Source organism: Rhizobiales bacterium NRL2, assembly GCA_001664005.1.
GTDB lineage: Bacteria > Pseudomonadota > Alphaproteobacteria > Minwuiales > Minwuiaceae > Minwuia.
In genome coordinates, this window is the sequence record CP016093.1 from 2,970,087 (window position 1) to 3,027,000 (window position 56,914).

At 67.5% G+C, this 56,914-nt stretch carries 53 protein-coding genes, 1 tRNA gene and 1 other RNA gene (2 of these 55 only partly in view); 25 read left to right on the top strand and 30 right to left on the bottom strand.

From position 1 onward, the window contains the following. The 3 genes from TEF_13810 to TEF_13820 form a co-directional block, all read left to right on the top strand. Positions 1–150: the final stretch of a hypothetical protein gene (locus TEF_13810; protein ANK81753.1), read on the top strand. The gene continues 768 nt to the left of window position 1, outside the view; the window shows 150 of its 918 coding nt (coding positions 769–918); the start codon falls outside the window, past its left edge; its stop codon occupies positions 148–150. 110 nt (positions 151–260) lie between these two features. After that, complete coding sequence (locus tag TEF_13815; GenBank protein ANK81754.1) at positions 261–1,016, top strand: molecular chaperone DjlA; 756 nt, start codon at positions 261–263, stop codon at positions 1,014–1,016. Positions 1,017–1,033: 17 nt separating this feature from the next. After that, positions 1,034–1,720, top strand: a complete 687-nt coding sequence (locus TEF_13820; protein ANK81755.1) for a hypothetical protein — start codon at positions 1,034–1,036, stop codon at positions 1,718–1,720. 7 nt (positions 1,721–1,727) lie between these two features. On the opposite strand, the gene TEF_13825 is transcribed toward TEF_13820, so the two are convergent. After that, positions 1,728–1,919 carry a hypothetical protein gene (locus TEF_13825; GenBank protein ID ANK81756.1) on the bottom strand — a complete coding sequence of 64 codons (192 nt, stop codon included), beginning with the start codon at positions 1,917–1,919 and terminating at the stop codon, positions 1,728–1,730. 168 nt (positions 1,920–2,087) lie between these two features. Here TEF_13825 and TEF_13830 point away from each other — a divergent pair, with 168 nt between their 5' ends. Continuing rightward, positions 2,088–3,002, top strand: a complete 915-nt coding sequence (locus TEF_13830) for a hypothetical protein (protein ID ANK81757.1) — start codon at positions 2,088–2,090, stop codon at positions 3,000–3,002. 35 nt (positions 3,003–3,037) lie between these two features. Further along, positions 3,038–3,421: RNase P RNA component class A (rnpB, locus tag TEF_13835), an RNA gene on the top strand. Positions 3,422–3,470: 49 nt separating this feature from the next. Here the strand turns inward: rnpB and TEF_13840 are convergent. Beyond that, the gene (locus TEF_13840) at positions 3,471–3,767 is read right to left on the bottom strand and encodes a hypothetical protein (GenBank protein ANK81758.1); all 297 of its coding nucleotides are present in this window, start codon (positions 3,765–3,767) and stop codon (positions 3,471–3,473) included. A gap of 79 nt (positions 3,768–3,846) precedes the next feature. Beyond that, positions 3,847–8,481 carry a hypothetical protein gene (locus TEF_13845; GenBank protein ID ANK81759.1) on the bottom strand — a complete coding sequence of 1,545 codons (4,635 nt, stop codon included), beginning with the start codon at positions 8,479–8,481 and terminating at the stop codon, positions 3,847–3,849. Positions 8,482–8,905: 424 nt separating this feature from the next. Between TEF_13845 and TEF_13850 the strand changes: the two genes are divergently transcribed. Both TEF_13850 and TEF_13855 read left to right on the top strand, forming a co-directional pair. After that, entirely contained in the window at positions 8,906–9,886 is a 981-nt protein-coding gene (locus TEF_13850) for a hypothetical protein (GenBank protein ID ANK81760.1), read from the top strand. Then, positions 9,879–10,319 (top strand): hypothetical protein, encoded by a 441-nt coding sequence (locus TEF_13855; protein ID ANK81761.1) that lies wholly within the window; start codon positions 9,879–9,881, stop codon positions 10,317–10,319. The genes TEF_13850 and TEF_13855 overlap by 8 nt, the downstream gene beginning before the upstream one ends. On the opposite strand, the gene TEF_13860 is transcribed toward TEF_13855, so the two are convergent. Genes TEF_13860 through TEF_13870 form a run of 3 tightly spaced genes read right to left on the bottom strand, consistent with a single transcriptional unit; the run spans position 10,316 to position 15,627 of the window. Beyond that, positions 10,316–13,804: a methionine synthase gene (locus TEF_13860; GenBank protein ID ANK81762.1), complete on the bottom strand. Its 3,489-nt coding sequence runs from the start codon at positions 13,802–13,804 to the stop codon at positions 10,316–10,318. The two genes, TEF_13855 and TEF_13860, sit on opposite strands and share 4 nt — an antisense overlap. Before the next feature lie 30 nt (positions 13,805–13,834). Continuing rightward, positions 13,835–14,725 (bottom strand): methylenetetrahydrofolate reductase [NAD(P)H], encoded by an 891-nt coding sequence (locus TEF_13865; protein ANK83484.1) that lies wholly within the window; start codon positions 14,723–14,725, stop codon positions 13,835–13,837. A gap of 11 nt (positions 14,726–14,736) precedes the next feature. Then, entirely contained in the window at positions 14,737–15,627 is an 891-nt protein-coding gene (locus TEF_13870; GenBank protein ID ANK83485.1) for a hypothetical protein, read from the bottom strand. 303 nt (positions 15,628–15,930) lie between these two features. Between TEF_13870 and TEF_13875 the strand changes: the two genes are divergently transcribed. From TEF_13875 to TEF_13890, 4 genes are read left to right on the top strand one after another with little or no spacing between them, the layout of a single operon-like run. Further along, positions 15,931–16,773: a hypothetical protein gene (locus TEF_13875; protein ANK81763.1), complete on the top strand. Its 843-nt coding sequence runs from the start codon at positions 15,931–15,933 to the stop codon at positions 16,771–16,773. Continuing rightward, on the top strand, positions 16,770–17,366 hold the full coding sequence (locus TEF_13880) for a hypothetical protein (GenBank protein ANK81764.1): 597 nt from the start codon (positions 16,770–16,772) through the stop codon (positions 17,364–17,366). The genes TEF_13875 and TEF_13880 overlap by 4 nt, the downstream gene beginning before the upstream one ends. Beyond that, on the top strand, positions 17,366–18,133 hold the full coding sequence (locus TEF_13885; GenBank protein ID ANK81765.1) for an NAD-dependent deacetylase: 768 nt from the start codon (positions 17,366–17,368) through the stop codon (positions 18,131–18,133). Before TEF_13880 ends, TEF_13885 begins: the two co-directional genes overlap by 1 nt. Further along, entirely contained in the window at positions 18,130–18,573 is a 444-nt protein-coding gene (locus tag TEF_13890; GenBank protein ID ANK83486.1) for a GNAT family acetyltransferase, read from the top strand. The genes TEF_13885 and TEF_13890 overlap by 4 nt, the downstream gene beginning before the upstream one ends. A gap of 16 nt (positions 18,574–18,589) precedes the next feature. Here TEF_13890 and TEF_13895 read toward each other — a convergent pair whose 3' ends face one another. From TEF_13895 to TEF_13925, 7 genes are all read right to left on the bottom strand, one after another. Continuing rightward, positions 18,590–19,288 carry a phosphate regulon transcriptional regulatory protein PhoB gene (locus TEF_13895; GenBank protein ANK81766.1) on the bottom strand — a complete coding sequence of 233 codons (699 nt, stop codon included), beginning with the start codon at positions 19,286–19,288 and terminating at the stop codon, positions 18,590–18,592. Then, positions 19,285–20,034: a phosphate transport system regulatory protein PhoU gene (locus tag TEF_13900; GenBank protein ANK81767.1), complete on the bottom strand. Its 750-nt coding sequence runs from the start codon at positions 20,032–20,034 to the stop codon at positions 19,285–19,287. Before TEF_13900 ends, TEF_13895 begins: the two co-directional genes overlap by 4 nt. Positions 20,035–20,066: 32 nt before the next feature. Beyond that, on the bottom strand, positions 20,067–20,837 hold the full coding sequence (locus TEF_13905; protein ANK83487.1) for a phosphate ABC transporter ATP-binding protein: 771 nt from the start codon (positions 20,835–20,837) through the stop codon (positions 20,067–20,069). A 63-nt stretch (positions 20,838–20,900) separates the two neighbouring features. After that, on the bottom strand, positions 20,901–22,196 hold the full coding sequence (locus TEF_13910) for a phosphate ABC transporter, permease protein PstA (GenBank protein ANK81768.1): 1,296 nt from the start codon (positions 22,194–22,196) through the stop codon (positions 20,901–20,903). Further along, positions 22,189–23,571, bottom strand: coding sequence for a phosphate ABC transporter permease subunit PstC (locus TEF_13915; protein ID ANK81769.1), 1,383 nt, complete (start codon positions 23,569–23,571; stop codon positions 22,189–22,191). Before TEF_13915 ends, TEF_13910 begins: the two co-directional genes overlap by 8 nt. An 87-nt stretch (positions 23,572–23,658) precedes the next feature. Further along, positions 23,659–24,687: a phosphate ABC transporter substrate-binding protein gene (locus TEF_13920; protein ANK81770.1), complete on the bottom strand. Its 1,029-nt coding sequence runs from the start codon at positions 24,685–24,687 to the stop codon at positions 23,659–23,661. Positions 24,688–24,791: 104 nt separating this feature from the next. Next, positions 24,792–26,138, bottom strand: a complete 1,347-nt coding sequence (locus TEF_13925) for a hypothetical protein (protein ANK83488.1) — start codon at positions 26,136–26,138, stop codon at positions 24,792–24,794. 182 nt (positions 26,139–26,320) lie between these two features. Here TEF_13925 and TEF_13930 point away from each other — a divergent pair, with 182 nt between their 5' ends. The 4 genes from TEF_13930 to TEF_13945 all read left to right on the top strand — a co-directional run bounded on the left by TEF_13930 (position 26,321) and on the right by TEF_13945 (position 32,736). After that, positions 26,321–27,127: a hypothetical protein gene (locus tag TEF_13930; GenBank protein ANK81771.1), complete on the top strand. Its 807-nt coding sequence runs from the start codon at positions 26,321–26,323 to the stop codon at positions 27,125–27,127. Positions 27,128–27,136: 9 nt separating this feature from the next. Further along, positions 27,137–28,303, top strand: a complete 1,167-nt coding sequence (locus TEF_13935; GenBank protein ID ANK81772.1) for an alcohol dehydrogenase — start codon at positions 27,137–27,139, stop codon at positions 28,301–28,303. Next, complete coding sequence (locus TEF_13940) at positions 28,297–29,139, top strand: hypothetical protein (protein ID ANK81773.1); 843 nt, start codon at positions 28,297–28,299, stop codon at positions 29,137–29,139. The genes TEF_13935 and TEF_13940 overlap by 7 nt, the downstream gene beginning before the upstream one ends. 87 nt (positions 29,140–29,226) lie before the next feature. Next, positions 29,227–32,736 carry an indolepyruvate ferredoxin oxidoreductase gene (locus TEF_13945; GenBank protein ID ANK81774.1) on the top strand — a complete coding sequence of 1,170 codons (3,510 nt, stop codon included), beginning with the start codon at positions 29,227–29,229 and terminating at the stop codon, positions 32,734–32,736. A gap of 82 nt (positions 32,737–32,818) precedes the next feature. On the opposite strand, the gene TEF_13950 is transcribed toward TEF_13945, so the two are convergent. Genes TEF_13950 through TEF_13965 form a run of 4 tightly spaced genes read right to left on the bottom strand, consistent with a single transcriptional unit; the run spans position 32,819 to position 35,798 of the window. Then, positions 32,819–33,541 carry a hypothetical protein gene (locus TEF_13950; protein ID ANK81775.1) on the bottom strand — a complete coding sequence of 241 codons (723 nt, stop codon included), beginning with the start codon at positions 33,539–33,541 and terminating at the stop codon, positions 32,819–32,821. A gap of 57 nt (positions 33,542–33,598) precedes the next feature. Continuing rightward, positions 33,599–34,141 (bottom strand): hypothetical protein, encoded by a 543-nt coding sequence (locus TEF_13955; protein ID ANK81776.1) that lies wholly within the window; start codon positions 34,139–34,141, stop codon positions 33,599–33,601. Further along, the gene (locus TEF_13960) at positions 34,138–34,638 is read right to left on the bottom strand and encodes a hypothetical protein (GenBank protein ANK81777.1); all 501 of its coding nucleotides are present in this window, start codon (positions 34,636–34,638) and stop codon (positions 34,138–34,140) included. The genes TEF_13955 and TEF_13960 overlap by 4 nt, the downstream gene beginning before the upstream one ends. Beyond that, positions 34,635–35,798 (bottom strand): hypothetical protein, encoded by a 1,164-nt coding sequence (locus tag TEF_13965; protein ANK81778.1) that lies wholly within the window; start codon positions 35,796–35,798, stop codon positions 34,635–34,637. The genes TEF_13960 and TEF_13965 overlap by 4 nt, the downstream gene beginning before the upstream one ends. A 145-nt stretch (positions 35,799–35,943) precedes the next feature. Here TEF_13965 and TEF_13970 point away from each other — a divergent pair, with 145 nt between their 5' ends. After that, positions 35,944–37,515 (top strand): phosphonate monoester hydrolase, encoded by a 1,572-nt coding sequence (locus tag TEF_13970; protein ID ANK81779.1) that lies wholly within the window; start codon positions 35,944–35,946, stop codon positions 37,513–37,515. 540 nt (positions 37,516–38,055) lie between these two features. On the opposite strand, the gene TEF_13975 is transcribed toward TEF_13970, so the two are convergent. After that, complete coding sequence (locus TEF_13975; protein ANK81780.1) at positions 38,056–39,384, bottom strand: dihydroorotase; 1,329 nt, start codon at positions 39,382–39,384, stop codon at positions 38,056–38,058. Positions 39,385–39,461: 77 nt separating this feature from the next. On the opposite strand from TEF_13975, the gene TEF_13980 reads away from it, so the two are divergent. After that, complete coding sequence (locus TEF_13980; protein ID ANK83489.1) at positions 39,462–40,643, top strand: FAD-dependent oxidoreductase; 1,182 nt, start codon at positions 39,462–39,464, stop codon at positions 40,641–40,643. On the opposite strand, the gene TEF_13985 is transcribed toward TEF_13980, so the two are convergent. From TEF_13985 to TEF_14015, 7 genes are all read right to left on the bottom strand, one after another. After that, complete coding sequence (locus tag TEF_13985) at positions 40,636–41,547, bottom strand: hypothetical protein (GenBank protein ANK81781.1); 912 nt, start codon at positions 41,545–41,547, stop codon at positions 40,636–40,638. The two genes, TEF_13980 and TEF_13985, sit on opposite strands and share 8 nt — an antisense overlap. 325 nt (positions 41,548–41,872) lie before the next feature. Further along, positions 41,873–43,177, bottom strand: coding sequence for an adenylosuccinate lyase (locus TEF_13990; protein ANK81782.1), 1,305 nt, complete (start codon positions 43,175–43,177; stop codon positions 41,873–41,875). Positions 43,178–43,266: 89 nt separating this feature from the next. Then, positions 43,267–44,373: a hypothetical protein gene (locus TEF_13995; protein ANK83490.1), complete on the bottom strand. Its 1,107-nt coding sequence runs from the start codon at positions 44,371–44,373 to the stop codon at positions 43,267–43,269. 211 nt (positions 44,374–44,584) lie between these two features. Beyond that, positions 44,585–45,466, bottom strand: coding sequence for a hypothetical protein (locus tag TEF_14000; protein ID ANK83491.1), 882 nt, complete (start codon positions 45,464–45,466; stop codon positions 44,585–44,587). Beyond that, on the bottom strand, positions 45,466–45,888 hold the full coding sequence (locus tag TEF_14005; GenBank protein ANK81783.1) for a hypothetical protein: 423 nt from the start codon (positions 45,886–45,888) through the stop codon (positions 45,466–45,468). Before TEF_14005 ends, TEF_14000 begins: the two co-directional genes overlap by 1 nt. 133 nt (positions 45,889–46,021) lie before the next feature. After that, positions 46,022–46,333: a hypothetical protein gene (locus tag TEF_14010; GenBank protein ANK81784.1), complete on the bottom strand. Its 312-nt coding sequence runs from the start codon at positions 46,331–46,333 to the stop codon at positions 46,022–46,024. Further along, positions 46,330–47,031, bottom strand: a complete 702-nt coding sequence (locus TEF_14015; protein ID ANK81785.1) for a hypothetical protein — start codon at positions 47,029–47,031, stop codon at positions 46,330–46,332. Before TEF_14015 ends, TEF_14010 begins: the two co-directional genes overlap by 4 nt. A gap of 149 nt (positions 47,032–47,180) precedes the next feature. Here TEF_14015 and TEF_14020 point away from each other — a divergent pair, with 149 nt between their 5' ends. Further along, positions 47,181–49,211 (top strand): drug:proton antiporter, encoded by a 2,031-nt coding sequence (locus TEF_14020; protein ANK81786.1) that lies wholly within the window; start codon positions 47,181–47,183, stop codon positions 49,209–49,211. Here the strand turns inward: TEF_14020 and TEF_14025 are convergent, their stop codons facing one another. Continuing rightward, positions 49,212–49,760, bottom strand: coding sequence for a hypothetical protein (locus TEF_14025; protein ID ANK81787.1), 549 nt, complete (start codon positions 49,758–49,760; stop codon positions 49,212–49,214). Between the two features lie 77 nt (positions 49,761–49,837). On the opposite strand from TEF_14025, the gene TEF_14030 reads away from it, so the two are divergent. After that, positions 49,838–50,179: a transcriptional regulator gene (locus TEF_14030; protein ID ANK81788.1), complete on the top strand. Its 342-nt coding sequence runs from the start codon at positions 49,838–49,840 to the stop codon at positions 50,177–50,179. Further along, the gene (locus tag TEF_14035; GenBank protein ANK81789.1) at positions 50,176–50,547 is read left to right on the top strand and encodes a hypothetical protein; all 372 of its coding nucleotides are present in this window, start codon (positions 50,176–50,178) and stop codon (positions 50,545–50,547) included. The genes TEF_14030 and TEF_14035 overlap by 4 nt, the downstream gene beginning before the upstream one ends. A 106-nt stretch (positions 50,548–50,653) precedes the next feature. On the opposite strand, the gene TEF_14040 is transcribed toward TEF_14035, so the two are convergent. Further along, entirely contained in the window at positions 50,654–51,481 is an 828-nt protein-coding gene (locus TEF_14040; GenBank protein ID ANK81790.1) for a pyridoxal kinase, read from the bottom strand. A 72-nt stretch (positions 51,482–51,553) separates the two neighbouring features. Here TEF_14040 and TEF_14045 point away from each other — a divergent pair, with 72 nt between their 5' ends. Then, the gene (locus TEF_14045; protein ANK81791.1) at positions 51,554–52,432 is read left to right on the top strand and encodes a malyl-CoA thiolesterase; all 879 of its coding nucleotides are present in this window, start codon (positions 51,554–51,556) and stop codon (positions 52,430–52,432) included. A gap of 9 nt (positions 52,433–52,441) precedes the next feature. Here the strand turns inward: TEF_14045 and TEF_14050 are convergent, their stop codons facing one another. The 3 genes from TEF_14050 to TEF_14060 all read right to left on the bottom strand — a co-directional run bounded on the left by TEF_14050 (position 52,442) and on the right by TEF_14060 (position 55,728). Continuing rightward, entirely contained in the window at positions 52,442–54,514 is a 2,073-nt protein-coding gene (locus TEF_14050; protein ANK81792.1) for a hypothetical protein, read from the bottom strand. 83 nt (positions 54,515–54,597) lie between these two features. Then, positions 54,598–55,149: a hypothetical protein gene (locus TEF_14055; GenBank protein ANK81793.1), complete on the bottom strand. Its 552-nt coding sequence runs from the start codon at positions 55,147–55,149 to the stop codon at positions 54,598–54,600. A 21-nt stretch (positions 55,150–55,170) separates the two neighbouring features. Continuing rightward, on the bottom strand, positions 55,171–55,728 hold the full coding sequence (locus TEF_14060; GenBank protein ID ANK81794.1) for a hypothetical protein: 558 nt from the start codon (positions 55,726–55,728) through the stop codon (positions 55,171–55,173). A gap of 168 nt (positions 55,729–55,896) precedes the next feature. Here TEF_14060 and TEF_14065 point away from each other — a divergent pair, with 168 nt between their 5' ends. The 4 genes from TEF_14065 to TEF_14080 all read left to right on the top strand — a co-directional run. After that, entirely contained in the window at positions 55,897–56,136 is a 240-nt protein-coding gene (locus TEF_14065; GenBank protein ID ANK81795.1) for a hypothetical protein, read from the top strand. A gap of 17 nt (positions 56,137–56,153) precedes the next feature. Next, positions 56,154–56,564: a hypothetical protein gene (locus tag TEF_14070; protein ANK81796.1), complete on the top strand. Its 411-nt coding sequence runs from the start codon at positions 56,154–56,156 to the stop codon at positions 56,562–56,564. Between the two features lie 44 nt (positions 56,565–56,608). Continuing rightward, positions 56,609–56,685 (top strand) — tRNA-Arg (locus tag TEF_14075). Between the two features lie 49 nt (positions 56,686–56,734). Next, positions 56,735–56,914, top strand: partial view of a hypothetical protein gene (locus tag TEF_14080; GenBank protein ID ANK81797.1) — the 5' end (the start) only. 693 nt of this gene lie beyond the right edge of the window; the window shows 180 of its 873 coding nt (coding positions 1–180); it begins with the start codon at positions 56,735–56,737; the stop codon falls past the right edge of the window.

Consider the following 56,914-nt stretch of genomic DNA (forward strand, 5'->3'; position numbering starts at 1 on the left):
GTGATGTGGCTGGCCCTGCCGGCGGCGCCGTCGTCCTATGTGATGGCCCGGACACTGGGCGGAGACGCGCCGCTGATGGCGACGCTGCTGACCGTCCAGCTGGTCCTGTCGGCGGCGAGCCTGCCCATCCTGATCGGCCTGCTGGGCTAGCGCTGCCGGGAAGATTGATATCCGTCACCGGGCGGACAATCCGACGCTTCCGGAACCGAAGGCAAGCCGCTAGTGTGCGTATGCGAAGGGGGTAACGGGCTGCGGACGTCATGAGTATCTGGGGGAAGTTGATCGGCGGCGGACTGGGGTTCGCCTTCGGGGGTCCGATCGGGGCGCTGCTGGGCGGCGTCGCCGGCCACGCGGTCGACCGCTACCGGGAGACCGAGGAAGAGCAGGACCAGGAGGCGCTTGAAGACGGGCGCCCCGCCGCGACCAAGCAGATTGCGTTCACCATCGGCGTCATCGTGCTGGGCGCCAAGATGGCGAAGGCCGACGGGGTCGTGACCTCCGACGAGGTCGCGGCCTTCCGGGAAGTCTTCCAGGTGCCGCCGGACGAGTTGAAGAACGTCGCGCGCGTTTTCAACCAGGCCAAGCAGGACGCCACCGGCTACGAACCCTACGCCCGCCAGATCGCCGGCATGTTCAAGGAAGATCCGGAGGTTCTGGAGGATCTGCTGGCCGGCCTGATGCATATCGCGCGGGCGGACAACGTGATCCACCCGAACGAAGTGGCCTTCCTGAAATCCGTCGCCGAGATCTTCGGCATCAGCGCCGGCGACTACCGCCGCCTGCACGCCACCTATCTCGGGCCCGATGGCGAGGATCCCTACGCCGTGCTCGGCATCTCGGGCGACGCCACGGACAGCGAGGTCAAGGCCGCCTATCGCAGCCTGATCAAGAAGAACCATCCTGACCGAGCCATCGCCCAGGGCATGCCGGAGGAGTTCGTCGCCGTGGCCAACGAGAAGCTGGCCCGGATCAACGAGGCCTATGACCGGATTTCGAAGGAACGGGGCCTGGGCTGACGTCCCCGGACCGCGCCATGGACGAACGTCCCTCCCCCAATCACGATGACCGACGCGGCCGCGCGGTCGACATGATCGTCATTCACTATACGGGGATGAGATCGGCCGCGGACTCTCTGGCCAGGCTCTGCGACCCGGCGGCGAAGGTCTCCGCGCACTATCTGATCGATGAACAGGGCGGCGCCAGCCGCCTCGTCGCGGAGGACCGGCGCGCCTGGCACGCCGGGGTGGCCTGGTGGGACGGGGAAAGCGACATCAACGCCTGCTCGGTCGGCATCGAACTGCAGAATCCCGGCCATGAATTCGGCTACCGGGCCTTTCCCGAACCGCAGATCGCCGCGCTGATCGCCCTGACGGCCGATATCGCCGCGCGCCAGGAGGTGCCGGCCGCGCGGATCCTGGGGCATTCGGACGTCGCGCCGACACGCAAGACCGATCCCGGAGAGCTGTTTCCCTGGGAGCGGCTGGCGGAAGCAGGGCTGGGACTGTGGCCCGAGGCCTGGGACCCCACGCATGCGGTCGATCCGGACGGGGTGCGGTCCGCGCTGGCCCGGATCGGCTATGGCTGGCTGTCGGGCCCGGACGCCGACACCGCGGCGGTCATCCGCACCTTTCAGCGTCACTGGCTGCCGGAGCGGGTCAGCGGCGAGGCGGATGCCGATACGCTTCTTCGCATCGGCAACATCGCCCGCCACATGAAGTGAACTGACGTCAGGAAAAGATACGGCCGACGGACTGCCGGAAACGCCGCAGGCCTGCCAGGGTGATTCGCGCACGTTCGGCACGGCCGCGCTGCAGATAGACGTCGATATTCCGCATGGCGTCGTCGACGATCGCCGCATTCTCCTGCGGGCTGCGGTTCAGGTCATTGATCTGATTGACATCGATGGAACGATATTCCACGGCACTTCTCCTTCTCGGTAGGGCGGGAGCGCCTTTGCCGTTCCCGCCTTGCATCTGTTGAAGCGGAATATGGTTCGCTGCCGGGCCATTGACAAAGGACCTTTTCTCACCAGATTGATGAACTGAATTCATCTTTAATCTGATGCTGCAAATGCGAAGGAGACAGAAGTGCCCCGGCGGCTGCCACCCCTGAACGCGTTGCGGGCCTTCGAAGCGGCGGCCCGGCACCTCAGCTTCGCCCGCGCCGCCGACGAGCTCCATCTCACGCCATCGGCGATCAGTCACCAGATCAAGTCCCTGGAGGACCAGGTGAGGGTGAAGCTGTTTCAGCGATCCGGGCGAAAGGTGACGTTGACCGACGCGGGCGCCCGCTACTACCCGGCGTTGCGCCAGGCCTTCGACCGGATGAACGAGGCGACGGAGGAACTGAAGCAGTCCGACGTGCTGGGATCGCTCACCATCAACGTGCTGCCGACCTTCGCCATCCGCTGGCTGGTGCCGCAGTTGAGCGACTTTCAGCGCCGGCACCCGGAAATCGAGGTCCGGATCACCACCAATGTCGAGACCATCGACTTCAACCGCTCCGAAGCGGATGCAGCGGTGCGCTTCGGATCCGGCAACTGGCCCGGTCTGACGGCGCGGCTGCTGATGACGGAGGAGATCGTGCCCGTCTGCAGTCCGAAGCTGCTGGAAAACGGTCCGCCGCTGAAGACCCCCGCCGATTTGAAACACTACCAGTTGCTGCACGACGTCAACCGTCCCGACACTTGGCGGCGCTGGCTGCTGGCCGTCGGCGAGACCTCGATCGACCCCGACCGGGGACTCAAGCTGGAGACGACGAACCTCGCCGTTCAGGGCGCCATTCAGGGCCTGGGCATCGTGCCCGCCAACCCGTCTCTGGTGAAACCGGAGCTGGAGGCGGGCACGCTGATCGAGCCCTTCGCCTACCATCTGCCGGTCGAGAACGGCTACTACCTCGTCTATCCCACGGGCCGCGAACAACGGCCGCGGCTGAAGGCCTTCGAGGACTGGCTGATCGAGATGGCGCAGCGTTTCAACACCGAGGTCATCTCACGGATTTGACGACGGCGCGCGGAAGGCATAGATACCGCGCGGCGTCAGGCGGCCGGATGGCCGCGGCGGGCTGCGGCCCGCCGAGGAAAGTCCGGGCTCCACGGAAACACGGTGCCGGGTAACGCCCGGCGGGGGCGACCCCAGGGAAAGTGCCACAGAGAGCAGACCGCCGGCCTTCGGACCGGCAAGGGTGAAAGGGTGCGGTAAGAGCGCACCGCGGCGCTGGCGACAGCGCCGGCATGGTAAACCCCACCGGGAGCAAGATCGAATAGGGACGGCCGGCCCGGCAAGCGGGCAGAAGCGTTTCCGCTTCGCCGTCCGGGTAGATTGCAGGAGGCGCCGGGCGACCGGCGTCCCAGATGAATGGCCATCCAGCCCCGGACTCGGTCCGGGGCGGACAGAACCCGGCTTACAGGCCGCCTGACGCCGCCTTCACCGCAATCGCTACTGAAATTTCAGGGATTCCCCCCGAACGGCCTACTTGTTGCCCTTCTTGAAGGCGTTGTCGTTCGGATCGTTGTTGGGATTGTTGGACGTGCCGCCGCCGCAGCCGAAGCCGCCACCCTGGCCGTTGCCGCCGCCACGGCCGAAGCCGACGCCCGGCCCGCTGCCGCAGCCGCCGCTGGGGAACGCCGCGCGGGCGGTATCCAGGCGGGTGACCGTCGGCGCTGCATAGAGAGCCGCCGCGCCAAGTCCGAGACGGGTCAGCGCCGCGCGGCGGGAAAGGCCACGCTTCTGTTCGCTGTCACGGTTCATGTCAGTCATGCTGTCCATACTGTATAGATGTGTATGCAGGAAACAATGAACAAGCGGTTATTGTCAAACGATTGACCCATGTAGCCGCGCCCGCGCATCAGATCGTGAACAGCAGGTTGTTGTCGTCGTCGAAGACATCGACGTCGCCGCCGTTCTGCGAGAGCGCCAACGCTTCGTTGATGGTCAAGCCACCGGCGTCCATCAGGTTCAGTTCCGTCACCGCGCCGGCGTCGAAGGTGATCGACCCATTGCCGTCGACGAAGGAAACCTTCGTCAGTCCACCACCGAGATCGTCGAAACTGAGCTCGCCCAGGCCGGATACGCCGAGGATATTCAGCACGTTGCCGGCCCCGAAGTCCTGGATCACGTCGTCATTGGCTTCCAGATCGGTGCGCCTGGCGAACAGGTAGGTGTCCTTCTGGTTCGCGCCGCCGAGCAGGGTGTCGGAACCGTTGCCGCCGTCGAGCGTATCGAAGCCGACATTGCCGCGCAGATCGTCATTGCCGTCGCCGCCCCGCAGGATGTCGTCGCCCTCGTCGCCGATGACGAAGTCGTCGCCGGCGCCGCCGTCCAGCTCGTCGCGGCCGGCATTGCCACGCAGCTTGTCGTTGCCTCCGCCGCCAAGGATCGTGTCGTCGGCGCCCATGCCGAAGAGTTCGTCGTCGCCCTCGCCGCCGTCGATGAAGTCGGCGCCGCCATCGGCGTTGATGAAGTCGGCGCCATCGCCGCCGAACAGCCGGTCGCCGTCGAGACCGCCGCGGAGCTGGTCGTCGCCCTCGCCGCCTTCGATGGTGTCGGCGCCGTCATTGCCGCGCAGCACGTCGTCGCCCAGGCCGCCGAAGATCAGGTCGTCGCCGTCCTCGCCGTCGGCGAAATCGTTGCCGGCCCCGCCATGCAATTCGTCGTCGCCCGCATTGCCGCGCAGGTTGTCCGCGCCGGCTTCGCCATGAAGGGTGTCGTTGCCGGCGAAGCCGCGCAGGAAGTCGTCGCCCTCGCCGCCCTCGACCACGTCGTCACCGCCGTCGGAGACGAGGAAGTCGTTGCCGTCGCCGCCGAACAGGAAGTCGCCGTCATTGCCGCCGCGCAGCACGTCATCGCCGTCGCCGCCGAGCACGGTGTCGATGCCGGCGTCACCGCGGATGGTGTCGTTGCCGCCGTCGCCGGAGGCCTCGTCATCACCGGAGCCGGCCTCGATGAAGTCGTTGCCCAGGCCACCGAGAACGCGGTCGGCGCCGCCATTGCCACGCACGGTATCGTCGCCGTCGCCGCCGTCGACGGTATCGTCGCCGGCATTGCCGAACACCCGGTCATTGCCGGAACCGCCGAAGACGCTGTCATTGCCGTCGCCGCCCTCGACGAAGTCGTCGCCGTCGCCGCCGTCTACCGTGTCATGGCCCTCGTCGCCCTTTACGGTGTCGTGGCCGGCATCACCCGACAGCACGTCGTCGCCGAAGCGGCCGCGCAGGGTGTCGTTGCCCTCGCCGCCCGAGACCACGTCGTCATCGGCGTCGCCGTCCAGGAAGTCGGCGCCAAGGCCGCCGATCAGCGTATCGCGGCCGTCGCCGCCCTTCAGCGTATCGTCGCCATCACCGCCGTAGAGTTCGTCGTCGCCGGCCTCGCCCAGGATCGAGTCGCTGCCGCTCCCGCCGTAGATGGTGTCGTCGCCGAAATTGCCGCGCAGGAAGTCGTCGCCCTCGTCGCCATGGACGATGTCCTGACCATCGCCGCCTTCCATGGTGTCGTTGCCGGCGCCGCCATAGGCCGTGTCATTGCCGTCAGCGGCGTTGACCGAGTCGTCGCCGAGTTCGGCGAACAGCAGGTCGTCGCCCTCGTTGCCAGCCACGAGGTCATTTCCGGACCCGCCATAGACAGTGTCGTTGCCGGCATTGCCCTCGACAAAATCGTCGCCCCAGCCGCCATAGACCGTATCGTCGTCGTCGAAGGCGCAGACCGTGTCGTTGCCTTCGCCGCCGAACAGCAGGTCAAAGCCGTCGCCGCCAAAGACCCAGTCATTGCCGGCGCCGCCGAACTGGGTGTCATTGCCGTTGCCGCCGCCGACGAAATCGTTGTTCGGGCCGTCGCCGGCTACGAAGAGCGGCAGACCCGAGAAGATCACCGCGCCGGTGTAGACATTGCCGCCGTTCGGGCGCGCGCCGCCTTCCTCGTTGTCCTCACCGTAGATATCGGCGACGCCGAAATTCGCGCCACCGGTCTGGTAGCCCTGGAAGTGCGCCGGGTCGAAGGTCAGTTCGCCTTCCGAGGCGTCGGTGACCGCGCCATTGAACTCGATCGCCTCGACGAAGAGGTTGCGGTCCTCGTCGCACTTCTCGGGGCCGAACGAGTTCTCCTCGGTGACGCCGTCCCAGGCGTCGTTGAGCATGTCGATGCGGACCTCGCCGGCGCGCTGCTCCAGCGTGAGGCCGGAAATGTCGAAGCTGTAGGCGTCCAGCGACTCGGTCACGGTCACCGTGCCGACCACGACGCCGCCGACCGAGACCTGCATCTCGGGAAACACGCCGTCGAGCGGAGAGCCGTGGGCGTGAACGATCAGGGTGTTCGAGTCCTCGTAGGACGCGCCTCCGCCGTCGCCGAACAGCAGGTCGTTGCCGTCGATGCCGCGGATGTCGTCATTGCCGCCGCCGCCGATCAGGGTGTTGTCGCCGGCGCTGCCGGTCATGGTGTCGTCGAAGTCCGTTCCGACGACGCCCTGGATGCCGGTCAGTTGCAGTTCGTTACCGTCGGCGTCGACGGCGCGGTCATTCTGCAGCGCTGCGACAATGCCGCCTCCGGCGCTCTCGAACGTGATGAAGTTCGCGCCCCCGCCGCCGTCGATCGTGTCGGCGCCGCCAAAGCCGTCGATGGTGTCGTCGCCGGCGCCGCCTTCGATGACGTTCGCGCCGGCGTCGCCGATCAGGATGTCGGCGTGATCCGAGCCACGAAGGTTCTCGACGCCGCTCAGGCTGTCGATCCAGCCGTCGCCGTCCTTCTCCGCAATACCTTCGGCGAGGCTGACGATGACGGTGCCCTGGGCGCCGGAATAGTCCGCCGTATCGACACCGTCGCCGCCTTCGAGCACATCGGAGCCCCGTCCGCCCGCCAGAACGTCGTCGCCGGCGCCACCGTCGATGGCGTCATGGCCGTCGCCGCCGACAAGAACGTCGTCGCCCTGCTCGCCGGCAATGGCGTCATCGCCGCAGTCACCGAAGATGGTGTCGTCGAAGTCGCCGCCGGCCGGCGTGGCCGTCAGGCGATAGAGATAGTAGTCGCTGGAATCGCTGGCCCCGTCCGGCGTCCCGTCGGAATAGGGCAGCGCAGTCAGTTCCAGTGCGGCGAAGGCGCCGAATCCGCCGATGCTGACCACTGCGACGCCCGGAATGCCGCCCAGGTCGTGGTCGTTGGTCACATCGTCCGGACCGAAGGTGCCGCGCGCGATTTCGTTGCCTTCCGCATCGAGGGCGCGCCATTGGCCAACCTCGCCGCCGCTCTCCCCGGGGATGAGATGGGTCAGGGTGATCTCGGCGCTCTCGACCGGCTGCTCGAACTCGGCCAGCAGCGCTTCGGACGCGCCAGTCGCGGCATGGTTGATCTGTCCCGAAACCGGCGAGCCGCCCGCAACGCCGATGCCGTTGGGATCCTGGGAAACCGTCGCCGCACCGCCGGAAAGATCGGTTGCGGAGAGCGTGACGCCGTTGGCCGTGAAGTCGGCGATCGTCGCCTCGGCGGTAAACGGCTCGGCCGGGGCGCCGGACGCGCCGGCGTCACCGAAAATGCTGTCGGCGCCCTTGCCGCCGTAGAGCAGGTCATCGCCCTCGCCGCCCTCGATGGTGTCGTCGCCGCCCTGGCCGAACAGCTCGTCGTCGCCGACGCCGCCGGTCAGGTACTCGTCGAAATCGATGGAACCGCTGTCGTTCGACAGGCCGTCGAAGGCTTCGTCGAAGTCATGCTCTTCCGCGGCATGGTCGGAGAGCGGCAGGTCGCCGCGCTCGACCCCGTCCTTGATGATGAAGAGTTCGCCCTCGCCGGGACCGGCCTCGGGGTCGGCGTTGTTGCCGGCCTTGACCGCCAGCGCGATCAGCTCGCTGCCGGGATAATTCAGTTCGACGAAGGCCTGCAGGGGCAGGTCGTCGGGATCATGGATGGCGTCCCCGCCGTCGGGGAAGCCCTCGACCTTGACCTTGGCGATCCCGCCCTCGCCGTCTTCCAGATAGAGGACGACATTGGAGAGCGCCTTGTCGAAGGTCGGGAAGTGGTCGCTGGCGGGGCCGTCGTCGCAGCCGCACGGGTCGTCTTCATGACCGCCGCCAACGCCGCCGCCATACCCGCCGGAGCCTTCGCCCGAGCCCGGGGAGCCGCTGCCCGCTGCGCCCGAGCCTTCGCCGGATCCGCCGTACCCACCGGAGCCATTCGAACCGCCGGAGCCACCGCCACCGCCGCCGGAAGCGTCAGAGCCCTTTGATCCCTTCGAGCCGTCGGAACCTTTCGAACCGCCGGAGCCATTCGAACCGCCGGAGCCACCGCCACCGCCACCGGAAGCGTCAGAGCCCTTTGACCCCTTCGAGCCGTCGGAACCCTTCGAACCGCCGGAGCCACCGCCCCCGCCGCCGGAAGCGTCAGAGCCCTTCGACCCCTTCGAGCCCCCGGAACCCTTCGAACCGCCTGAGCCCCCGGAACCCTTCGAATCCTTGTCCCAGGCGGAACGGTATTCGTCTTCGTCGCGGTAATTGTTGGACATGGTTCGGTTCCGGCTCAGATCGTTACATTATTCAACAGCTTGCGCTCAACCAAGCAATGCACGTGCCACGCCGGGGCATCCCGTATCGCGGGAATTCCGGCGCTGTGAATACGCGCCCTGCAACCAAGGCACGACGCGAAAACCCGGTCGGAACTGCGCGATCAAATCGAGACCGCTCACGAAACGCCTTTCAACACATTGAAAAACTTGAATTCTTTGTCCTTGTCAAAGATGTTCGATCAACTCGACCTGCCCTCCGGAGTTGCCGGTCAACATTGGCCGACGGGTCTGGGCGATCCGAAGCCTGTCCACAATTGGAACAGATTTCGGCCTCTTTTTGGGTGCGAAAAGGCGCTTTCCAGCGGGCGGCCGATCGTTGGCCTGCGCGATTGCAATCCATCCCGAGTGGAACGAAACTGCAACAATGACCAGCCGGGCCGACGAGGCGATCAGCATTGCAGGCGAGATTTTCGGCCGCCCCGTCGACCGTGTCGACCGCATGGTCGCATCTTCGGTCCGGGCGATCCGCCTCTGCAGCGGCAGCGAGACCCTGATCGCCGCGCGGCGCCCCAGCGAGGACCGCGCCGCGCTGGAGGCGGCCGTTCTGACGGGCCTTTCCGAACACGGCGCGCCCGTGCCCGGCCTCATCGCGCAGCGCGGCCGCTGGGTCTTCCAGGAAGATCTTCCCGGCGAACGTCTGAGCGTCGCCCTCTGGAATCCGGCGCATGACACCCAGGCATCACTGCAGCGGGCGCTCGATACGCTGGCCGGCATTCACGAGGCGGGCCGCCTGGCCGGACTGGACCGGCGCGTTGCGCGCCTCGGCACGGCGACGGACTGGCGGCGACGGCTGGCCGGCATGCCCGAACGGCTGGCCCAGGCCAGCGGGATTGCCCTGCCGGGCTACGACCGCACCGCCCTGGCCGACCGGCTCGCGCCGCGGGCGTTTGCGCTGGTGAAGTGGGACGCCCGGCCGGCCAACGCCATGCTTTCGTCCGATGGCGCAATCCGCTGGTTCGACTGGGAGCACTGCGGCTGCCGCGATCCCCTGGACGATGCGGCCTGGCTGCTGGGCGACGAGTACCTGCCGGAACTCGCCGGCGCCGCGCTGCTGGAACATGCGGTCGAGCGGATCGCCGGCAACGCCGGCGGTGCGCGGGACTACCTGCTGGCCATGACCGTGCTCCACATGTCCGTGCGCCTGGCCCTGATCCTGGAGAAGCGGGATGGTCATGGCGGCTGGCGGGACTGGGAGACCTGTCTGACGCTCGACAAGGTCGGCAGCACCGCACCCGCCTTCCGGCGCACCGCCGCGCGCGCCGGCCGCTGGGCCGTGCAGAGCCCCATTCTCGCCCCATTGGCGCCATTCTTCGAAGCCCTCGCCGACTGGACGCCCGATGCGTGACGGCGACGAGCGGCTGGACGGCATCGCCCTCGCCCGCGGCGTGGTGCGCCTGCTCGCCGAACGCGACCTGCCGTCGATCACCGAGGTGCGGCTGAAGAACGGCCGCCGCGCCGATGTCATGGCGCTCGCCCGGGACGGCGAGATCTGGATCGTCGAAGTGAAATCCTCGATCGCGGACTACCGATCGGATTCCAAGTGGGGCGACTATCTGGAGTTCTGCGACCGCTATTTCTTCGCGGTCCCGACCGACTTCCCCGCCGAACTGATCCCGGTTGAATGCGGTCTGATCGTCGCCGACGCCTTCGGCGGCGAGATCGTGCGTCACGCCCCCTTGGAACGGCTTTCCGGGGCGCGGCGAAAGGCGGTCACGCTGCGATTCGCCCGCATGGCCGCCGCGCGCCTGCTCGCCCCGCCGCCGGGCACGTCAGCCTAGACCGAGAAGTACTTCGCCTGCGGATGCAGGACAACGATGGCCGAAGTCGACTGCTCGGGGTGCAGCTGGCCCTCCTCGGCCATCTCCACGCCGATGTCCTCGGCGTGGAGCAAGTCGAGAATCTGCGACTGGTCCTCCAGGTTCGGACAGGCCGGATAGCCGAAGGAATAGCGCGAGCCGCGATAGCCCTGTTTCAGCAGCTTGACCGGGTCCGGATCGTCCTCGTCCGCATAGCCGAGCTCACCCCGGATGCGGGTGTGGACGTATTCGGCCATGGCCTCGGCCATCTCCACCGAGAGACCGTGCAGGTAGAGATAGTCCTGGTAGCGGTCGTCCGCGAACCACTGGCGCGCCACGTCGGAGGCCCTGGAGCCCATGGTCACGAGCTGCAGGCCGATGACGTCGCGCTTGCCGGTGTCGACGTCGGGGAAGAAGTCGGCGATGCAGAGCCCGCCCTCGCGGCGCTGCCGGGGCAGGCTGAAGCGCGCCACCTCCCGGTTGCCGCCCGGTTCGAACATCAGCAGGTCGTCCTTCTCGCTCGCCGCCGGCCAGTAGCCGTAGACCGCCCGGGGCTGAAGGATGTCCTCCTCGATGGTCTGCTCCAGCACGCGGTGCAGGATCGGCCGCACTTCCTTCGCCGCCCATTGACGGTATTCCTCGCGGTCGCGGCCCGCCTTGCGGAAGCCCCACTGGAACTGGAACAGCATGGTCTCGTTGAGGAAGGGCAGAAGCGTCTTCGGCGAGACCTTCTCGATGGTGCGCGCGCCCCAGAAGGGCGGCTCCGGCGGGGTCTGGTCGGCATGCAGCTCGCTCCGCCGCACGCGGATCTCGTCATAGTCGATCGGCCGCTCGGCGCCTTCCGACGGCCGGCCCACGGACTTGCGCGACGACGGTCGCTTGGCGCGCGTTTCCTTCGCCTGCTCGACATGCTCGCTGAAGCGGCCATGGCGGACATCGTCCATCAGCTTCAGCCCGTCGAAGGCGTCGCGGGCATAGGCGACGCCGGCCCCGCCATAGGCCTCGTTGCAGTCTTCCTCGACATATTTCCGGGTCAGCGCGGCCCCGCCCAGGATGACCGGCAGGGACAGCTCCCGGCGGGCCATTTCCTCCAGGTTCTCGCGCATGATCACGGTCGATTTCACCAGCAGGCCGGACATGCCGATGGCGTCGGCCTTCTCCCGTTCGGCGGCTTCCAGGATGCTCTCGAGCGGCTGCTTGATGCCGAGATTGACCACCTTGTAGCCGTTGTTGGTGAGAATGATGTCGACCAGGTTCTTGCCGATATCGTGGACGTCACCCTTGACGGTGGCGAGGACGATGATGCCCTTCTCCTGGCCCTCGATCTTCTCCATGTACGGCTCGAGATGGGCCACGGAAGCCTTCATCACCTCGGCGGAGCGGAGCACGAACGGCAACTGCATCTTGCCGGCGCCGAACAGTTCGCCGACCACCTTCATGCCGTCCAGCAGGAAGTTGTTGATGATTTCCAGCGGCGGGTGCTTCGCCATGGCCTCGTCGAGATCCTCGGCCAGCCCCTCGGCGTCGCCGTCGACGATGCGCAGCTTCAGCCGCTCCTCGACCTCGGCAGGGCGCTCGCGCACCTCCTTGGCGGCCTTGCGGTCCTGGAACAGGGCCATGAAGGCTTCCAGCGGGTCGGTCTTGCCCTTTTCGCGCCGATCGAAGATCAGGTCCTCGGCGGCCTGCACCTCCTCCTCCGGGATCTTGTGCAGCGGCGTGATCTTCGAGGCGTGGACGATGGCTGCGCTCATGCCGCGCTTCTGCGCATGCTCCAGGAAGACGGAATTGAGCACGTGCCGGGCGACCGCGTTCAGGCCGAACGAGATGTTGGAAAGTCCCAGCACGATCTGGACTTCCGGCAGTTCCTTCGCGATCCGCTCGATGCCGTCCAGGGTCCAGACGCCCAGCTTCCGGTCGTCCTCGTTGCCCGTGCAGATGGTGAAGGTCAGCGGATCGATGATCAGGTCCGAGGGCGGCAGGCCGTGCTTGTTGACCGCGAAGTCGTAGAGCCGCTTCGCGATGCGCAGCTTTTCATCGACGGTCTTGGCCATGCCCTCTTCGTCGATGGTGAGCGCGATGATCGCGGCGCCGAACTTCCGCGCCAGCTTCAGGCGCTCGGCCGCCGGCTCCTCGCCATCCTCGAAGTTGAACGAGTTGATGACGGCCTTGCCGCCATAGAGCTTCAGGGCGTCGCCGAGGACGTTGATCTCGGTGGAATCGACCACGATCGGTACGGTCACCCCGCCGCGCATCCGGGTCATGATCTCGGTCATGTCCCTGGATTCGTCGCGGCCGACGAAGGCGGTGCAGAGGTCGATGGCGTGACTGCCCTCGCGCTCCTGATCCCGGCCCATGGCGACGCAGGCGTCGTAGTTCTCTTCCGCCTGCAGTTCGCGGAACTTCCTGGAGCCATTGGCGTTGCAGCGCTCGCCGATGGCGAGCACGGCGTTTTCCTGACGCAGCGTGGTCTGGCTGAACAGGGAAGCGATAGACGGCGTCCACTCCGGCTGGCGCGGCTTCGGCGCCGGACGGCGGCGGTTGCGGCCCAGTTCGCGCAGCATCTGGTCCAGGGCGGCGATGTGCTCCGGCGTCGTGCCGCAGCAGCCGCCGACCATGTTGACCCCCTCCTCGTCGACAAAGCGCCTGAGCCAGCGCGCCAGCTCCTCGGGGCTCAGCGGATAGCTGGTCTGGCCGTTCACCAGCTCGGGCAGCCCGGCGTTGGGCTGCACGGTGACGGGTATGTCCATGCTCGAGGTCAGATAGCGGACATGCTCGGCCATTTCCTTCGGGCCGGTCGCGCAGTTCAGACCGATGGCATCGACCGACATGGCCTTCAATATCGTGGCGGCGGCGGCGATGTCGGCGCCGACGAGCATGGTGCCGGTCGTCTCCACCGTAACCTGAACCATGATCGGCACGTCCTTGCCGGCGCGCTCTCGCGCGGTCTTGGCCCCGTTGACGGCTGCCTTGACCTGCAGCGGATCCTGGCAGGTCTCGATCAGCAGGCCGTCGACGCCGCCGGCCAGCAGACCCGCCGCCTGCACGGTCAGCGCGTCCTCCAGATCGTCATAGCCGACGTGGCCGAGGCTCGGCAGCTTCGTGCCCGGTCCGATGGAGCCCAGCACATAGCGCTTCTGTTCCTTCGTCGTCATCTCGCGCGCCACCTCGCGCGCCAGCTCGGCCGCGCGGCGGTTGATCTCCTCGGCCCGGTCCTGCAGGCCGAATTCGGCCAGGGTGATGGCGGAGCCGCCGAAGGAGTTGGTCTGGACGATGTCGGAGCCGGCCTCGTAGTAGCCGCGATGGATTTCGCGGACCATGTCGGGCCGGGTCAGGTTCAGGATCTCGGTGCAGTTCTCCTGACCGTCGTAGTCCTTGTCGATGTCCAGGTCCATCGCCTGAACCCGGCTGCCCATGGCGCCGTCGCACAGCAGGACCTCGCCCCGAAGGGCTTCCAGGAATTCATTCATATGGATTGTGTTCCTTGCGGGGTCGGATGTTCAGCGCGCCGCCGAGGCGGCGGCGACGGCGGCCTCGGACTCGGCAGTGCCGGCCAGCCGCTTGCAGATCTCCACCGTCAGATCCGACTTGTTCAGCGTGTAGAAGTGGAAGGAGCGGACGCCGTGGCGAACCAGGCGCGCGCAGAGTTCGTGGGCGAGATCGACCGAACGCTTGCGACGGTCCTCGATCTGCTCCAGCCCGTCATAGGCGGCGACCACCATCGGCGGCACCACCGCCTCACACTGGGCCGCGAAACGCTGCACCTGCTCAATGTCCCGGATCGGCAGGACACCGGGGATGACCGGCTTGTAGACGCCGGCGGCGGCCAGCCTGTCGCGGTAGCGCAGGAAGGAATCCGCGTCGAAGAAGAACTGGGTGATGGCGCGGTCGGCGCCGGCGTCCAGCTTCGCCTTCAGGTTCTCCAGATCGGCCTCGGGCGTCGGCGAATCCGGATGCTTCTCGGGATAGGCCGCCACCGAGATGTCGAAGTCGTGGATCTTCTTCAGGCCCGCCACGAGTTCGGCGGCGTTGGCATAGCCCTCGGCGTGCGGCCTGTAGGGACCTTCATCGCGGGAATCGCCGCGCAGCGCGACGATGCGGCCGATACCGTTGTCCAGAAAGGTCCGCGCCGCCGCGTCGACGGCCTCGCGGCTCTGTCCCGCCGCGGTCAGGTGGGCCGCGCCCGGCGAGCCGCTCGCCTCCTGTACCGCCAGCACGGCGTCCAGCGTGCCGGTCTGGTTGGAGCCCCCGGCGCCGTAGGTGACCGAGCAGAACTCCGGATCCAGCGGCTGGAAGGCCGCGGCCGCGCGGGATATTCCCCGCCAGCCCGCTTCGGTCTTCGGCGGGAAGAACTCGAACGAGAAATCGAGCCGGTCGAGGCCGGTCGGCATGACGTTCATCTTCATTGCCCCTGCTTTCCCTGATTGCCTGGTTTCACGGCCGACCAGATGCCGACCGGCAGCGGGCGGCCGGAGAGCTTGACGCTCTCGCCGGTTTCCAGCCCCGCCGTTTCGAACCAGCTTTCTATTTCCTCATCGCTGAAGCCGAGCCGGCGATGCGCCTGCTCCGTCTTCAACTGCTCCATGTCGTGCGGCAGCAGGTCCGCGATGACCAGCCGCCCGCCGGGCCGCAGCACACGCGCGGCCTCCCGCACCACGACGTCGGGATCGTCCAGGTAGTGCAGCACCTGATGCGCCGTGATCAGGTCGAAACTGCCCTTGCCATATGGCAGCCGGCGGATGTCCGCCTGCCGCACCTGGACGTGCTCGAAATCCGGCCGGTCGATCGCCTGACGGGCGACACCAAGCATCTCGCTGTTGATGTCGACGCCGATGGCGGTTTCCGCGCGGCCGGCCAGGATCGCCAGTAGACGCCCCGTACCGGTGCCGAGATCCAGCATGTCGCCAAGCCGGCCCCAGCCCAGTATCGCGTGCAGCGCCGTCTCCACCTCCCGCTCCGAGACCTGGAGCCGGGTCATCTCCGACCAGTGCTCGGCGTTGCGGGAGAAATAGCTCTGGGCAACGGCGCGGCGGCGATTCCTGACCTCCTCCAGCCGTTCCAGAATCTCGGAGGTCTCGCCCTCCTCGATGTCGAGAAGTTCGTCGATCAGACGGCCGAGCGGCGCCACGCCGCCCTGCAGCGCCAGCCGGTACATGACCCATGTCCCCTCCGCATAGCGGTTGAGGAGGCCGGCGTCGCACAGCACCTTCAGATGGCGGGAGACCCGGGGCTGGCTCTGTCCGATGATCCAGGTCAGTTCCGAAACGGACAGTTCGCAGCGCCGGCAAAGCATCAGCAGGCGGAGCCGCGTGGGGTCTCCAGCCGCCTTCAGGGCCTCGATCAACTCGGCCGAGGACAGCTTTCCCGCCGTCGTCTCTGCCTCGTCCGGGGCCTCATATTGCCAGCTCAATGCCATGGTCAGGCTTATATAAAAATATCTTTATATCATCAAGCATGATCTTAGTTGCAGGAACACAACAGCGCCCGACCGGTGTCGGCGCCCGTCGGTCCCCCGTAGCGACGGCAGTTTGTGTCGTGCTAAACAACCGCCTGGTACTGGCGTGACCGCCTTCCTGCCAAGCGGTCGCAACAGCGTATGGAGTTGGGATCGATGGTCGGGAAGATGTCCGGGCGCCTGACGCGGATCGGGTTCGCTGCGTTGCTGCTCGCGGCGGCCGGCGCATGCGCCGGCATGCCCGATGAGGGCAATGACCGGGAGGCCCGGATCGAGGCGAACGATCCGCTCGAGCCGTTCAACCGCGCCATGTTCAGCTTCAACCGGTCTCTCGATGCCTATCTGCTGAAACCGGTTGCCGAAGGCTACGTCGCTGTGATCCCGCGTCCGGCGCGGACAGGCATCCGCAACGCCCTGGACAACCTCAATGCGCCGATCGTCTTCATGAACGATCTGCTGCAGGGCGAACTTGAACGCGCGGTCGTGACCCTCACCCGCTTCGCCTTCAACAGCACGCTCGGCATGGGCGGCCTGGTCGACTTCATGGCCGAAGGCGGCATGGAGGGGCATTCCGAGGACTTCGGCCAGACCCTGGCGGTGTGGGGCGTGCCCGAAGGTCCCTACCTTGTGCTGCCGCTGCTGGGTCCCCGCCCGCCCCGCGACCTGGCCGGGTTCGCCGTCGACAGCGTGGCCGACCCGTTCAATCGCTACATGCGCGGCCAGGACCATGGCGAGGCCGTGTACGCGCGCACCGGCATCGACATGATCGACCAGCGATCGCGCGTGCTGGGCAAGTTCGAGGAGCTGGAACGCACCTCGCTGGATTTCTATTCCGCCGTGCGCAGCAGCTATCGCCAGCGCCGCGAGATCGCCATAAACAACGGTCAGGCTGACCCGCAGACTGACCTCTACAATCTGCCTCCGCTCGACGATCCGGCGGCGGACGGCGACGCATCCAGCAAAAAAGGGAGCAATGCCGAATGATCGGGCGTCTTGTTTCACCTGTTGCGGCGGTTCTCGTCGTTGTAGCCGCATTCCTGTCCCCTGCCGTGGCCCAGGAGCCGCGGGAACTGATCGAGGAACTGGGTGGCGAGGCCATCCGCGTTCTTGCCAACGAGGACGCCTCGGAAGAGCAGAGGCAGGCGCGTTTCGAGGCGCTGTTCCAGGAAGGCTTCGATGTGCCCCTGGTGGCGCGCATCGTGCTCGGCCGCTACTGGCGCTCGGCCACGCCCGAGCAGCAGGAGGAGTATGTCGACCTGTTCTACCGCTACATCGTCGACACCTACACCGCCCGGCTGAACGCCTATTCCGGCCAGACTTTCGAGGTCGTCGGCCAGCAGCCGTTCAGCGACGACGAAGTGCTGGTCAAATCGCTGATCAAGGAGCCGGGCGGCCCGGCGCTGAAGGTCGACTGGCGGGTGCTGACCCGCGAGGGCGAGGCGCGCATCGTGGACGTCATCGTCGAGGGCGTCAGCATGGCGATCACCCACCGTTCCGAGTTCGGCTCCGTCATCAGCAAGACAGGCAATGTCGAGGCCCTGCTGGAACGGCTGAGGGCCCAGACCGGGCAAGGCTGATGGTCGAGGCCTTCCCCGATCGCCGCCGGGTGGAGGCGCTGCAGCGCCTGATCGACGACGCCCGGCGCATCGTCTTCTTCACCGGCGCCGGAATCTCCACTGAATCCGGCATTCCCGACTTCCGCTCGCCCGGCGGGCTCTGGACGAAGTATCAGCCGATCGACTTCCAGGATTTCGTCCGCTCCGAGGAGATGCGCCGCGAATCCTGGCGGCGCAAGTTCGCCATGGAAGGCTCATTCTCGGCCGCCGAGCCCAATCGCGGCCACCGCGCCGTCGAGAAGCTGGTCCGCGCCGGCAAGGCCAGCGCCGTTATCACCCAGAACGTCGACGGCCTGCACCAGGCATCGGGCGTGCCCGACGACAAGGTGATCGAACTGCATGGCAATTCGACCTACGCCAAATGCCTGGACTGCGGCGCGCGCCACGAACTGGATCCGATCCGGGAAGCCTTCCAGAAGGACGAGACCCTGCCGGCCTGCACCTTCTGCGCAGGCGTGGTCAAGACGGCGACGATCTCCTTCGGGCAGAGCATGCCGGTCGACGAGATGCGGCGCGCCGAGCAGGAAACGCTGGCTGCGGACCTGTTCATCGTCCTGGGCTCCTCGCTTGTGGTCTACCCGGCCGCCGGCTTTCCCCGCATCGCGCAGCAGAACGGCGCCGGCCTGGTGATCCTGAACCGGGAGCCGACGGATCAGGATCCCATCGCCGACCTGGTCATGCACGCGGAAATCGGCCCCACCCTGGGCGATGCCGTGGGCGTCAACTGAGCGTGGAGGTCGCGCTGCGCCCCTTCGCCGAAACGGACCGCGCCGCCGTCGTCGCGCTGTGGCATGCGGTCGGGCTCACCCGCCCATGGAACGATCCTTCCGCTGACATCGACCGCGCCCTCGGCCAGGAGGCCGCGACCCTTCTGATCGCCGAGCACGCCGGCGCGCTGACCGGCACGGTCATGTGCGGTTTCGACGGCCACAGGGGCTGGATCTACTATCTCGCCGTGGCGCCCGACCAGCGCCGCCGCGGCCTCGGCGCCCGGCTGATGGCCGCGGCGGAAGACTGGCTGCGCGAGCGCGGCTGCCCGAAGGCGGAACTGATGGTCCGCAACGGCAATGACGACGCCGCAGCGTTCTACCGGGCGCTGGGCTATGACCGCCAGCCCGTCACGGTCCATGCCCGCTGGCTGATCGAGCCGCCCGCCGCACCGGAGTGACCGGCACGGCCGGCCCCTACCCTTCGGCCCGCGGCGGCTCGAAGGCATAACCTGCCGAGCGCACGGTGCGGATGACGTCCGGCGCGTCGCCGGCGTTCACCGCCTTGCGCAGGCGACGGATATGGACGTCGACCGTCCGCTCCTCGACCTCCGCGTCCCGTCCCCATACGGCGTCCAGAAGCTGGGCGCGGGAGAGCACGCGGCCCGGATGCTCCATGAAATGCCGCAGCAGACGGAACTCGGTGGGGCCGAGATGGACCGCCTCGCCCTCGCGCATCACCTTGTGGGCGGTCAGGTCCAGCTCGATGGAGCCATGCACGATGCGCTGATCCGCCAGGATCGGACGCACCCGGCGCAGCACGGCGCGCAGCCGGGCAATCAGCTCGTTGATGGAGAACGGCTTGGGCACGTAGTCGTCGGCGCCGGCGTCGAGGCCGCGGATACGGTCTTCCTCGGCGCCGCGGGCGGTCAGCATCACCACGGGCAGATTGCGGAATTCGACCTTGCGCCGGATCTGGCGGCAGACTTCCAGACCGGAGACATTGGGCAGCATCCAATCCAGCAGCAGGATGTCAGGCAGTTCCTCGTCGAGGCGATTCATGACTTCGCCGCCATCGAGCACCGTATCGACCCGGAAGCCGGCGGCGCGGAGGTTGTATTCCAGAAGCTCAACGAGGCTTTCCTCGTCCTCCGCGATGAGAACATAGGGGTTCATGGCGTCTCCGTGGTCACCGCCCCGTCGTCGGAAACATCCGTCAGGCTGGTGACATCGCGCTTCGGCCGTTCGGCCTCGATCTGGTGGCCGGTGGCGGTGAAGTAGATGCGCTCGGCGATGTTGGTCACCAGATCGCCCATGCGCTCGATGTTCTTGGCGACGAACAGCAGGTGCGCCGCGGCCGAGATGTTGCGCGGATCCTCCATCATGTAGGTCAGCAGTTCGCGGAAGAAGCTGTTGTAGAGTTCGTCCACTTCCTCGTCCGCGGCCCAGACCTTCTCCGCCAGTTCGTCATCGCCCTGGACGAAGGCCGTCAGCGCCTGGTCCAGCATCCGCTGCACCCGTTCGGACATGCGCGGCACGGTGGTCAGCGGCGCGATCGGCGGCGACTGGTTGATGACCAGGGTGCGCTTGGCGATGTTCTTGGCGTAATCGCCCAGGCGCTCCAGATCGCCGGCGATCTTGATCACGGAGACCACGAGGCGCAGGTCGCCCGCCACCGGCTGGCGGCGGGCCAGGATGTTGACGGCCAGATCGTTGACCGTCTCCTCCAGTTCGTCGATGCGGACATCCTGGACGATCAGGCGCTCGGCGGCGTCGCTGTCGCGTTTCGTCATCGCGCGGATGGCGCCGGAGAGCTGCGCTTCGACCAGCCCCCCCAGTTCGAGGATCAGGTTGTTGAGTCTTGTCAGTTCCTCCTCGTAGGAGGAAACCGTATGCGGCGTGCTGGGTTCGTGGCTGGCCATGTGACGCGCCTCCAATGAATCCGTTGCCCGGGTCAGCCGAAGCGACCGGTGATGTAGTCCTCGGTGCGCTTGTCCGACGGCGCGGTGAAGATCGCATCCGTCGGCCCGACCTCGACCAGATTGCCCAGATGGAAGAAGGCTGTGCGCTGCGAAACGCGGGCGGCCTGCTGCATCGAGTGCGTGACGATGACGATGGTGTAGTTCTCGCGCAGATCGTCGATCAGTTCCTCGATGCGGGCCGTCGCGATCGGGTCGAGCGCCGAGCAGGGCTCGTCCATCAGGATCACTTCCGGCCGGACGGCGATGGCGCGGGCGATGCAGAGGCGCTGCTGCTGGCCGCCGGAAAGACCGGTGCCAGGCTCGTCGAGGCGTTCGGCGACCTCGTTCCAGAGACCGGCGCGGCGAAGCGAATCCTCGACCAGATCCCGCATCTCGCTCTTGCTGGAAGTCAGGCCGTGGATGCGCGGGCCGTAGGCGACATTCTCGAAGATCGACTTCGGGAACGGGTTCGGCTTCTGGAACACCATGCCGACGCGCGCGCGAAGCTGCACCACGTCCATGCGGGGGTCATGGATATCCTCACCGTGCAGCTCGATCGAGCCTTCGACGCGGCACCCTTCGATGACATCGTTCATCCGGTTGATGCAGCGCAGAAAGGTCGACTTGCCGCAACCGGACGGCCCGATCAGCGAAGTGACCTGGTGTTCACGGATGTCGACGCTGACGTCGAACAGCGCCTGCTTCTCGCCGTAGAAGACATTGACGCCGCGGGCGCGGACGGCGGTCCTTGCCTCGTCCGTCATGTCGGCCTCGGCTGCGCCGATGTCAGCCCTGGGAGCCGCTTCATTCATGTCCGTTGCCTTCTTCTACCATTTCCGTTGGAAGCGCTGGCGCAGCAGCACGGCGATCAGGTTCATGGAGATCAGGAAGCCGATCAGCACCAGAATCGCGGCCGAGGTCCGGGCGACGAAACCGCGTTCGGGACTGTCCGCCCAGATGAAGATCTGCGTCGGCAGCGCCGTCGCGGGGTCCATCAGACCGCCCGGGTCCGAGGTAATGAACGCGTTCATGCCGATCAACAGCAGCGGCGCGGTCTCGCCCAGCGCCTGGGCAAGGCCGATGATCGTGCCGGTCATCGCGCCCGGCATGGCCAGCGGAATGACGTGGTGGATCACCACCTGGTGGCGCGAGGCTCCGACGCCGAAGGCGGCCTCGCGGATCGACGGCGGCACCGCCTTCAGCGCCGAACGCGTGGCGATGATGATCGTCGGCAGGGTCATCAGTGACAGCACCATGCCGCCGACCAGCGGCGCCGACCGCGGCAGGCCGAAGAACTGCAGGAACACCGCGAGGCCAAGCAGACCGAAGACCACCGACGGCACGGCGGCGAGATTGTTGATGTTGACCTCGATCAGATCGGTGAACCGGTTCTTCGGCGCGAACTCCTCCAGGTAGACGGCGGACGCGATGCCGACGGGGAAGGAAATCAGAAAGCACACGAGGAGGGCGTAGAACGAGCCCGTGATCGCCCCGGACAGGCCCGCCATCTCGGGGAAGCGGCTGTCGGCCTCCGTGATCAGCGACCAGTTGACCGGGGTCGAGAAACGGCCCTCGGCCTCCAGGCGGTCGTACCATGCGATGACCTGGTCGGTGACGATGCGCTGGTCCTCGGGCACGTCGCGGGTGATGACGCCCTTGTTGAACTGATCGATCGGGTCCGATGCCGGCAGGGAGACCCGGATGGTCTGTCCGATCAGGTCCGGATCGGAAATCACCCGGTCCCGCAGGACATAGGGCGCACCGGAACTCAGGATGCCGGCCGCCGCGCGGCGCTCCCGCGGATTGTCGACGTCCGGGAACAGCTCCAGGAAGCTGTCCTGAACGATGGCCCGCCAGTTGCTGCGATAGAGGTCGTCGCGATTGATCTTTGCCGGGTCGACATGGACCTGGAAGTCGATCCGTGTCTGAAAGAAGGCCTGCCCGCCCGACCAGACAAGCGATCCGATCAGGATACCGAGCAGCAGCACCGCGAAACCGATGGCGCCCAGACCATAGGCCTGCATCCGGCGGTTAGCGGCATGACGGCGGCGGATCCGCCGGCTGGCGGCGTCGGTCTTGTCCAGCAGGCTGCCGGCCCGTGCGTCCATGGTCCGATTACTCATATTTTTCCCGGTATTTGCGGACAATCCGAAGGGCGACGACGTTCAGCATCAGGGTTGCGGTGAACAGCACCAGACCGAGCGCGAACGCCGCGAGCGTCTTGGGGCTGTCGAACTCGGTGTCCCCGATCAGCAGGGTGACGATCTGCACGGTCACCGTGGTGACCGCCTCGAACGGATTGACTGTCAGCTTAGCGATCAGGCCGGCGGCCATGACCACGATCATGGTCTCCCCGATGGCGCGGCTCACGGCGAGCAGGAAGCCGCCGACAATGCCCGGCAGCGCCGCCGGGATCAGCACCGACAGGATGGTTTCCGCCTGGGTGGCGCCGAGTCCGTAGGATGCGTCACGCATCGATTGCGGGACAGCGGCGAAGGCGTCGTCGGACAGCGAGGAGATGAAGGGAATGATCATGATGCCCATGACCGCGCCGGCGACCAGGGCGCTGTTCGGCGCCATGTCGAGCCCGATGGCATCGCCCAGGCTCCTCAGCGCCGGGGCCACGGTCAGCACGGCGAAGAAGCCGTAGACGACGGTGGGGATGCCGGCGAGAATTTCCAGTATCGGCTTGACCACGCCGCGGAACCGGGGACTCGCATACTCCGCCAGATAGATGGCGCTGAGCAGGCCGACCGGCCCGGCCACCAGCATGGCGATGAAGGCGATCAGGATCGTGCCCAGGAAGACCGGAATGGCGCCGAACGCGCCCGCGGCCGCGACCTGATCCTCGCGGATCGGGATCTGCGGCTCCCAGTTCAGCCCGAAAAGGAACTCGTAGAAGGGCACCCGTGAGAAGAAGCGGAAGCTCTCGAACAGCAGCGAAAAGATGATGCCCAGCGTGGTCAGGATGGCGACCACCGAGCAGAAGATCATCAGCCAGGTCAGGATGCGCTCGACGCCATGGCGTGCGCGGAAGCCCGCTGCGATCCGCGACCGCGTGAGGACAAGCGCGCCGAGCGCGCCCGCCAGCACGACCACCAGCATCGCCATGTCGGCGATGTCGTGCCAGCGGTTGTAGCTTTCGGCGGCGTCGAGCACCGCCCGGCCCGGCTCGCCGAAGATGCGGCCGCCGGCGATGGACTTGATCTCGCTGACGATCAGGTCGATCTGGCCCTCGCCCTTGCCGGCGAGCAGTTCTTCCGGCAGCGAGGCCAGAAGCAGCTGATCCACGACCGGGCCCTGCAGCGACAGCCAGATCAGGACCAGCACGAGGACCGGGAGGCCGACCCAGAGCGCGACATAGGCGCCGTAATAGGCCGGCAGGGAGTGCAGTCCGATGCCCCGGCCCTGGGGGCTGACGGCGACCGCCCGGGAGCGGCCCAGAAAATAGCCGGCCGCGGCAATGACGACGATCGCGAGGAAGGCATATTCATACATCGTCGGTATGTTCCAAAGAATAGTCGGTGTCGCGCAGGACGGCGGCGAAGGGAAGGGAGCCGCAACTCCCTCCCCCCTTGCCGGATATCACGAACCCTGGAAGCGCGTGAACTGCTTGCCGTTCAGAACGGCGTCCTGAAGCTCCTCACGGCGAGCATCGTTGAGCGGGACAAGGCCACGCTCGTTGAGGTAGCCGCCCGAGGTCAGGGCCGCATCGCTCATGTACTCCTCGATGAACTCGCTGAGACCCGGGATGACCCCGCGGTGCGCGTTCTTGACGTAGAAGAACAGCGGCCGCGAGACGCCGTAGTCGCCGGACTCGATGGTCTCGAAGCTCGGGGCCACGCCGCCGATCTGCGCGCCCTTCAGCTTGTCCTGGTTCTCGTAGAGGAACGAGAAACCGAAGATGCCGAAGGCGTTCGGATCAGCCTCGAGACGCTGCACGATCAGGTTGTCGTTCTCACCCGCCTCGATGAACGGGCCGTCCTGGCGCATGCGCGAGCAGACCGACTTGTGGTCGTCCTTGGACAGAGCCTTGACGGCGTCGAAGGACTCACAGCCCTCTTCCATGACCAGCTCGACCCAGGCGTCGCGGGTGCCCGAAGTCGGGGGCGGACCGTAGATCGTGATCTCCTGGTCGGGCAGCGAAGAGTCGATCTGGCTCCATTTCGTGTAGGGGTTGTCGACGATCTTGCCGTCGACCGGAACCTGCGCCGCCAGGGCCAGGTAGAGCTGGTCCTTGGTCACGTCCAGGTCGGGGCCCTTGCGCGAGCTGGCGAAGGACAGGCCGTCGAAGCCGATCATCGCCTCGGAGACGTCGGTGACGCCGTTTTTCTGGCAGTTCTCCCACTCGGACTTCTTCATGGCGCGGGAAGCGCCGGTAATGTCCGGATGGCCCTCACCGATGCCGCCGCAGAAGATCTTCATGCCGCCGCCGGTGCCCGTCGATTCGACGACCGGGGCCGGATTTCCGGTCTTGTTGGCGAACTCCTCGGCCACGGCCTGGGTATAGGGGAACACCGTCGACGAGCCGACGATGCTGATGCGGTCGCGGGCTTCGGCCACGCCGGCGAATGTCACGGCCAGACCGGCCGTCAGTACGAGTTTCCTGAGCACCTTGTTCCTCCATGTCGGAAACAGCAGGGCCGGACGTAGCGGGGCTTTGTGACAGTCATATTACAGATTTGTGCCACAATTATTTTCGCAGTTGCAGCATGGATTTAGCCGGGGGCCAGGGGCAGTTCCACGGTGAAGGTGGAGCCCTCGTTTTCCACCGAACTGATCTTCAGTTCGCCGCGGTGGCGGTTGACGACATGCTTGACGATGGCGAGGCCGAGCCCGGTGCCGCCGGCCACCCTGCTGCGGCCCTTGTCGACACGGTAGAATCGTTCGGTCAGGCGCGGGATGTGTTCGCGCGGAATGCCGGGACCGCGGTCGCTCACGGCGACACGGGCCATGTTGCGCGTCACCGAAGCGTGAATCCGGACGGCAGTGCCGCGGTCCCCGTATTTCAGGGCGTTGTCGACCAGATTCTGGAACAGGCGGGTCAGCTCGTGCGAATCGCCCACCACGTCCAGCCGCTCCGGCAGGTCGATCTCCAGGCGCATGTCACGTTCGCCGGCGGCGAACTGGCAGACCTCGGCGACATGGCGCAGAACATCGTTGAGCTGGGTGACCCCCGTCGGCGCCTGGTGTTCGTGCATTTCGATGCGGCTGAGCGAGAGCAGATCCTCCACGATCCGCGCCATGCGCCGCGCCTGCTCCTCCAGCATCTTCAGGAATCGCTGCTGCGCCTTCGGATCGTCGCGCGCCGCGCCGTTCAGCGTCTCGACGATGCTGAGCACCGAAGCGAGCGGGGTGCGCAGTTCGTGGCTGACGTCGGCGACGAAGTCGGAGCGCATTTCGCGCATGCGCTCCGAATCAGTGAGATCGTCGATCATGGCGATGAAGGACCGGCTGGCGCCCGACAGCCCGGGCAGAGCCTCGATGCGGACCCTGAGACGGCGGGGCACCGGCTGATAGATCCGGAACTCCGCGTCCTCCGACGCCCCGCCCCGGATGACGCGGTCGACGGCGGCCAGGACGTCCGGGTTGCGCAGGGCCGCGGCGAAGTCCCGTCCCTCCGGCACCTGGCCCAGCAGATCACGCGCGGAGAGATTGAGAAACCGTAGCTGGCGGCCGGCGTCGAAGATCAGAACCGGAAGCTGCAGGCTGTCGAGCACCGCGCGCAGAGCGGCCTCCCCGGCCACGGCGCGGGCGCGCTCGCCGACCAGGTCGGCGCTCAGCCGGTCGATCTCGGCAGCCAGATTCGAGCTTCCCGAGCCGCCCTCGGTCTCCGCCTCGCCCCGGGCCTGGTCGCGGCTGAGGCGGCGGACTGCCTGGCGCATCCGCCAGAGCTGCCGCATCTGGCGCTGGATCAACGCCAGCGCCAGTGCGTTCACGCCGAGCCAGCAGAACAGCGCCGTCTCCGGCGAGACATCGGTGTTGGCCGCGAACCCGCCGAACAGCGCGGCCGTCGGCGCGGCGATCAGCAGACCCTGCCGCACCGCCCGCGCGGGAAAGGGCAGAAACGGCGGCCGCGCCGCATCCTGCTGATCTTCGGCCTTGACTGTCATGTGGCGTTCCCGGCCCCTTTCCTCTGACGATCCCTGTCGTCCTGCCGCGGACGGGACACCCCGTCCCGCCGCAAGGGGATGATTCTGATCCGCGCGTATTTCAGAATGATGCCAGATTCTCCGGGAGGAATCCGATGAAGCAACTGAAGGTGGAGCGCCGCGGCGCCGTGGCGCTGGTCCGGTTCGACAATCCGCCGCACGGCTATATGGACAATGACACGCTGGCCGACCTCGAGGTGCTGACGCCGGAACTCGACGCCGATGCAGCGGTGCGCGCCGTGGTCTACACCGGCGCCGCCGACGGCGTCTTCATCCGCCATTTCGACACCGATGTGCTGGCGGGGATGTCCCAGTCGCTCCGGGAGAAGGGGCTGGGTTTCAGTGCCGAGCGCCGCCTGCCGCCGCGCAATATCGATCGGGTCTTCGATGCCATCGCGGCGAGCCCGAAACCACACATCGCCGCGATCAACGGCACCTGCATGGGCGGCGGGCTGGAACTGGCGCTGGCCTGCGACATGCGTTTCGCAGCCGAGGGCGACTACCGCATGGGCCAGATCGAGATCGCGCTCGGCATTCTCCCCGGCGCGGGCGGCGTGGTACGGACCGCGCGCATGATCGGCGCGGCGAAAGCCATGGAGCTCTGCCTGCTGGGCGAGGCGTTCGGCCCGGCTCAGGCCCTCGGGCTCGGTCTGTTGAACGGGGTCGTGAAGGGCGACGTCGTCGCCCATGCGGTCGACGTGGCCGAACGGATCGCCGCGCACCCGCCGCTGGCCGTCGGCCATATCAAGCGCATTGCACGCGCCGCCAACGAGCCCGGCGACGCCGACGCACTCGGTCTGGAACGCACGCTTTTCCTCGATCTGCTTGTCCAGGACGAGGCTTTGAACAATCTTGAGGCCTACAATGCCGGCAAGCTGGCGCTGAAGGATCGCGGGGACTGAACGGGTAGCATGAAGCCAGGACAGCACGAATTCCTGCCCCAGGACCGCGTGGTCTGGGGCCGGCCGGCGGCCGAGGCCGTTTCCGACGAGGCCGAGAAGCGCAACGCCCGGCGGGTCTTTGTGGTCGCCAGCAAGACGCTGAACCGCCAGACCGATGTGATCGAAGGGATCAGGAAAGCGCTCGGCGACCGCTTCGCCGGCGTCTTCGACGAGATTCGCGAGCACACGCCACGCGATTGCGTCATCGAGGCCGTCAGGGCGGCCAGGGCCGCGGAACCGGACCTGCTGCTTTCTGTCGGCGGCGGCACGCCGATCGACGCGGTGAAGGTGATGCTCGTCTGCATGGCCGAAGGCGTCGACACGGTCGACGGCATGGGCGATCTGCACATGAAGGTGCTGGCGGACGGCAGCCGCCACATCCCGAAGATCGGGGCGCCCCCCTGCCCTCACGTGGCGGTGCCGACGACGCTCTCGGCGGCGGAGTTTTCCAATCTGGGCGGGTGTACAGATCCGGTGCGCCGGATCAAGGACGGCTACACCGCGCCGGGGATCAACCCGATGACCGTGATCCTGGATCCGGCGGTGACCATCCACACGCCGGACTGGCTCTGGCTCTCCACCGGTGTCCGCGGCGTCGATCATGCCGTGGAGGGCATCTGCGCGATCGAACCCTCGCCGATGGTCGACGGCTGCAGCCTGCAGGCGCTGCGCCTGTTCAACGACGCCCTGCCCGCCACCAAGCGCAATCCGTCCGACATGGGCGCCCGGCTGGCCTGCCAGCAGGCAGCATGGCTGTCCGGCTCCGGCATTCTCAGGGTCCAGTACGGGGCCAGCCACGGCATCGGCCACAGCCTGGGGGCGGTGACCGGCATGAGCCACGGCCACACCTCCTGCGTCATGCTGGCGCCGGTGCTGCGCTACAATCTCAGCCACACCGAGGCACGGCAGAAATGGATCGCCAGCGCCATGGGACGCGAGGATGGCGACGCCGCTCGCGCTGTCGCCGATCTGGTGCGCTCGCTGGATCAGCCGGGCAGCCTCAGGGCGATGGACGTCCAGCGCGAGCAGTTCGACGACATCGTCGCCGGCGCGATGCAGAACATGTGGGTGCGCACCAATCCCCGACCGATCGACAACCCGGAACAGGTCCGCGAGATACTGGAACTGGCGTGGTGAGCGGCGCGGAGGTCGATCTCTACGACCGCCACCCGATCAACGCCGAGCAGGTGCTGGCGGCAGTGGCGGCATCGGGCGGTGACCCGCAACGCCCGGGCGCGGCGGACCTGCGGCCACACGATCAGGATCACTATGGTGGCGTCGATGCGGTGCTGGCCCTGGCGACGGCGGCCGGCATCGAGGACGGACAGACGGTCGCCGACATCTGCGCCGGCATCGGCGGGCCTGCACGCCTGATCGCGGAGCGCTGGCCCGGCGTCCAGGTCCTGGCCCTGGACCTGAACGAGGGACGCTGCCGCGACGCCCGCCGGCTCAACCGGCTGGTAGGCCTGGACGGACGGGTCTGCGTGGTGCGCGCCGACGCTCAGCGCGTGCCGCTTTCGCCTTCGGGCATCGACGTGGCGATCAGTCAGGAAGCGATGCTCCACATTCCCGACAAGCTGGCCGTGATGCGTTCGATCCTGGCGGCGCTGAAACCCGGGGGCCGGTTCGCCTTCACCGACCTGGTGGCCGCCCCGGCGCTGACCGAGAGCGAGCGCGAAGCCATCGCCACCGGCGGCATGCAGATGGTCAACATCCAGAGCACCGCCCAGTACCGGAAGATGGCCGTGGCCGCGGGCTTCGAGGTCGTGCAGGTCGACGACCTGTCGGCCGACTGGGTGGGCATCCTGACGGAGCGGATGGAAATGTACCGGAGCCTGCGCCAGGCGACGCTGGATGTGCATGGCGGCGACGCGCACGACCGCTACATGGCCGGTTACGAGGTCTTTGTCGGACTGGTTCGCGCCGGACACCTCGGCGGGGCGCGGATCGTGCTGAGGCGGCCCCTCGATTAGGTCAGCAAAACTGACCTAATATTGACTTTCAGTCTGCTCCGAAGTACCTTCCAATACACCCATGCCACTGGTCCAGAGGAACTTCCGATGAGTCTTGCCGAGGTCACTCTTGACGACAAATACGAGCTGGAGGAAGGCCGCGTATTCCTGACCGGCATCCAGGCGCTGATCCGCCTGCCCATGATGCAGCGCCAGCGCGACGTCGCGGCCGGCCTGAACACGGGCTGCTTCATCTCCGGCTATCGCGGCTCCCCGCTCGGCGCCTATGACCAGCAGCTCTGGCAGGCGAAGAAATTCCTGGAAAAGAACCACATTCACTTCCAGCCCGGGGTGAACGAGGATCTGGCGGCCACGGCCGTCTGGGGCTCGCAGCAGACCAACCTCTATCCCAGCGCCAAGTATGACGGCGTCTTCTCCATCTGGTACGGCAAGGGCCCGGGCGTCGACCGCTCGCTGGACGTGCTCAAGCACATGAACTCGGCCGGCATGTCGAAGCATGGCGGCGTGCTGCTGCTGGCCGGCGACGACCATGGCGGCGTCTCGTCCACGCTGCTGCACCAGTCGGAGCATGTCTTCGCCTCGGCGATGATACCGGTGCTGCATCCGGCGAACGTGCAGGAGTATCTGGACTTCGGCCTGCTCGGCTGGGCCATGAGCCGCTTCGCCGGCGTGGCGGTCGGCTTCAAGTGCGTTTCCGAGACGGTGGAGAGCGCGGCCAGCGTCTACATCGATCCCCACCGGGTGAACGTCACCCTGCCGGACATCGAACTGCCCGAGGGCGGCCTGTCCATCCGCTGGCCCGACGACCGCTTCAAGGAGGAGGAACGCCTCCACCGCTACAAGACCTACGCCGCCATTGCGTTCGCCCGCGCCAACGGCATCGACCGCATCGTCATCGACAGCCCGAAGCCTAGGCTGGGAATCATCACCACCGGCAAGTCCTATCTGGACGTCATGCAGGCGCTGGAAGATCTCGGCATCGACGAGAAGATGGCCGCCGATATCGGCCTGCGTGTCTACAAGGTCGGCATGCCCTGGCCGCTGGAGCCGGAAGGCGCGCGTCACTTCGCCGAGGGTCTGGAAGAGGTCCTGGTGGTCGAGGAGAAACGCGCCCTGATCGAGAACCAGATCAAGGAGCAGCTCTACAACTGGCGCGAGGATGTCCGCCCGCGCGTCGTCGGCAAGTTCGACGAGAACCGCGACTGGCTGTTCCCGAGCCACGGCGAGCTGGGTCCGACCGAGATCGCCCGGGCCATCGCCCAGCGCCTGCGGCCGGTCCACACCAGCCCGCAGATCGAGGATCGCCTCGACTTCCTGGAGCGCAAGCAGCGCATGGCCGCGATGGCCACGCAGGCGAAGGACGGCGAGCAGAAGCTGGAGCGCATGCCCTACTTCTGCTCCGGCTGCCCGCACAATTCCTCGACCCGCGTCCCCGAAGGCAGCCGCGCCACCGCAGGCATCGGTTGCCATTTCATGGCCGTGTGGATGAACCGGGAAACCTCGACCTACACCCAGATGGGCGGCGAGGGCACACCCTGGATCGGCCAGGCGCCGTTCACCGAGGACAAGCACGTCTTCGCCAACCTCGGCGACGGCACCTACTTCCATTCGGGCCTGCTGGCGGTCCGCGCCTCGGCGGCGGCCGGGGTCAACATCACCTACAAGATCCTCTACAACGACGCGGTCGCCATGACCGGCGGACAGCAGCATGACGGCCAGCTCACGCCGATGGACATCGCCGCCCAGGTGAGCGCGGAGAATATCACCAAGCTGGTGGTCGTCACGGACGAACCCGACAAGTACCCGGCGGACGCCTTCCCTGCCGGCACCCCGATCCATCACCGCTCCGAGCTGGATCAGGTGCAGAAGGATCTGCGCGACACGCCGGGCTGCACGGTGCTGATCTACGACCAGACCTGCGCCGCCGAGAAGCGCCGCCGGCGCAAGCGCGGCCTCTATCCCGATCCGCCGAAGCGCGCCTTCATCAACACCGAGGTCTGCGAGGGCTGCGGCGACTGTTCGGTAAAGTCGAACTGCGTCTCCGTCGAACCCGACGAGACCGAATTCGGCCGCAAGCGCAAGATCAACCAGTCGAGCTGCAACAAGGATTTCTCCTGCGTCAACGGCTTCTGCCCCAGCTTCGTGACCGTCCATGGCGGCGGCCTGCGCAAGCCGAAGCGGGCCTCGGCGCCGACGAAGGCCTCCGGCGGGATCGACGACATCGTCGCCGATCTGCCGACGCCCGAGACCGCGTCCGTGGACGAACCGGTCGGCATTCTGGTCACCGGCATCGGCGGCACCGGCGTGCTGACCGTCGGCGCCCTGCTCGGCATGGCGGCGCATCTGGAGGGCAAGGGCTCGTCTGTGCTGGACTACACCGGCCTCGCCCAGAAGAACGGCGCGGTGATGAGCCATGTCCGCATCGCGAAACGCCCAGAGGATATCCAGGCCGTCCGCATCGCGTCGGGCGGCTCCGATCTCGTGCTGGGCTGCGACATGGTTGTCGCCGCCTCGGAAGCCGCGCTCCAGACCATGGACAATGGCGGCACACGCGCCATCGTGAACAGCCACCTGGCGCCGACAGCGGCCTTCACGCTCAACCCGGATCTGCAGTACGGCCCGAACGCCATGCAGGACGCCATCCGCCAGGCGGCCGGCGACAACCAGACCGAGTTCCTGGACGCCACGCGGATCGCCACGGCGCTGATGGGCGACAGCATCGCCACCAACCTGTTCATGCTGGGCTACGCCTACCAGCGGGGTCAGCTTCCCGTCGGCCTGGAGGCGATCATGCGCGCCATCGAGCTGAACGGCGTGGCCGTGGCCATGAACAAGGAAACCTTCAACTGGGGCCGTCTGGCCGCTCACGACATCGACCGGGTCGAGAAGGCGGCCGAGCCGACCGGCACCGTGGTGCCGTTCCACAAGCCGCTCACGGACCTGGAGGACATCGTCGCCCATCGCCGCGATCTGCTGACGAAGTACCAGGACGCGGCCTATGCCGACCGCTACGAGGCGCTGGTGCGCAGGATCGAGAAGGCTGACAAGGCCGCTGGCGGCGGCTTCACCGGCCTCGCCGAAGCGGTGGCTCGGAACTTCGCGAAGCTGATGGCCTACAAGGACGAATACGAGGTCGCCCGGCTCTACACCGACGGCACCTTCATGCGCCGCATCCGCGAGCAGTTCGAGGGCGACTACAAGCTGAAGTTCCACCTCGCGCCGCCGATCGTCAGCCGGCCCGACCCGGAGACCGGCGAGGTCGGGAAGAAGGAATTCGGCCCCTGGGTCATGCCGCTGTTCCGCGTGCTGGCGAAGATGAAGGGCCTGCGCGGCACCCGCTTCGATATCTTCGGACGCACCGAGGAGCGCCGTCACGAGCGCCAGCTCATCGCCGACTACGAAGCGCTGATGGAGGAGGTCGCTGCGAAGCTCGACGGCGCCAACTACATGACCGCGCTGGAGCTCGCCAAGCTGCCCGAGCAGATCAAGGGGTACGGCCACATCAAGGAGCGCAACCTGGCCCAGGCGAAGCGGAAGGAGGCCGAACTGCTGGCAGCGTTCCGCAACCCGGCCGACGCTTCCGAGGCCGCCGAATAGGGCAAGGCCGTCGTTTCACGACCGGCCTGGCAAAAATCCCTGTCATCGCCGCCTTGTGCGGGGATGACACTGTTCGCCCGGCCTATCCCCGGTGGACCAGAACCGGTCCAGTGAGTTCGGAGAGGCGGCGCCTCTGCCGGCCTTCGGCGTCGAAGTTGTCCGGCGCCAACCACGTCTCATAGGCTTCGCGCAGCCGGGGCCACTCCCGGTCGATGCAGGCGTACCAGGCGGTGTCGCGGTTGCGCCCCTTGACGACGTAGTGCTGGCGGAAGACACCCTCGAAGGAGAAGCCGAAGCGCTGCGCCGCGCGCCGGGAGCGTTCGTTGAGGCTGTCGCACTTCCACTCGTAGCGGCGGAAGCCGCACTCGAAGACGCGCTTCATCATCAGGTACATCGCCTCCGTCGCCGCGGCGCTCCGCTGCAGGTCCGGGGAGAAATGGATGTGACCGACCTCGACCCGTCCCATGGCGCGTTCGATGTTGAGAAAGCTGGCGAGTCCGAGCGCGCGGCGGCTCGCAGCGTCCCGGATCAGGACGAAGAGGGGATCCCTGCCCGTGCATGTCGCCTGATACCAGGCCCTGAAGGTCTCGATATCGGGAAAGGGGCCATAGGGCAGGTAGATCCAGTCCCGCGCCTCGCTGCCCGTCTGGAAGACTTCGTAGAGCTCGTCCGCCTGAGCCGGCCGGCCCGCCGGCTCCAGCGTGCAGTAGCGGCCCGTCATCGGCGCGTCACCGGGGCCCGCCGCGCCCTTCCAGCCGGGCAGCGGCTCTCCGGTCCTGTACGCCGGCACGAATTTCTCGGTCATCCCCAGCTCCCCGTTCGGACTTCGCGGGAGGATTCTAGCCGGTGTTCAACCGGTCTGTCAGGAAGACTCGTCGCGCCGCTGCGCCATCGCGGGCTCGCACTGCGTCCGCGCGCGATGCAGCGGGCGGTAGAACATGAACGGACGCCGCCCGAAATCGTCGTCGCCGGAGCGGAAGAAGATGCTGCGGGTATCAAAGCGGGCCTCGCAGGAGCAGGTCAGATCCGCAGCTGGCGCCGTTTCCATCACAACGAAACCGGTCATGGTCGTCTCGACGCGCCCGCGCCGCGACAGGAAGGCGGGATCGATCCGGCCCGCGCGCGTGCCGTGGCCGACACGTTCGCCCTGCCCGTCGAAGATGCGGCAGTCGAGATGCACGCCGTTCACGCGCTGGTCGAAGCTCTGCCAGTCGAGCTTCACCTCGAGCGGAATGGTCCTGACCCCGTCGGCCGGTTCGGCGGCGCTAGCCGCCCCGCCGGCAAGGGCGATCACGGCGGCGATGGCGGTCACTGCTGTGCGGCGCATGCCACGCCTCCCGTTGTCCGTTGCGTTGCCGTTCAGGTGGTGACGGCAGGACGGCCGGACAACGACGGCGATCTTCACATCTGGTCGACGGCGGCGTCATTGCGGTGCGAATCGAGCCAGCGGCGCAGACGGAACAACGGCTTCTGCAACGCCGCCAGTTCATCGGTCGGCCAGTCGGCGAAGATCCGCGCGGCGTCGGGGGCCAGACGCCTGAGGGCCGCATCGTGGGCCGCGCGTCCCTCGGCCGTCAGAAAGAGCCGCTTGCGGCGCGCATCTTCAGGATCGGCCTCGGCCCGGAGATAGCCCTTCGCCAGCAGCTTCTGCACGGACTTGGTCATGCCGGGCTGCTGCACCTGGAAGGCGCGCGCAAGGTCGGTGACAGTGCGGTCGTCGCCCAACCGGACGAGATGGTTGAGAATGCTGAACAACGGCAGCGGCAGATCCTCGCCCAGGATCTGCCGCGCCCGTTCGGAAGCGAGCTGGTTGCAGATGCCGATGCTGGTCAGCAGTTCCCACTGCAGCCGCTCGCGTTCGCTCAGCCCCTCATGGACGAATGTGTTGGCGGATTCGCTCATGCCCCGACTATAGCAGCGACCGGCCGGCGCGGCGTCGGTCCCGGCGCCGCCGCATGACCCAGCCGGACCAGCATCTGGACATGCGCCGGCGGTTCGACCGCAAGCGTATCCAGCAGCCGCGCCTGCAGGTCCGCCATTTCCGGGTATTCCTGCAGGAGCTGGCTCATGGGGTGCAGCGCGACGCCGGACGCGGTCGCCTGCAGATTGAGGCGCACATAGTCCATGCCGGCGCGGATCTGGCTCAGGCGGCTGTTGTCGGGGCTCACCACCCAGGCGAAACCCATCGCCGTCTGCGCCTGGTCGCGGGCCATGTCGAGACCGATCTGGAACGACTCCGTGCCAGGCGTGGCGATGGCCTCCCGGCTGACGAACCCCAGCCGCGTGCCCCACCAGATCATCGGACCGGCGAGTTCGATGCCGTCCGGGTTGCGGGCGATCTCCTCCGGTCCCAGCCGCATCAGGTCGATGCTTTCCCTGAACGTGCGGGGCGTCTCGATCTCGCGGCGGAGCCCGGCTTCCATGAGGTCGCGCAGCACCGGCCGCAGCGCCGGATCGTTGCTGCCCATCACCCGCGCGCCATGCAGGCCCGGACCGGTCAGCGCCGCCAGTTCGCCGTCCGTCACCGGATGGGCGGTATCATAGGTTTCCTTGTTGCTTCGGCGCACGGCGACCGCCGCGAACAGCGGATCGCGGACGACGCCCGGGTCGCGGACGAGTCGAATGCGGGCCACCGGCCGGCCGTCCAGACGCTCCGGCGCGAAGGGCCCCTCCGGCAGCAGTTCGATCTCGGCGCGGTGCCCGCTCTCGGCGGCGGCCATGCGATAGATTTCCAGAAATGTCCCGTGGCCGATCAGGATCTGGCGGCCCGGCGGATCGGTTTCCGGCAGCAGGCGATCAAGGTCGACATGCAGCGTCAGCGCGTCATCGCCTTCCAGGCGCAGCAGCCAGGGCTGCATGTTGTGCGGGTTCGGCGCCAGCAGGGCGTGGGCGGCCGCGCGAATACGGGGATCGTCGATCCCCTGCCCCGGCGCCCGCCATGGAGCGACCGCGCTGTCCGGCATCGCGCCCCGGGTCATCGCCCAGTAGCCGCCGCCCGCCGTCAGCGCGGCAACCGCACCGCCCGCACCCATGATCCTGATGAACTTCCGCCGCGAAACCATCGCCGTTCTCCATAAAAATATTCTGTGGAATATATATATACATTCTCTGGAATATATCAAACGGAATTGCAGCGGCCCGCGGCGATTGGAGCCGGCGCGCCACGCCACTAGGATGGCGGCGGACAGTGCATCGGGAACGGAAGTCTTGGGCGAACCACGCAACATCCTCTTCGTGATGGCGGACCAGCTCCGCTTCGATTTTCTGGGCTGCACGGGCCATCCCTGGATGCGGACGCCGACCATCGACGCACTGGCCGCCCGGGGCGTGCGCTTCGCCAACACCTACGTGCAGGGCGCGGTCTGCGGACCGTCGCGCATGTCCTTCTACACGGGCCGCTACGTCCTCAGTCACGGCGCCAGCTACAACAATTATCCGCTCCGGCCCGACGAATGGACCCTGGGCGACTATCTGAACCCGCTGGGACTGCGGACGGCGCTGGCCGGCAAGACGCACATGAAGGCGGACGAGACCGGTATCCGCCGCCTCGGTCTCGATCCTGCCCAGGGACCTGGACGGTTCCTGGCCGAGTGCGGCTTCGAACCCTGGGACCGCGACGACGGGCTGCAGAAACTGGCGCCGTTCGTCCCCGACACGCAGTACGAATCCTGGCTTCGCGCCCGCGGCTATGAGGGCGTGAACCTGTGGCACGAGGCGGCCAATTCGGTGCGCCGCGACGACGGCGGCGATCCGTCGGGCTGGTTGATGCGTAACGCCCGCTTCCCAACGGTAGCCGCAGAGGAGGACAGCGAAACCGCCTACATGACGCGCCGCGCCATGGACTTCATCGATGACGCCGGGGAGCGGCCCTGGTGCCTGCACCTCTCCTACATCAAGCCGCACTGGCCCTATGTCGCGCCGGATCCCTATCACAGGAAATACGGGCGCGAGCATGTCCTGCCCGGCAATCGGAGCCAGGGCGAAGGCGAGACGCATCCCGTGGTGGCCGCCTTCCGCGATCATCCGGAATCCATCGAGTTCCGCCGCGACGAATGCCGCGACACCGTGATCCCGGCCTATATGGGCCTAATCGAGCAGATCGACGACCACCTGGCGCGGCTGATCGATTTCCTGGATGACCGGGGACGTCTGGAGGACACGGTCATCATCGTCACCAGCGATCATGGCGACTATCTTGGCGACCACGGCCTGGGCGAGAAGGAGCTCTATTTCGAGGAGGCGCTCCGCATCCCGCTGATCGTGGTCGATCCCTCCCCGGCTGCGGAGGCCAGCCGCGGCCGCGTGGTCGAGGCCATGGCGGAAGCCATCGACCTGATTCCGACGCTGGTTGAGCTGATCGGTGGGGCGCCAGCCTGGCACCGCCTGGAAGGCCGCTCCCTCCTCCCCTTCATCCGCGGCGATGGCGCTGCCGGCTGGCGCGACGCCGTCTTCGCCGGGCATGACTATTCACTGCGTCACGCCCGGCCGGCGCTGGGTCTGGAACCGCGCGAGGCGAAGTCATGGATGGTGCGGACCGAACGCTGGAAATACGTGCGCCATCCCCGCTTCCGGCCGGAGCTCTACGATCTGGAAAACGACCCCGCCGAGCAGATCGATCTGGGCGGCGATCCCGGCCATGAGGACGTTCGCAGTGATATGCAGCATCGGCTGCTGGACTGGATGCAGGCGCGTCTCAACCGCGTCGGCATCACCGACGAAGCCATCCGCCAAAGCACCGGCAAGGCGTGGGAACGAGGCTATCTGTTCGGCAAGTGGTAGACAAAACAAAGCCCGCCGTCCGGCTGAAAGAGAGGGGGGACTTTCAGGACCGGACGACGGGCCAGTATTTGGTGGAAACGACGGGTTCCAGGTCGGTCCCGGTGGATCGGGTCGCAGGAGGGGTGATTGTCCACCGGTTCCTGGTGTGAAACCCTTTGATGTCGTTTCCTGGCAGTTTCCTTGGACGGTCCGGGCAGGTGGAGGGGGGCACCTGACTATGATCGGAACGTCCGCGGAACGCTGCCTTGAACCCGATATGTGTCTTGCCTCGCGGTCCGCCAAGGGCCGAATTAAGGCATTTTGGGGGCACACGGATCGGTGATTGTCCGCGAGGCGGCGCGATCATGGAACACGGCGCCGCAGGCCGACGCATAACCCGCGTTCGATCAAGGAATTAGAGCAATCCTCCGGCAGATTGACTCCATTGATGTCCTCGGGCTTGGCCCGAGGTCCCGTGTCGCGGCGCGATGGGGTGCACAGGCCCTCGGATCGAGTCCGAGGGCGACAATCTTTGACGGTTCAATCAGATGCCGGGACGACCTACAGCGTCTCCTGGAAGCGGACAGGCCGGCCGATATCCCGGCTCGTCAATTCGCCGTCGCGCATCGCGACCTGTCCCCGCACGATCGTCATGACGGGCCAACCGGTCACGCGCATGCCGTCGAATGGCGTCCAGCCGGAGCGGTTGGCCATGTCGGCGTCACGGATCGTTTCCTTCCGCTTGAGATCGACCAGGGTCAGGTCGCCGTCATAGCCGCGGGCCATGCGGCCCTTGCCGGCAATACCGAAGACGCGGTTCGGCCCGGCGCTCGTCAGGTCGACGAAGCGCGCCAGGCTAAGCCGGCCCCTGGCCACGTGGTTCAGCAGAATGGGGACGAGGGTCTGGACGCCTGGCATGCCGGCCGGGCTCAGCGGATAGGGGCGCGCCTTCTCCTCCAGCGTGTGGGGCGCGTGGTCGGAGCCGATGACGTCCACCACGCCCTGGTTCAGCGCCCACCACAGACCCGCCCGGTGCGCCGCCGAACGGATCGGCGGGTTCATCTGCGCCCGCGTGCCGAGACGGGCATAGGCCGTCTCCGCCTTCAGCGTCAGGTGCTGCGGCGTCGCCTCGACCGTGGCGATGTCCTTGTTGGCCGCCAGGAAACCCATCTCGTCTGCGGTCGTCACGTGGAGCACGTGCACACGCCGTCCGGCGATCCGGGCGAGGCGGATCAGGCGCCGCGTGGCCTTGAGTGCGCTCTGCGCGTCGCGCCAGACGGGATGGCTCGACGGGTCGTCATGGGTGCGGAAGTGCTGGCGGGCGTTCATCCGCGGCTCGTCCTCGGCGTGCACAGCGACGCGCCTGCGCCCCACCCTGAGCGCGCGCAGCAGGTTCATGTCGTCAGGAACCAGGAGGTTGCCCGTCGATGCCCCCATGAAGATCTTCACGCCGCAGACGCCGGGCAGGCGCTCCAGTTCGGCGAGGTCGTCGACATTCTCCACCGCCGCGCCGACATAGAAGGCGTGATCGACCGCCGCCCGGCCCTTCGCGCGCTCCAGCTTGTCGCGGATGGCGTCGGCGGTCGTCGTCGAAGGCGTCGTGTTGGGCATCTCGAAGATCGCCGTGACGCCCCCCAGCGCCGCGCCGTCCATCCCGGCCTGCAGGTCTTCCTTGTGCTCCAGCCCCGGCTCGCGGAAATGCACCTGGCTGTCGATCACCCCGGGCAGCACGTGCAGGCCCGAGGCGTCGATGCGTTCGCCCGCATCGGCCTTGCCGAGGTCGCCGATTTCCCGGATCACGCCGCCGGTAATGCCGATATCGGCCGCGCCCTCACCTTCGTGATTGACCAGCGTGCCGCCCGAAACGATCAGATCGAATGTCCTAGTCATGGCACGGGTTCTACCCTCTCGCGCGCCCCGCGTCACCCGGCTTGCGGGTCCGCAGACCGCGTTCCATGCTGGCCGCCATGAAGCGGACGGACATCGTGATCGTCGGCGGCGGCGTCATCGGCTCGGCCATCGCCTGGTGGCTCAAGGCGGCGCGCGGCTGCGACGCCCGCGTGACGGTCATCGAAGCGGACCCGACCTACGCGCAGGGCGCCACCGGACGTTCGCTCGGCTCGATCCGCCAGCAGTTTTCCACGCCCGAGAACATCCTGATATCGCGCTTCGGCATCGACTTCATCCGGCAGGCCGGCGAGCGGCTGGGCGTCGATGGCGAGGACCGGCCCGACGTGCAGTTCCGCGAGGGGCACTATCTGTTCATCGCCACAGAGGCGGGCGCGGAAACCCTGGCCGCGAATGTCCGCGTCCAGCGGGCGACGGGCGCCGCGGTCGCAATGCTGACGCCCGCGGAACTGGCGGACCGGCTGCCGTGGATCAGCACCGAGGGGGTCGCGGCGGCGGCGCTGGGGGAGCGCGACGAAGGCTGGCTGGACGCCTACGCCCTGCTGCGGGCGTTCCGCGCCGGCGCGATTCACGCGGGCGTGGAATATGTGACGGACCGGGCCGACGGTCTGATGCGGGACGGCGGCCGGTTGACGGGCGTGGCTTTGAGCGACGGCGGCGAACTTGGCGCCGGTATCGTGGTCAACGCCGCCGGGCCCTGGGCGGGCGGGCTGGCCGCGACGGCAGGAATCGATCTCCCGGTGTGGCCCCGCCGGCGCACGGTGTTCACCGTGACCACGCCGGATCCGCCCGTCGATCCGGTCCTGCTGATCGATCCGTCGGGAGTCTATCTGAGGCCCGAGGGCGCACAGTTCCTCACCGGCTCCTCGCCCCTGCCCGGCCAGCCGGATCCGGACGGCGGCGAACTGGAGCCGGACTACAGCGCGTTCGACGATCTCATCTGGCCGTCGCTCGCCCACCGCGCGCCCTGCTTCGAGCGGCTGCGCATGACCGGCGCCTGGGCCGGTTTCTACGACTTCAACAGCTTCGACCAGAACGCGATCCTGGGACCGCATCCCGAAATCGGGAATCTCTACTTCGCCAACGGGTTTTCGGGGCACGGCCTGCAGCAGGCGCCGGCGGTCGGCCGCGCGCTGGCCGAATGGATCCTGGACGGGCGCAGCCACTCGCTCGAACTCGGCCGCTTCCGATACGACCGGATTCCGGAAGGACACCCGATCGTCGAACGCGGCGTCATCTGACCGGACCGTCCCCGGCCTCCCGCGCCGCCTCCGCCCGCATCCACGCCAGAAAGGCGGCCAGGTTGGGACGCGCCGCATCCTGTTCGCGATAGACCAGGTAATAGCCGCTGGCATATTCCCGCCCTGCATCGTGGAGCGCGGTCAGCCGCCCCGCCTCGACATCGCGGCGCACCAGCGACTCCACCGTCAGGGCGACGCCCTGCCCGCTCAGCGCCGCCTCGACGACCAGCGTGCTCATCCCGAAGACAAGGCCATGGCGGACATCGATGTCCCAGCCGTTCTCCAGCACCCATTGCTCCCACTCGGAATAGTCGGCGTCGTGGAGCAGGGTGAGATTGGCGAGATGCGCGGGCGTGAGGCCCTTCGTGCCCGCCGGCAGCAGATCGGGATGGCAGATCGCGACCATGCGGCCGGCCATGAAGCGCTCGGAGATGACGCCCGGCCAGCCGCCGCCGCCATAACGGATCGCGACATCGACGGGGTCGCGGTCGAAGTCGACAAGCTGGCGGCTGGGTGAGATGCGAAGCTCCACTTCCGGCGCAGCCATCTGGAAGCGGCCGAGGCGCGGCACCAGCCAGCGCGAGGCGAAGGATGTGGTCGTGTTCACCTCCAGCGGCCGCGTCATGGACTGGCGCCGGGCCTCACGGGAGGCCTGCTCCATCACCTCGAAGGACCGGCTGAGTTGTTCGGCGTAGCGGGTCCCTTCCGGCGTGAGCATGATCCCCTTGCCCTGGCGCGTGAACAGCCGCACGCCAAGCCATCGCTCCAGCGCGCGCACCTGCTGGCTCACCGCGGCGTGGGTCACGTTCAGTTCCTCGGCGGCGCGGCTCATGTTCAGGTTGCGCGCCGCCGCCTCGAAGGCCTTGACCGAGGTCAGCGAAGGCAGGTCCCAACGGGTCGGCATATGTCAATTCATCTTACAGAACGAGAATAATTGCTGGCTCGCCTCCGGCTACGGTTCGAACCATCTTCTCTTTCGAGAAAACGACGCCCAACCAGAGGAGATCAATGATGTACGACGTCTTCGCCATGTCAATTTTCGAAGCTTCCCGCACCGTTCGTCATCGTGCGGACCATCCGGGCTCGACCCTGCCGCCGCGTGGCGGCGAGACGAGCGCCCGCCCCGGCCGCACCAATGGCGGGCTTCCGGGCCGGCGACCGCGCCGCGATGGCTGATCGAAACCTGTGAATCTGGCTGACGGGTCCGGGCCGGCGGCGCGGCCTGTCAGTCAGCTTTCGCCGAAAACCCGCGCGAAGATCGTGTCGACATGCTTCAGGTGGTATTCGAGGTCGAACATGGCCTCCAGCTTTGCCGCCGAAACGGCCGCCGAGACTTCCGGGTCGGCCTTCAGCAGGGCCAGCAGATCGGCTTTGCCGTCGGCATCCCAGACCTTCATCGCGTTGCGCTGCACCAGGCGATAGGCATCTTCGCGGCTGACCCCGCCCTGTGTCAGGGCCAGCAGCACGCGCTGTGAATGGATCAGTCCCCCGAGACGCTCCAGGTTCGCCTTCATCCGCTCCGGATAGACCACGAGATTTCCGACCACGTTGGCCAGGCGCATCAGCGCGAAGTCGAGGGTAACGGTAACGTCGGGACCGATCATGCGCTCGACCGAGGAATGCGAGATATCGCGTTCGTGCCAGAGCGCCACGTTCTCCATCGCCGGAATGACCTGGGCGCGGACATAGCGCGCGAGACCGGTCAGGTTCTCGGTCAGCACCGGATTGCGCTTGTGCGGCATGGCCGACGAGCCCTTCTGGCCCGGCGAGAAGTATTCCTCGGCCTCCAGCACCTCGGTCCGCTGCAGATGGCGGATCTCGGTCGCCAGCCGCTCCACCGACGAAGCGATGACGCCGAGGGTGGCGAAGAACATGGCGTGGCGGTCGCGCGGGATCACCTGCGTGGAGACGGGCTCGACCGTCAGCCCCAGTTTCTCCGCCACGTGCTCCTCGACCCGCGGATCGATATTGGCGAAGGTGCCCACAGCGCCGGAAATGGCGCAGGTGCCAACGTCCCGGCGGGCCTGGACCAGCCGTTCCCGGTTGCGGGCGAACTCGGCGTAGAAGGTCGCCAGAGTGACGCCGAAGGTCGTCGGCTCGGCATGGATGCCGTGGCTGCGGCCGACCTTGACCGTCATCTTGTGCTCCAGCGCACGCTGCTTCAGTGCGGCGAGCAGCGCGTCGATGTCGGCCAGCAGGATGTCCGCCGCCTGGGTGAGCTGGACCGCCAGGCAGGTGTCGAGCACGTCCGAAGATGTCATGCCCTGGTGGACGAACCGCGCCTCGTCGCCGACATGCTCGGCCAGCGACGTCAGAAACGCGATGACGTCGTGCTTGACCTCGCGTTCGATCTCATCGATGCGCTCGACCTCGAAGCCGCCCCGCTCCCACACCGCCTTCGCGGCTTCCTTCGGTACGATACCGAGCTCGGCCTGGGCGTCGGTCGCGTGGGCCTCAATCTCGAACCAGATTCGGAACTTGTTCTCCGGCGACCAGATGGCGGTCATCTCGGGACGCGAATAGCGGGGGATCATCGGGGGCTCTCCGAATGGTGAGCCGACCGGATATCAGGCTTTCGTGAGGGTCACAATGGACGGATGGCCGCGCCCCGGCCGCGCCGGCGTCAGTCGCGGATGCGCGCGATCGCGGCACGGGCGACGGTCAGAAGCTTGCGCTCCCGGCCCGTGTCGATGGCGATCGAAGCGGTCATGCCGGCGCGCAGGGCGGGGCGGTCCTGGTCCGGATCCAGGCGCAGCTTTACCGGAACACGCTGGACCACCTTCACCCAGTTGCCGGACGCGTTCTGCGGCGGCAGGATCGAGAATTCCGCTCCGGTCGACGGGGCGATGCTGTCGACCACCGCGTGCCAGCTCACGCCCGGATAGGCGTCGAGCTCGATCTCGACCTTCTGACCGACCGTGATGTGGGTGAGCTGCGTTTCCTTCAGATTGGCGACGATCCAGGGTTCGCTGTCGTCGACAATGGCGAAGACCGGCCGGCCTTCCTCGACATATTCGCCGACTTCCAAGTCCATGACGGCGACGACGCCACCGACCGGCGCAATCAGCCGGGTGCGCTCCAGCGCCAGCAGCGCCTCGTCGCGTGCCGCCTCGGCCTTGAGGAACAACGGGTGCTCCTCGACCGGTTTGTCGACATTGCCGCCGATGGCGAGCAGCGCCTGATTCACGCGCTCGCGCTGGGTGGCGACGCGGCGCTCGGCGGCGACCAGTTCGGCCTCGACTTCCTCGAATTTCTGCGAGGGCGCAATGCCCCGCTCGGCCAGGTTCTTGAAGCGCTGATACTGCTTGTTGAGCTGATCGATGCGCGACCGCTCCTCGTCCAGCAGCGCCTGTTCGGCACGGTAGTTGGCCCGGAGCTGCGCGATCTGGCTGCGCACGCGGTTGATCTCCGCCTCGGCCTCCCGGAAGGCAATCTCCCAGTCGCGGCCATCGAGTTCGATCAGCACGTCGCCGGCCCGAACGCGGTCGTTCTGATCCACGTGCACCGCCGCGACGCGGCCGTCGATATCGGCCGAAACAGCGACCTTGGTCGACTTCACATAGGCGTTCTCGGTGGTCACGTAGCGCCCGGACTTGGCGTAGAAATAGCCGCCCACCACCAGCGCGGCCAGCGGCACCGCGAACAGCAGGAAGAAGCGCAGGAAACGCCGACGCCGGCGCGGCTCTTCAGCCGGCGCCGGATCGGCGACGCCATGGTCGCGCGCCTCGATCACCGCGTGATGGTCCCGATTGCCGGAAGGCAGGTTTCTGTGAATGTCAGCCACGTCGAATTCGTTGGGTCAGGCCGTACTTGGCATCATTGCGTGAAACATGACCGGAACATAGCGTCGCCTGACGCTACTCACCAGTAGTCGCGGACACATGACACCCATCGCCTCCGCTCATGGGCCCGAAGGCGGGAGCGAAGCGCAAAGGCGCCGGTCAGCGGGCCGCGCGGACCTCGTTCTCGATCGGCCTGACCGACATGATGTAGTCGGCGATGGCGGCGAGATCCTCGTCGCTGAGGTATTTCAGGCCATCCTCGATGGCTTCTTCCATCGTGCCCTGGACACTGTCGAAATCCGGCAGCATGGCGGTCTTCATCAGCGTCACCAGATCGTTGCGGCTCCAGTCGCCGATGCCGGTCTCGTGCGGCGTGATGTTGGGCGCCAGCTGCCCTTCGGGGCCGTCCGGCGTGCCGGCGAGATACATGTCGTCGTCCAGACCGCCCATGACATTGCGCGGCGTGTGGCACTCGCTGCAATGGGCCAGGGCCTCGACCAGATAGGCGCCGCGGTTCCAGGTGGCGTCCCGCCCGGAATCGGGATCGAAGCGGCCCTCGTCGAAATTCAGCAGCCGCCAGCCGCGCTGCAGGAACCGCCAGGAGAAGGGAAAGCCCACGTCATGTTCGCGGCTGGCCCGCGAAACCGGCTCGAGGGAGAACAGATAGGCCTTGATGGCCAGCGCGTCCTCCCGGCTCATCTTCGTGTAACTGGTATAGGGAAAGACCGGAAAATAGCGCGCGCCGTCCGGGGCGACACCCTCATGCAGGGCGCGCACGAAATCTTCGTCGCTCCAGGCGCCAATGCCGGTCTCCGGATCCGGCGTGATATTGGGGCTGTAGAAGGTGCCGAACGGAGTCTTCAGTGCATGGCCGCCGGCCAGCGGCGCCCCGTCCTTCGCCGTGTGACAGGCGATGCAGCCGCCGGCCCGGACCAGATAGGCGCCCTTCTCCACCAGATCCTGCGCCAGCGCCGACGAGCAGGCGGCCAGGGCCATCGCCCCGGCCGCCCAGCCGATCGTTCGGGCGCGAAGCCCCGTCATCATTCGCCGGGCTTCGGACCGCGATAGGTCTCGTGGCAGCTCTTGCAGGTCTTGCCCGTGGCGCCGAGCGCCGCGAGGGTCTTGCTCCGGTCACCGGTCATGGCCGCATCGACCAGGTTCTCGCTGGCGGCGACCATCTCGTCCATGGACTTCTTGAAGCCTTCCGCATCGCTCCAGATGTTGGCCTTGGCGCGATATTCCATCGATCCCTCGGGGAATTTGGCGTGCAGCCCCTGGGCCAGCATGTTGACCGTCTTGGCGTGGGCGACCGCGTCGCCTTCGCCGTCGCCGATCGCCTTCATGGCGCCGCCGATCGTCTTCATGTCCTTGACCCGCTGATCCGACATGGACCCGTGTGCGCCCGCCCACGCAGCGCCTGCTGCGAACACGACCGCCGCGCCAATCATCAGAACCTTGTGCATTGAACCGTCACTCCCATTGTTTTCCCCGCCTGCCGGCCGATGACCGGCGACGCGCGCATTGTCGTGACCGGCCGCGTGGTTAACAAGGCTTGGGCGGCGAATATTCGTGCATTTCCGCTTCACTCACGCGTGATCAGAGAACCAGTCCGAGATTGGCTCCGGCGATCAGCACCACCAGTCCGGACGCCAGCGCCAGGCCCAGATTGTGGGTGAACCAGAGCAGCGCTGCGGCGGCGGCGAGCGCCACGATCTCGACCGGCCCGGCCCGGACAATGACAGGCGCGATCACGGCCGCGATCGCACAGCCCGGCAACACGTCGAAGAGCCGCCGCAGACGCCCGCCTTCCTTGATGCTGGAACCGAGAAAATACCCGGAAGCCCTTGAAGTAAATACAACAAGAGCGACCATGACGATTGCCAGCCATGCCTCCGTCTCCACGCTCATGCGCGCCCTCCCGGCAGAAGCAGCGTGGATGCCGCGCCCGCGCCGACGGCGGCCAGAAGGGTCAGGCTGGGCGGCGCAAAGGGCGAGACCGCCACCGCCACGACGGCGGAGACGAGCCAGGGCAGACGCGGCCCCACCCTGTCCCGGACCAGCAGGACGATGATCAGGCCGAGAAAGATCACGCCGCCGAAGCCCAACGCCGCGATCGTTGCCGGTCCCAGCAGACCCGGCAGCATGCCCCCCGCCGCGACGCCCGCCATCCAGGCCACGTAGAGGGTAAGCGAACTGCCGCAGAAGAAGGCGGCGAGATCCGGTCGTCCGCGATGACGCATGGCAAGCGCCCAGCTCGCATCGACCAGGGTGAAGATCGCCAGCAAGCGCAGCGACCAGCCGGCCCGCCTGAGATCCCTGGAAAGGCTGAGCCCCATCAGGATGTTGCGCGTGGAAACCAGCGCCGCGGAAATGGCGATCGCGAGGAAGGACAGCGGATGCTCCCAGAGCGGCAGCACCGCGAACTGGGCCGCGCCGGCGAAGGCCGTCGCGCTCATGACGAGGCCTTGCTCCACCGGCATGCCGACCGCCACCGCGGCAGATCCGAAGACCACGCCGAACATCAGGGCGCCGATGGCGAAGCCCAGCGATTCGCGCGCGCCTTCGGCCATGCTGGCGCGCAGCCTCGGCTGCTGGTCGTCGGTCATGATGAACGGGTCCCGGGGGATTGGCGGCGGAGCGGTCGAGAATGGGACCGCGGCGCGGAAAATCAAGCCGCTGTCGCTTTGACGCCCGCCTCGGGGCCGAACGTGGTCTAATCGCCGGACATGAACAAGCGAACGGCGAGGCGCGCGAGATGAGCGAGACGAAGGACGCGCTGGTCGTGTTCATGCCCTCGGGCCGGCGGGGCCGGTTTGCCCACGGCACGCCGTTGCTCGACGCCGCCCGCTCCCTCGGCGTCTATGTCGAAAGCGTCTGCGGCGGACGGGGGCTCTGCGGCCGCTGCCAGGTGACGCCGACCGCCGGGCGTTTCGCCAAGCACAAGATCACCTCCAGCCCGGAAAATCTCAGCGCCGTGGGCGAGGTCGAGGCGCGCTACACCCGGCGCCGTGCACTGCCCGCCGACCGCCGGCTCTCCTGCCAGGCCAGGATCGGGGGCGATCTGGTGGTCGACGTGCCGACGGATTCCGCAGTCAACAAGCAGATCGTGCGCAAGCGCGCGGAGACCCGCCATATCGACCGCGACCCGGCGGTATGTCTGATGTACGTCGAGGTGGCCGAACCCGACATGGCCAATCCCAGCGGCGATCTCGACCGCCTGCAACAGGCGCTGGCGCGCGAATGGATGGTCGAGGGCGCGCGGCTGGACGCGCCGCTGCTGCCGCACCTGCAGAAGGTTCTGCGCACGGGGGGCTGGAAGGTCACCGCGGCGGTCCACGACGACGGCGCGGGACCGGTGATCATCGGTCTCTGGCCGGAACTGCGCCAGCGCGCCTTCGGGCTCGCCGTGGATATCGGCTCCACCACCATCGCCGCGCATCTGGTCGACCTGATGAGCGGCCGTACCGTGGCCTCCGCCGGCACCGCCAACCCGCAGGTGCGCTTCGGCGAGGACCTGATGAGCCGCGTGTCCTACGTGCTGATGAACCCGGACGGCCTGCCGGCGCTGACCGAGGCCGTGCGCGGGGCCGTCTCCGGCCTGATCGACAAGGTCGCGGCAGAGGCGAATGCGGGCCGCGAGGACATCCTGGACGCCACCTTCGTCGGCAACCCGGTGATGCACCACATCTTCCTCGGCCTCGATCCGACCGAGCTCGGCGGCGCGCCCTTCGCGCTGGCCGTCTCGGGTCCCGTCGCCTTGCCCGCGCGGGAGATCGGCGTGGAGATCCACCCCGGCGCGCGCGTCTACGTCCTGCCCTGCATCGCCGGTCATGTCGGCGCAGACGCCGCCGCCGCGACGCTCGCCGAGGCGCCGCATCGGGGCGAAGCGATCACCCTGCTGGTCGATGTCGGCACCAACGCCGAGATCGTCCTCGGCAGCCGCGACCGGCTGCTGGCGGCCTCATCGCCCACCGGGCCGGCCTTCGAAGGCGCGGAGATATCGTGCGGCCAGCGTGCGGCGCCTGGCGCCATCGAGCGCGTCCGCATCGACCCGGAGACGCTGGAGCCGAAGATCAAGGTCATCGGCTGCGACCGCTGGTCCGACGAGCCCGAATTCGCCGTGGAGAGCCCGGCGGTCGGCGTCACCGGCATCTGCGGCTCCGGCATCGTGGAAACGATCGCGGAGATGTTCCTCGCCGGCATCATCGACGAGGACGGCGTGGTCGACGGCGCAATGCTCGAACGCTCCGACCGCGTCATCTCGGACGGCCGCACCTTCAGCTACGTGCTCTGGCGCGAAGGCAGCGTGGCGGTGCGCGTGACCCAGACCGACGTCCGCGCCATCCAGCTCGCCAAGGCCGCGCTCTATGCCGGCGTGCGGCTGCTGATGGATCGCCTCGGCGTGGAAACCGTCGACCGCATCCGGCTGGCCGGCGCCTTCGGCAGCTATATCGACCCGAAATACGCCATGGTGCTGGGACTCATACCCGACTGTGCGCTGGACCAGGTGGCGGCGGTCGGCAACGCCGCCGGCACCGGTGCGCGCATGGCGCTGCTCAACCGCGGCCATCGCCGCGAGGTCGAGAAGCTGGTGCGCGACGTGGAAAAGGTCGAGACCGCGATGGAGCCGAAGTTCCAGGCCCATTTCGTCAATGCCATGGCCTTCCCCAACAAGGCGGAGCCCTTTCCCTGCCTGGCCGAAGCGGTCGCCCTGCCCGCCCGCTCGGGACCGGCGGCTGGCGATCCGCCCCGGCGACGCGGCGGCCGCCGCAGGCGCACCGGCTGATCAGCCGGGGAACCGCGCGGCGAAGTCCTCCGGTTCCAGTTCCGCCGTCTTCGCGACGAAGCTGATCGTGTGGTAGTTGCCGCAGAGCGCCAGGATCTCGAGCTGCTGTTCGGCGCTCCAGGCGGCGCGGAAGGCCTTGCGGCGTTCCGGCGCCGGCGCGCCTTCGCGGCAGATGTCGTCGACCACATCCAGCAACAGCCGCTCCGTCGCGTCCTCCCAGCAATCGGCCGCCCCGCCCTCGCCCGCCGTCGCGCGGATCTGCGCCTCGGTGAACCCAACATGGCTGCCGAATGCTGCAACATGCACGCCCCATTCGTACTCACAGCGCAGATTGGCAGTGACTCGGAGGATGACGATCTCGCGCTGCCGCATCGGCAAGGGGCTCTCCCGGTCCAGCAGGTTCGCCACGCCCTTCCCGAGAAACCGGGTGCTGTTGGCGAAGCTGCGGAACAGCTTCAGGACATAGCCGTCGCGTTGCGGATAGCGGGACAGCAGATCGGCAACCTCGGGCGCATAGGGCCGGGCGACCGGGGCGAGCGGATTGGACATGGCAAGGGCCTTTCGCTACGTTTTCAGTAGCAAATACATATGCTACATTTTTAGTAGCGTCAATCGGAGAACTAACCGTGACCCCAAGACCCGGAACGCCCGTCCGCGGCTCGACCACCGGCCGCCCCGTCATGGCTCTGCTGGACCTGCTGGGCCAGCGTTGGGTGCTGCGCATCCTGTGGGAGCTGCGAAACGGTCCTTTGACCTTCCGGGCGCTGCGCGCCAGTTGCGACGACGTTTCGCCGACAGTGCTCAACGGCCGCCTGAAATCGTTGCGCGAAATGGGGATCGTCCGGCCGGGCGATGACGGCTACGAGATGACCGCGATGGGCGAGGAGCTTGGCCGGCAGCTGCGCGGTCTGTCAGAATGGGCGGAGCGCTGGGCCGAGGCCCTGAACGCGGACGGGAGTACGCCATGAACGAGATCTTCCACAGCCAGGGCGACGCCCTGCCGAAACCCGCCGAAGGCACGCTGGTGCAGCGCACCGCGGGCACGGCCTGGCAGGAAAGCGACACCGAAGGCTTTCTGGTCAAGCCGCTGCACGAGGACCCTGAAGGCGGCCACAGGACCTGGCTGATGAAGGTGGAGCCCGGCGCCTACGCGCCGCTGCACGCGCATCAGGAATACGAGGAGATCTACGTCCTCGAAGGCGAGTTCTACGACGCCGACACGACCTACAGGGCGGGCGATTTCGCCATACGTGCGCCCGGCACGCAGCACATCGCCGGCAGCAAGACCGGCGCGGTGGTCATGCTGGTCTTCTCCCGCGCGCCGAAGGGCGCGTAGCGGGAGCCCCATCTTCGTCATCGCCCGGCTCAGCCGGGCGATCCATGACAGCGGCGCGGGCAATGGGCTGCCCGGACAAGCCGGGCAGCGACGGATTCCAATCGGATCACAACACCTCGATGCCCGGCAATGACGGCGGGTCGGCCAGGGCCGACTGGGCGACCACGAGGGCGAGATCCTCGTCGCCGACAGCCTTCGACCAGGCGACCACCGCATGGACCGCGCCGGCGGCGTGACCCGCCGCTTCCTGCAGCTTCATCCCCTCCAGCCAGCGCGCCATGAACACACCGGCGAACAGGTCGCCCGTGCCGTTGGGCGCGTCCGGCACGGTCGGCATTTCCAACCGCCACGCCCGATCGGATGTCACCACCAGAACGGCCACCCGCCCCGTCTCCGCCGGCGCCGAGGTACAGATGACCGCCCTTGGGCCCTTCGCGATCAACGACCGCGCGGCGGCCAGCGCGTCTTCCGTGCGGCCGATCTCCATCTCCGCCAGCAGGCCCAGCTCGAAGCAGTTTGGCAGCACCACGTCGGCCAGCGGCAGAAGCCGCTCCCGGATCACCGCCTCGACGCCGTCGCGGACATAGACGCCGGTGTCGGCGTCGCCGAGGATCGGGTCGATCACATAGGGGGTCGGGCCATCGCGGCGCAGGGTCTCGACGGTCTCCGCCACTGTCTCGCCGTTCGCCGCCTCCGCCAGATAGCCCGAGAAGACCGCCGAAGGCCGGCCGCGCGCCAGCACGGAACGGACCATCGCAGCCAGGGTATCCGGCGGCACGGCCAGCCCTTCCGGCTTCGCGTGGCCGGGATGGTGGCTCAGGACCACCGTCGGCACGTCCCAGACCTCGTGGCCCAGCCGGCGGAGCGCGAATGCGGTTGCCGAATTGCCCACATGGCCCTTCGCGACCTGGCTGGAGATGGACAGGATCGCCACCCGCGCCCCCTCGTTGCAGAACCGATTCCGGCCTTTATAGTGCCGCCGGCTTCATTGAGGGAGATTTCGAACATGGCTGCCAACGTCCGTCCCCGCCGCTCGGTCCTCTACATGCCGGGCTCCAACGCCCGCGCGCTGGAGAAGGCGAAGTCCATTCCCGCCGATGCGCTGATCCTCGACCTGGAGGACGCGGTATCGCCGGACGCGAAGGCCCAGGCGCGCGAGCAGGTCTGCAAGGCGATCGCCGACGGCGGCTATGGCAAGCGCGAGATGATCATCCGCATCAACGGTCTCGACACGCCCTGGGGCGCCGACGACATGGACGCCGTTTCCAAAGCCGGCCCGGATGCGATTCTGGTGCCGAAGATCAACGACGCGGCGACGGTCGAGAAGCTGGTGGAGGCCATGGACGAGGCCGGCGCGCCGGCGGCCACGGCGCTGTGGTGCATGATGGAGACGCCGATCGGCATCCTGAATGCGAAGGAGATTGCCGCCGCCTCCAGCCGCGTTGCGGTCTGGGTCATGGGCACCAACGACATCGCCAAGGATACCGGCGCGCAGCACACGGCCGACCGCCTGCCGATGATCACCTCGCTGGGTCTGTGCATGCTGGCGGCGCGCGCCTATGGCATCCAGATCCTCGACGGCGTCTACAACGACATCAAGGACGAGGAAGGCTTCAGGGCGATCTGCCGCCAGGGCCTGGAACTCGGCTTCGACGGCAAGACCCTGATCCATCCCTCCCAGGTCGGGCCCTGCAACGAGGTCTTCTCGCCGACCGAGGCGCAGCTGGAGAGCGCGGCGCGCATCGTCGCCGGCTTCGAGGAAGCCCAGCGCGAAGGCAAGGGCGTCGTCACCGTCGACGGCCGCATGATCGAGAACCTGCATGTCGAGCAGGCGAAGAAGCAGCTCGCCATGGCCGAAGCCATCAAGGAGCTGCAGGCGGCCTGACCGGCCGGCCTATTCCGGGGCGCTGTGGCTGGCTTCCAGCTCCAGCGCCTCGGCGGCGGCCCCCGGCCCGTCGCGCTGCGACAGGACCATCAGCTGCAGGATCGGAACCGGCGCGTCCGCCTGTGTCGCGATCTCCAGCGCGCCGCCCTCGCGCAGGAAGGCGGCCACCGCCTCACCGATCCGCGCCGTTCGCGGCGTCCCGAAGGCGAGTCCCATCTGGGTTGCCTGCGCGGCCAGACCTTCGCGCACCTGCGCGGCGGATTCGGGATCGCTGCCCCCCATCATGCGGAAGGCGATCCGCCGCGCGCCGTCGTCGGCCAGCCTGAACCGGAGACCGCTCAGGGCCGCCTGCATCATCTGGGCGTTGCGCTGCGCTTCCGGCTGGTTGCGCATTGCCTCGAAGTCCAGGTCCGACAGGCGCGCCGAGAACCCCGTCTCGGCCAGCCGGTCCGCCGACAGCCCGAGCCGGCGCAGGTCGATGACGCCGCCGGCGAGATCGATTCCCAGGTCGAAGTCCATGTTCAGGTCGAGGCGTTCGAAGCCCTCGGACCTCAGCGTCTCGATCAGGGGCCGGTAGCCGGGCCGCACCGTCGCCACGTCTTCCAGCCCGACCGTCATGCCGTCGACGGCGAAGGCGAATTCCACGCGGCCCTCGGCGTCGGCGCGAAAGGCAGACTGCTCGTAGCGGGCCACGGTGACCTCGCCGCCGTTGGCCAACTGGATCCGCTGGTCCTCGACCAGCCAGCGGCCCAGGTCGAAAGGCGGCACCGCCTCCGCAATACTCGTCTCGCGGTAGTAGCCGCCCGCCGCGTCCAGCTTTTCAAGCGTGACCGGATCGCCCAGCACCCGGCGCAGATAGGCGGGCAAGTCGCTCAGATCGAGTCCCGAGACCACCGACCGCGCGACCGTGGAGCGGTTGCCGAACCGGTCCACCTGCGTCTGATCGACCATTTCCGCGCTCTCCAGCGTCAGGCCGTGGACCTGACTGATCTCGATCCGGCCGATGCTCTGGCGCTGCAGGTCGCCCAGATCCACCAGCACGCCACGCATGACCGCCCGTTCCATTCCTGTCTCCAGGCGGACGGCGCGCTCGAGGACAGTCACCGCCAGCTCGACCAGCGCCGCCAGCGCCTCCCTGTCGCGCGGCGCATCCTCCTGCGGCGCGGCGCGGATCATGGCCGGATAGAGCGCCAACGACATCGGATCGAAACGGCCGCCGGCAATCTCGTAGCTCTCGTAGCCGACCTGGCCCTTCAGCGGCGCCTCGGCTTCGGCGCCGGCGCCTTCGCCGGCTGCCGCGGGCGGCAGGTCGTAATCGACCAGGAAGCCCTCGTGCACCACTTCGGCGAAGCTGACCACGCCCTCCGCGCCATATGCGATATCGCCGACCGCGAGGCGGCCCGAGATCACCGAGGCGTCGACCGACCGCTCCCAGTCCGGGTGCCGCGCCAGAAGGCGCATTTCCAGAGACCCGGTCTCGGCGCGCGCGACGCCCCCGGCCGCCGCGCCCTCGATCATCACGGACTTGAGCCTGCCCGTGGCCTTGAAACCCTCGCTCGTCAGATCGAGCGCCAGGTCCTTCTGCACGAATCCGGCGACCTCCAGCCCGGCCGCGTTTACCAGCACAGGCGGCGCGAGACGCGCCGCGGACACGCGCTCCAGCGCGCCGGCTCCGCCCGTCAGAACGACAACGCCGTCGCTCGCCCGGGCGACGCTGAGCCGCTGCCAGGACAGGCGCTCGACAAGGGGCTGTTCCGCCGATCCATTGCCGGCCAGCGCGGCATCCAGGGCGCCCAGGTCATAGTCCCGGATCTCGACGTCCTCGAAGGTCACCAGCAGCGGCGCCGACCGCCCGCCCGGCAAGGGCAGATCAAGACGGTCGGTGAACCGCGCCAGCGTCGCCCGGTCGTCCCAGTAGTCGACGCGCGCATCCGCATGGCTTACCCGGTTGTCCCCCCGCCCGGCGGCATAGGAATCCAGCGCGGAACGGAACTGCTCCTCGGCATAGAGGGGCAGGCCGAACCAGACGCCGGCGGCCGCGACCGCGGCGACGATGACGCCGAGTACCAGAAAGCGTTTCATGAGGGGGGTCCAGACGAGGCGGTTGGCGACGCGGCCATTGTCGTCACCGGTCCCGCCGACGCAAGCCTCGGGCGGGTCGAAGTTCAGCCGCGCTCCGCCGCCGCCTGCTTGCGCGCCCGCTGCGCATCCTCCTGGGCCAGCCGCTGGCGCAGGCGGGCGTCCGGATCGGGGAACCTGTTGACCAGCTGCCGCAGGCTGTCGAGCAGCACCGCCAGATCCTCCGCCACCATGCCCGGCGAATGGCAGACCATGCGCAGCGCATCGAAATGGATCGTCAGCGGACCGGGTTCGTATGCCCGCGCTTCGCCCATGCGGAATATCAGCTCGCAGAAATTGTCGGCAACGTCGGTGAGATCCTGACGGCCGAAGGTGCCGGCGAGATCCCGGATCGACTGCGCTCGGGCGTAGACTGCCCGGTAGCGTTCGCCGGCGAAGCCGCCCTGTTCGTGGACCTGCCGCATCAGGTCGGCCAGCGAAGCGAGGTCGTCGGCCAGCCAGGCTTCGAAATCCTCACGCAGATTCTCGACCGCAGAGGCGCCGCGCCGCAGCGCCTCGGCACGGCCGATGCGCGGCTTCTGACGCGCGAGCTGCGAGAAGCGCGTCGGCAGGTGCTCGACAATGGCGTCATCGGTCACTGCAGGGTTCCTTTGCCATGTTCAGCCGGCCGACGCGCGGGCGGGTTCGACCGCGGCCTCGCCGGCCTCGCCGTCGATCGGGTCATCGTCCTTGCGGCGCGCGGGGCGATTCTCGCTCACCTCGTCGCGGAAACGCCGGCTGGGACCGTTGTAGCCGCTGGAGCTGACGAACGGCCGGGGCCTGTGCGCCACCCAGGCGAGACGGTCGTAGAGGGACGTGACGCTGTGCGGCTTGACCAGCACCATGTTGGCGCCGCAGTCGCGGGCGGCCTGAACGTCGCGCAGGCGCGTATGGCTGCAGGTGATCAGCACCGGAATGCTGCGCGCGAGATTGGTGCGGTCCGCCCTGAGTTCGCTGATGAACGCCGCGCCCTTGCCCTCGCTCAGCCGGTAATCGCAGATCATCAGGTCGACGCACTCGCCACCCAGCACTTCCCGGGCGGCCTCCACCGTCGTCACGGCGATGACGTTCCTGGCGCCCAGCGCGTGCAGCATCTCGCCGACGATGCGGCGCGATCCGTCGTGGGGATCGGCCACGAGGATGGTGACGTGCTCGAGATTGACTTCCAGATGCGCCATGCAATGGCCGCCGCAATTTCCGAACGATTGTTCACGAATGGTCGCGGAACCCTAGTCCGCGACGGTAAACAGCTCGTTAGCGCCGGGTTCAAAAGCCGGATGGCCGTCACCATGTCGCAGGCGGGTCCGGCGCGCGCCGGACCCGCTGAGGGAACAAGGAGCAAACAAATGAACAAGAAGCTCGATGAAGCCATGAAGGAGCCGGGCGCGGTCTATGACGCGCCGGCCGACGTGCTCGCCGACGGCGACCTGAACGACGACGAGAAGCGCCGGGTGCTGGAGAACTGGCTGGACGAGGCCGAACAGCTCTCCTCGGCCGTGGCCGAGAACATGGGCGGCGGCGAGAAGGCCCATGTCGGCGCCGTCACCGAGGCGCTGAAGAAGCTCAAATACGGCCCCGGCGCCTGACCGCGCGGCCCGGTTCCATGTCACGCCAGGGCCCGGCGCTGACCGTCGACTGCGTCGTCTTCGACGCCGAAGGGCGGCTGCTTCTCATCCGCCGCGGCAAGCCGCCGTTCGAAGGCATGCACGCCCTGCCCGGCGGCTTCGTCGACCTGGGCGAGCGCGTCGAGGACGCGGCCGCCCGCGAACTGGCCGAGGAGACCGGCATCCAGGCCCGGCCGGAGCGGCTGATCGGGGTCTATTCGGACCCCGGGCGCGATCCGCGCGGTCACGTGGTTTCCGTCGCCTTCCTCTTCCGGCTGCCGCCGAGCGCACCGGAACCCGCAGGCGGCGACGACGCCGCCTTCGCCGCCTTCCACGCCGACTGGCGGAAACTCGACCTCGCCTTCGACCACGCGCAGATCCTCGACGACGCGCTGAAAGCGCCTTCCTGAAGCTTGGGAATCCGCCGCGGGGCTGATATATCGTCGGCCCCAGCGGCCCCTTAGCTCAGCCGGATAGAGCGACAGATTCCTAATCTGTAGGTCGCAGGTTCGAGTCCTGCAGGGGTCGCCAGCGCGCCTCCCGCCGCTATGATGCGCCGGCGCAACCTGGGGAGGACGCCATGACCGACGACCTGATCGTCACGCCCGAATTCGTCGAAGCCAACCTGGACCGGATCCGCGTCATCGACTGCTCGGTCTGGTTCGAGACGAAACCCGTCGGCGCATCCACCATTCATGGCGGGCGCGATCACTGGCTCCAAGGCCACATTCCGGGCGGCGCCTATCTGCACATGGTCGAC

What these genes read in the sequence shown, in the direction of transcription:
- TEF_13815 (ANK81754.1), top strand. Translation starts at nt 261, where the DNA reads ATGAGTATCTGGGGGAAGTTGATCGGCGGCGGACTGGGGTTCGCCTTC.
- TEF_13820 (ANK81755.1), top strand. Translation starts at nt 1,034, where the DNA reads ATGGACGAACGTCCCTCCCCCAATCACGATGACCGACGCGGCCGCGCG.
- TEF_13840 (ANK81758.1), bottom strand. Translation starts at nt 3,767, where the DNA reads ATGGACAGCATGACTGACATGAACCGTGACAGCGAACAGAAGCGTGGC.
- TEF_13845 (ANK81759.1), bottom strand. Translation starts at nt 8,481, where the DNA reads ATGTCCAACAATTACCGCGACGAAGACGAATACCGTTCCGCCTGGGAC.
- TEF_13850 (ANK81760.1), top strand. Translation starts at nt 8,906, where the DNA reads ATGACCAGCCGGGCCGACGAGGCGATCAGCATTGCAGGCGAGATTTTC.
- TEF_13855 (ANK81761.1), top strand. Translation starts at nt 9,879, where the DNA reads ATGCGTGACGGCGACGAGCGGCTGGACGGCATCGCCCTCGCCCGCGGC.
- TEF_13860 (ANK81762.1), bottom strand. Translation starts at nt 13,804, where the DNA reads ATGAATGAATTCCTGGAAGCCCTTCGGGGCGAGGTCCTGCTGTGCGAC.
- TEF_13865 (ANK83484.1), bottom strand. Translation starts at nt 14,725, where the DNA reads ATGCCGACCGGCCTCGACCGGCTCGATTTCTCGTTCGAGTTCTTCCCG.
- TEF_13870 (ANK83485.1), bottom strand. Translation starts at nt 15,627, where the DNA reads ATGCTTTGCCGGCGCTGCGAACTGTCCGTTTCGGAACTGACCTGGATC.
- TEF_13875 (ANK81763.1), top strand. Translation starts at nt 15,931, where the DNA reads ATGGAGTTGGGATCGATGGTCGGGAAGATGTCCGGGCGCCTGACGCGG.
- TEF_13880 (ANK81764.1), top strand. Translation starts at nt 16,770, where the DNA reads ATGATCGGGCGTCTTGTTTCACCTGTTGCGGCGGTTCTCGTCGTTGTA.
- TEF_13885 (ANK81765.1), top strand. Translation starts at nt 17,366, where the DNA reads ATGGTCGAGGCCTTCCCCGATCGCCGCCGGGTGGAGGCGCTGCAGCGC.
- TEF_13895 (ANK81766.1), bottom strand. Translation starts at nt 19,288, where the DNA reads ATGAACCCCTATGTTCTCATCGCGGAGGACGAGGAAAGCCTCGTTGAG.
- TEF_13900 (ANK81767.1), bottom strand. Translation starts at nt 20,034, where the DNA reads ATGGCCAGCCACGAACCCAGCACGCCGCATACGGTTTCCTCCTACGAG.
- TEF_13905 (ANK83487.1), bottom strand. Translation starts at nt 20,837, where the DNA reads ATGACGGACGAGGCAAGGACCGCCGTCCGCGCCCGCGGCGTCAATGTC.
- TEF_13910 (ANK81768.1), bottom strand. Translation starts at nt 22,196, where the DNA reads ATGAGTAATCGGACCATGGACGCACGGGCCGGCAGCCTGCTGGACAAG.
- TEF_13915 (ANK81769.1), bottom strand. Translation starts at nt 23,571, where the DNA reads ATGTATGAATATGCCTTCCTCGCGATCGTCGTCATTGCCGCGGCCGGC.
- TEF_13930 (ANK81771.1), top strand. Translation starts at nt 26,321, where the DNA reads ATGAAGCAACTGAAGGTGGAGCGCCGCGGCGCCGTGGCGCTGGTCCGG.
- TEF_13935 (ANK81772.1), top strand. Translation starts at nt 27,137, where the DNA reads ATGAAGCCAGGACAGCACGAATTCCTGCCCCAGGACCGCGTGGTCTGG.
- TEF_13945 (ANK81774.1), top strand. Translation starts at nt 29,227, where the DNA reads ATGAGTCTTGCCGAGGTCACTCTTGACGACAAATACGAGCTGGAGGAA.
- TEF_13950 (ANK81775.1), bottom strand. Translation starts at nt 33,541, where the DNA reads ATGACCGAGAAATTCGTGCCGGCGTACAGGACCGGAGAGCCGCTGCCC.
- TEF_13960 (ANK81777.1), bottom strand. Translation starts at nt 34,638, where the DNA reads ATGAGCGAATCCGCCAACACATTCGTCCATGAGGGGCTGAGCGAACGC.
- TEF_13965 (ANK81778.1), bottom strand. Translation starts at nt 35,798, where the DNA reads ATGGTTTCGCGGCGGAAGTTCATCAGGATCATGGGTGCGGGCGGTGCG.
- TEF_13975 (ANK81780.1), bottom strand. Translation starts at nt 39,384, where the DNA reads ATGACTAGGACATTCGATCTGATCGTTTCGGGCGGCACGCTGGTCAAT.
- TEF_13980 (ANK83489.1), top strand. Translation starts at nt 39,462, where the DNA reads ATGAAGCGGACGGACATCGTGATCGTCGGCGGCGGCGTCATCGGCTCG.
- TEF_13985 (ANK81781.1), bottom strand. Translation starts at nt 41,547, where the DNA reads ATGCCGACCCGTTGGGACCTGCCTTCGCTGACCTCGGTCAAGGCCTTC.
- TEF_13990 (ANK81782.1), bottom strand. Translation starts at nt 43,177, where the DNA reads ATGATCCCCCGCTATTCGCGTCCCGAGATGACCGCCATCTGGTCGCCG.
- TEF_14000 (ANK83491.1), bottom strand. Translation starts at nt 45,466, where the DNA reads ATGACGGGGCTTCGCGCCCGAACGATCGGCTGGGCGGCCGGGGCGATG.
- TEF_14005 (ANK81783.1), bottom strand. Translation starts at nt 45,888, where the DNA reads ATGCACAAGGTTCTGATGATTGGCGCGGCGGTCGTGTTCGCAGCAGGC.
- TEF_14010 (ANK81784.1), bottom strand. Translation starts at nt 46,333, where the DNA reads ATGAGCGTGGAGACGGAGGCATGGCTGGCAATCGTCATGGTCGCTCTT.
- TEF_14015 (ANK81785.1), bottom strand. Translation starts at nt 47,031, where the DNA reads ATGACCGACGACCAGCAGCCGAGGCTGCGCGCCAGCATGGCCGAAGGC.
- TEF_14020 (ANK81786.1), top strand. Translation starts at nt 47,181, where the DNA reads ATGAGCGAGACGAAGGACGCGCTGGTCGTGTTCATGCCCTCGGGCCGG.
- TEF_14025 (ANK81787.1), bottom strand. Translation starts at nt 49,760, where the DNA reads ATGTCCAATCCGCTCGCCCCGGTCGCCCGGCCCTATGCGCCCGAGGTT.
- TEF_14035 (ANK81789.1), top strand. Translation starts at nt 50,176, where the DNA reads ATGAACGAGATCTTCCACAGCCAGGGCGACGCCCTGCCGAAACCCGCC.
- TEF_14045 (ANK81791.1), top strand. Translation starts at nt 51,554, where the DNA reads ATGGCTGCCAACGTCCGTCCCCGCCGCTCGGTCCTCTACATGCCGGGC.
- TEF_14050 (ANK81792.1), bottom strand. Translation starts at nt 54,514, where the DNA reads ATGAAACGCTTTCTGGTACTCGGCGTCATCGTCGCCGCGGTCGCGGCC.
- TEF_14060 (ANK81794.1), bottom strand. Translation starts at nt 55,728, where the DNA reads ATGGCGCATCTGGAAGTCAATCTCGAGCACGTCACCATCCTCGTGGCC.
- TEF_14065 (ANK81795.1), top strand. Translation starts at nt 55,897, where the DNA reads ATGAACAAGAAGCTCGATGAAGCCATGAAGGAGCCGGGCGCGGTCTAT.
- TEF_14070 (ANK81796.1), top strand. Translation starts at nt 56,154, where the DNA reads ATGTCACGCCAGGGCCCGGCGCTGACCGTCGACTGCGTCGTCTTCGAC.